The organism is Pseudomonas sp. PDM01 (assembly GCF_014852325.1).
Taxonomy (GTDB): domain Bacteria; phylum Pseudomonadota; class Gammaproteobacteria; order Pseudomonadales; family Pseudomonadaceae; genus Aquipseudomonas; species Aquipseudomonas migulae.
The window spans coordinates 1-57,671 of record NZ_JACVBK010000005.1; the positions used below are offsets into that span (position 1 = coordinate 1).

General features: G+C 57.1%; 46 protein-coding genes and 1 pseudogene (1 of these 47 running past the window's edge). 17 read left to right on the forward strand and 30 right to left on the reverse strand.

What is annotated here, in order from left to right:
* Nucleotides 1–383: 383 nt before the first annotated feature.
* The 3 genes from IB246_RS13700 (at nt 384) to IB246_RS13710 (ending at nt 3,026) form a co-directional block, all read left to right on the forward strand.
* Nucleotides 384–971: a YecA family protein gene (locus tag IB246_RS13700; protein ID WP_008040607.1), complete on the forward strand. Its 588-nt coding sequence runs from the start codon at nt 384–386 to the stop codon at nt 969–971.
* A gap of 10 nt (nt 972–981) precedes the next feature.
* Complete coding sequence (locus tag IB246_RS13705; protein ID WP_008040608.1) at nt 982–1,368, forward strand: YbaN family protein; 387 nt, start codon at nt 982–984, stop codon at nt 1,366–1,368.
* 149 nt (nt 1,369–1,517) lie between these two features.
* Nucleotides 1,518–3,026, forward strand: a complete 1,509-nt coding sequence (locus IB246_RS13710; RefSeq protein WP_008040609.1) for a hypothetical protein — start codon at nt 1,518–1,520, stop codon at nt 3,024–3,026.
* Nucleotides 3,027–3,087: 61 nt separating this feature from the next.
* Here the strand turns inward: IB246_RS13710 and IB246_RS13715 are convergent, their stop codons facing one another.
* The 3 genes from IB246_RS13715 to IB246_RS13730 form a co-directional block, all read right to left on the reverse strand.
* The gene (locus tag IB246_RS13715; RefSeq protein WP_008040610.1) at nt 3,088–5,370 is read right to left on the reverse strand and encodes an autotransporter outer membrane beta-barrel domain-containing protein; all 2,283 of its coding nucleotides are present in this window, start codon (nt 5,368–5,370) and stop codon (nt 3,088–3,090) included.
* A gap of 212 nt (nt 5,371–5,582) precedes the next feature.
* Nucleotides 5,583–7,577 (reverse strand): hypothetical protein, encoded by a 1,995-nt coding sequence (locus tag IB246_RS13720; protein WP_008040612.1) that lies wholly within the window; start codon nt 7,575–7,577, stop codon nt 5,583–5,585.
* A gap of 330 nt (nt 7,578–7,907) precedes the next feature.
* Nucleotides 7,908–12,371: a retention module-containing protein gene (locus IB246_RS13730; protein ID WP_192230055.1), complete on the reverse strand. Its 4,464-nt coding sequence runs from the start codon at nt 12,369–12,371 to the stop codon at nt 7,908–7,910.
* 590 nt (nt 12,372–12,961) lie between these two features.
* Between IB246_RS13730 and IB246_RS13735 the strand changes: the two genes are divergently transcribed.
* The 3 genes from IB246_RS13735 to IB246_RS13745 are packed head-to-tail and all read left to right on the forward strand — an operon-like array spanning nt 12,962 to nt 17,864.
* On the forward strand, nt 12,962–14,320 hold the full coding sequence (locus IB246_RS13735) for a TolC family outer membrane protein (protein WP_008040966.1): 1,359 nt from the start codon (nt 12,962–12,964) through the stop codon (nt 14,318–14,320).
* 18 nt (nt 14,321–14,338) lie between these two features.
* Entirely contained in the window at nt 14,339–16,498 is a 2,160-nt protein-coding gene (locus IB246_RS13740; protein ID WP_008034252.1) for a type I secretion system permease/ATPase, read from the forward strand.
* A 10-nt stretch (nt 16,499–16,508) separates the two neighbouring features.
* On the forward strand, nt 16,509–17,864 hold the full coding sequence (locus IB246_RS13745; protein WP_008034253.1) for an HlyD family type I secretion periplasmic adaptor subunit: 1,356 nt from the start codon (nt 16,509–16,511) through the stop codon (nt 17,862–17,864).
* A gap of 138 nt (nt 17,865–18,002) precedes the next feature.
* Here IB246_RS13745 and IB246_RS13750 read toward each other — a convergent pair whose 3' ends face one another.
* Nucleotides 18,003–18,599: a tRNA-uridine aminocarboxypropyltransferase gene (locus tag IB246_RS13750; RefSeq protein ID WP_008040967.1), complete on the reverse strand. Its 597-nt coding sequence runs from the start codon at nt 18,597–18,599 to the stop codon at nt 18,003–18,005.
* A gap of 4 nt (nt 18,600–18,603) precedes the next feature.
* Nucleotides 18,604–19,497 (reverse strand): LysR family transcriptional regulator, encoded by an 894-nt coding sequence (locus IB246_RS13755; protein ID WP_008034255.1) that lies wholly within the window; start codon nt 19,495–19,497, stop codon nt 18,604–18,606.
* Nucleotides 19,498–19,830: 333 nt separating this feature from the next.
* Between IB246_RS13755 and speB the strand changes: the two genes are divergently transcribed.
* The 6 genes and pseudogenes from speB to IB246_RS28695 all read left to right on the forward strand — a co-directional run.
* A complete protein-coding gene (gene speB / locus IB246_RS13760) occupies nt 19,831–20,781 on the forward strand; it encodes an agmatinase (RefSeq protein WP_008034256.1) in 951 nt (316 codons plus the stop codon).
* A gap of 9 nt (nt 20,782–20,790) precedes the next feature.
* On the forward strand, nt 20,791–21,213 hold the full coding sequence (locus IB246_RS13765) for a YybH family protein (protein ID WP_008040968.1): 423 nt from the start codon (nt 20,791–20,793) through the stop codon (nt 21,211–21,213).
* A gap of 54 nt (nt 21,214–21,267) precedes the next feature.
* Entirely contained in the window at nt 21,268–22,779 is a 1,512-nt protein-coding gene (locus IB246_RS13770) for a purine-cytosine permease family protein (protein WP_008034259.1), read from the forward strand.
* A gap of 205 nt (nt 22,780–22,984) precedes the next feature.
* Nucleotides 22,985–24,364 (forward strand): sodium:solute symporter, encoded by a 1,380-nt coding sequence (locus tag IB246_RS13775; RefSeq protein WP_008034261.1) that lies wholly within the window; start codon nt 22,985–22,987, stop codon nt 24,362–24,364.
* 85 nt (nt 24,365–24,449) lie between these two features.
* The gene (locus tag IB246_RS13780; RefSeq protein WP_008040969.1) at nt 24,450–25,175 is read left to right on the forward strand and encodes an MBL fold metallo-hydrolase; all 726 of its coding nucleotides are present in this window, start codon (nt 24,450–24,452) and stop codon (nt 25,173–25,175) included.
* A 34-nt stretch (nt 25,176–25,209) separates the two neighbouring features.
* A pseudogene (locus IB246_RS28695) lies at nt 25,210–25,299 on the forward strand (acyl carrier protein); the annotation flags it as partial.
* Between the two features lie 93 nt (nt 25,300–25,392).
* Here the strand turns inward: IB246_RS28695 and IB246_RS28840 are convergent.
* The 3 genes from IB246_RS28840 to IB246_RS13790 form a co-directional block, all read right to left on the reverse strand.
* Entirely contained in the window at nt 25,393–25,521 is a 129-nt protein-coding gene (locus IB246_RS28840) for a PA1414 family protein (RefSeq protein ID WP_007914492.1), read from the reverse strand.
* A 183-nt stretch (nt 25,522–25,704) separates the two neighbouring features.
* The gene (locus tag IB246_RS13785; RefSeq protein WP_008040970.1) at nt 25,705–26,637 is read right to left on the reverse strand and encodes a DMT family transporter; all 933 of its coding nucleotides are present in this window, start codon (nt 26,635–26,637) and stop codon (nt 25,705–25,707) included.
* Nucleotides 26,638–26,802: 165 nt separating this feature from the next.
* A complete protein-coding gene (locus IB246_RS13790) occupies nt 26,803–27,639 on the reverse strand; it encodes a S1 RNA-binding domain-containing protein (RefSeq protein WP_008034266.1) in 837 nt (278 codons plus the stop codon).
* A 351-nt stretch (nt 27,640–27,990) separates the two neighbouring features.
* Between IB246_RS13790 and IB246_RS13795 the strand changes: the two genes are divergently transcribed.
* The gene (locus tag IB246_RS13795) at nt 27,991–28,179 is read left to right on the forward strand and encodes a hypothetical protein (RefSeq protein WP_028621608.1); all 189 of its coding nucleotides are present in this window, start codon (nt 27,991–27,993) and stop codon (nt 28,177–28,179) included.
* Between the two features lie 274 nt (nt 28,180–28,453).
* Complete coding sequence (locus tag IB246_RS13800) at nt 28,454–29,323, forward strand: DUF6279 family lipoprotein (protein WP_008040972.1); 870 nt, start codon at nt 28,454–28,456, stop codon at nt 29,321–29,323.
* Between the two features lie 124 nt (nt 29,324–29,447).
* On the opposite strand, the gene IB246_RS13805 is transcribed toward IB246_RS13800, so the two are convergent.
* Nucleotides 29,448–29,837, reverse strand: coding sequence for a hypothetical protein (locus IB246_RS13805; protein WP_008040973.1), 390 nt, complete (start codon nt 29,835–29,837; stop codon nt 29,448–29,450).
* A gap of 177 nt (nt 29,838–30,014) precedes the next feature.
* Between IB246_RS13805 and IB246_RS13810 the strand changes: the two genes are divergently transcribed.
* Nucleotides 30,015–30,749 carry a DUF899 domain-containing protein gene (locus IB246_RS13810; protein ID WP_008040974.1) on the forward strand — a complete coding sequence of 245 codons (735 nt, stop codon included), beginning with the start codon at nt 30,015–30,017 and terminating at the stop codon, nt 30,747–30,749.
* A 144-nt stretch (nt 30,750–30,893) separates the two neighbouring features.
* On the opposite strand, the gene IB246_RS13815 is transcribed toward IB246_RS13810, so the two are convergent.
* The 18 genes from IB246_RS13815 to IB246_RS13900 all read right to left on the reverse strand — a co-directional run bounded on the left by IB246_RS13815 (nt 30,894) and on the right by IB246_RS13900 (nt 52,782).
* Nucleotides 30,894–31,313 carry a DUF2846 domain-containing protein gene (locus IB246_RS13815; protein ID WP_008040975.1) on the reverse strand — a complete coding sequence of 140 codons (420 nt, stop codon included), beginning with the start codon at nt 31,311–31,313 and terminating at the stop codon, nt 30,894–30,896.
* A gap of 8 nt (nt 31,314–31,321) precedes the next feature.
* A complete protein-coding gene (locus IB246_RS13820; RefSeq protein WP_008040976.1) occupies nt 31,322–31,750 on the reverse strand; it encodes an Sbal_3080 family lipoprotein in 429 nt (142 codons plus the stop codon).
* Nucleotides 31,751–31,974: 224 nt separating this feature from the next.
* Entirely contained in the window at nt 31,975–32,535 is a 561-nt protein-coding gene (locus IB246_RS13825; protein WP_008040977.1) for a hypothetical protein, read from the reverse strand.
* Nucleotides 32,536–32,854: 319 nt separating this feature from the next.
* Nucleotides 32,855–33,073 (reverse strand): hypothetical protein, encoded by a 219-nt coding sequence (locus IB246_RS13830; RefSeq protein WP_157222780.1) that lies wholly within the window; start codon nt 33,071–33,073, stop codon nt 32,855–32,857.
* 152 nt (nt 33,074–33,225) lie between these two features.
* Nucleotides 33,226–33,462, reverse strand: a complete 237-nt coding sequence (locus IB246_RS29095) for a deaminase domain-containing protein (RefSeq protein WP_157222781.1) — start codon at nt 33,460–33,462, stop codon at nt 33,226–33,228.
* Entirely contained in the window at nt 33,452–33,922 is a 471-nt protein-coding gene (locus IB246_RS13840; RefSeq protein ID WP_008040980.1) for a hypothetical protein, read from the reverse strand. The genes IB246_RS29095 and IB246_RS13840 overlap by 11 nt, the downstream gene beginning before the upstream one ends.
* A 97-nt stretch (nt 33,923–34,019) precedes the next feature.
* Nucleotides 34,020–34,367, reverse strand: a complete 348-nt coding sequence (locus tag IB246_RS13845) for a hypothetical protein (RefSeq protein ID WP_223435071.1) — start codon at nt 34,365–34,367, stop codon at nt 34,020–34,022.
* 90 nt (nt 34,368–34,457) lie between these two features.
* On the reverse strand, nt 34,458–34,727 hold the full coding sequence (locus IB246_RS13850) for a hypothetical protein (protein ID WP_008040983.1): 270 nt from the start codon (nt 34,725–34,727) through the stop codon (nt 34,458–34,460).
* 304 nt (nt 34,728–35,031) lie between these two features.
* Nucleotides 35,032–35,376, reverse strand: coding sequence for a hypothetical protein (locus tag IB246_RS13855; RefSeq protein WP_157222782.1), 345 nt, complete (start codon nt 35,374–35,376; stop codon nt 35,032–35,034).
* Nucleotides 35,377–35,381: 5 nt separating this feature from the next.
* Nucleotides 35,382–35,549, reverse strand: coding sequence for a hypothetical protein (locus IB246_RS29100; protein WP_223435090.1), 168 nt, complete (start codon nt 35,547–35,549; stop codon nt 35,382–35,384).
* Between the two features lie 38 nt (nt 35,550–35,587).
* Nucleotides 35,588–35,824, reverse strand: coding sequence for a hypothetical protein (locus tag IB246_RS13865; protein WP_032832583.1), 237 nt, complete (start codon nt 35,822–35,824; stop codon nt 35,588–35,590).
* A gap of 285 nt (nt 35,825–36,109) precedes the next feature.
* Entirely contained in the window at nt 36,110–36,580 is a 471-nt protein-coding gene (locus tag IB246_RS13870; protein ID WP_192230057.1) for a hypothetical protein, read from the reverse strand.
* A gap of 350 nt (nt 36,581–36,930) precedes the next feature.
* Nucleotides 36,931–37,281 (reverse strand): hypothetical protein, encoded by a 351-nt coding sequence (locus IB246_RS13875; protein ID WP_008037447.1) that lies wholly within the window; start codon nt 37,279–37,281, stop codon nt 36,931–36,933.
* Nucleotide 37,282: 1 nt separating this feature from the next.
* Entirely contained in the window at nt 37,283–42,322 is a 5,040-nt protein-coding gene (locus IB246_RS13880; protein WP_192230059.1) for a deaminase domain-containing protein, read from the reverse strand.
* A gap of 115 nt (nt 42,323–42,437) precedes the next feature.
* The gene (locus IB246_RS13885; protein WP_008040950.1) at nt 42,438–42,839 is read right to left on the reverse strand and encodes a DUF6911 family protein; all 402 of its coding nucleotides are present in this window, start codon (nt 42,837–42,839) and stop codon (nt 42,438–42,440) included.
* 202 nt (nt 42,840–43,041) lie between these two features.
* Entirely contained in the window at nt 43,042–43,680 is a 639-nt protein-coding gene (locus tag IB246_RS13890; protein WP_008040949.1) for a hypothetical protein, read from the reverse strand.
* Between the two features lie 9 nt (nt 43,681–43,689).
* On the reverse strand, nt 43,690–51,051 hold the full coding sequence (locus IB246_RS13895; RefSeq protein ID WP_192230061.1) for a DUF637 domain-containing protein: 7,362 nt from the start codon (nt 51,049–51,051) through the stop codon (nt 43,690–43,692).
* A gap of 24 nt (nt 51,052–51,075) precedes the next feature.
* On the reverse strand, nt 51,076–52,782 hold the full coding sequence (locus IB246_RS13900; protein WP_008044006.1) for a ShlB/FhaC/HecB family hemolysin secretion/activation protein: 1,707 nt from the start codon (nt 52,780–52,782) through the stop codon (nt 51,076–51,078).
* Nucleotides 52,783–53,074: 292 nt separating this feature from the next.
* On the opposite strand from IB246_RS13900, the gene IB246_RS13905 reads away from it, so the two are divergent.
* The gene (locus tag IB246_RS13905) at nt 53,075–53,350 is read left to right on the forward strand and encodes a hypothetical protein (protein WP_008044007.1); all 276 of its coding nucleotides are present in this window, start codon (nt 53,075–53,077) and stop codon (nt 53,348–53,350) included.
* 98 nt (nt 53,351–53,448) lie between these two features.
* On the opposite strand, the gene IB246_RS13910 is transcribed toward IB246_RS13905, so the two are convergent.
* The 3 genes from IB246_RS13910 to IB246_RS13920 form a co-directional block, all read right to left on the reverse strand.
* Complete coding sequence (locus IB246_RS13910; protein ID WP_008044008.1) at nt 53,449–54,210, reverse strand: IclR family transcriptional regulator; 762 nt, start codon at nt 54,208–54,210, stop codon at nt 53,449–53,451.
* An 87-nt stretch (nt 54,211–54,297) separates the two neighbouring features.
* Entirely contained in the window at nt 54,298–55,509 is a 1,212-nt protein-coding gene (locus IB246_RS13915) for a CaiB/BaiF CoA transferase family protein (RefSeq protein ID WP_008044009.1), read from the reverse strand.
* On the reverse strand, nt 55,506–56,447 hold the full coding sequence (locus IB246_RS13920) for a hydroxymethylglutaryl-CoA lyase (RefSeq protein ID WP_008044010.1): 942 nt from the start codon (nt 56,445–56,447) through the stop codon (nt 55,506–55,508). The genes IB246_RS13915 and IB246_RS13920 overlap by 4 nt, the downstream gene beginning before the upstream one ends.
* A gap of 270 nt (nt 56,448–56,717) precedes the next feature.
* Between IB246_RS13920 and IB246_RS13925 the strand changes: the two genes are divergently transcribed.
* On the forward strand, nt 56,718–57,671 hold the 5' portion of the coding sequence (locus tag IB246_RS13925; protein WP_008044013.1) for a CitMHS family transporter. It continues 333 nt past the right edge of the window; the window shows 954 of its 1,287 coding nt (coding positions 1–954); its start codon is at nt 56,718–56,720; its stop codon lies beyond the right edge, outside the window.

Below are 57,671 nucleotides of genomic sequence, written 5' to 3' on the forward strand. Positions count from 1 at the left end.
GGGCAACCCGGCATGGATGCCGGGTTAGCCGCCCCCGGCCATGGATGGCCGATGGCGGCGGGCCCACGGAGCAGGACCGGAGCGAGGGTATGCCGAGCCACAGCGAGGCACCGAACGAAAGGGGCAAGAGCCCTTGGTTACTTGGGGCTTTTCCAAGTGACTCGCCGTAAGGGCGAAACCGATAGCAGCCGTAACCACAGAAACGGATATGTACACCATCAAAATCCTCGCCGACTGACACACAGCATTCGCAAGCAGGCTCGCTCCAGCAAGGAATGCGCTGTTCTGGAAAATCACTGAGCGCAAATATGCCGCGCGGCTGGCCTGAGTGCTCAAGAAGGCCTAGAATTCCCGCATCTGTTAATTCCCAAGGTAGCCCTTTAATGTCCTTCGCTGAGCAACTAACCCGCCTGCAAGTCTTCCTCGACGCCGATGAACTGCATGACGAGGCGCTGGACTACGTGGCCGCCCACGGCTACCTCACCGCGCTGTCGATCTGTTCCGAAAGCGTTCCCGACCGTGAATGGATCGACGCCCTCTTCGCCGAAGAGCCGCATTACGCCGACGACACCGAGCGTGAAGCCATCGAATCCACCCTGCTGGCCCTCAAGGCTCACATCGCCCGCCAACTGGCGTCCGATGAAGAGTTCGAGCTGCCGTGCGAACTGGACCTCGGCGAAGATCCGGACGATTCCGACCTGCGCGGCTGGTGCATCGGTTTCATGGAAGGCGTGTTCCTGCGCGAAGCAGCCTGGTTCGAAACCGCCGAAGACGAAGTCAGCGAAATGCTGCTGCCGATCATGGTCGGTTCGGGTCTGTTCGACGAGCAGCCCGAGTTCTCCGACATCGCGGCCGACGCCAACCTGATGGACGACATGATCGTGCAGATCCCGGAAGCCCTGACCGCGCTGTACCTGCTGTGCAACGCGCCAGACGAAAAACCGGCGATCCTCAAGCCACGTCACCACTAAGGTTTTGCCTATGGACAACCCCATAGGCAACCGCTCCCTGATGTTGCGTTACGGGCTGCTGGCCATCGGCTGGCTGAGCGTAGCGCTGGGGGTGATCGGGATTTTCCTCCCGGTATTGCCCACCACGCCTTTCCTGCTGCTGGCGGCCGCCTGCTTCGCCCGCAGTTCGCCGCGTTTTTACAACTGGCTGGTGGAACATCCACGGCTGGGTCCGTGGATTCGCGACTACCTCGACGGCAACGGCATTCCGCTCAAGGGCAAGGTCTACGCCATCGGCCTGATGTGGGCGAGTATTCTGTTGTCCTGCTACCTGGTGCCCCTGCCGTGGGCGCGCGGGTTCATGCTGACCAGTGCGGTGCTGGTGACGGTATATATTCTTCGGCAAAAAACACTCTGAAAATCCGAGCCATTGCGATGTGATGCTGGCCGTCACTCCAACCGCTTATCGGAAACCCTTCCACAACTGTTATTTCTGACAGTAGTCAATGCTGATGCTTCACGCATTAAATCAATCCGGCACTCACACCAGGACCGGAGTCCATCACCATGACAGCCAGACAACCGAACGTCCCATCGGGCACTGCGCCCGAGGAAACAGATTTGACATTGAGTATCAGAGCCGTCAGGGACTCCAAAAATGTCCTTGTAGGTCAAAACGGCACGACCTCCGATACCTTCTTCACGGTCAGTGGAACCGCTGAGCCGGACAAGCCGATTCTGGTACGGGACGGCTTTTTTGAATTGGCATCCGCCCAAAGCGACGGGGAAGGCCAATGGAAGACCGAGTTATTCGAGGTCAAGGAAGTCAAAAAATACAGCCTGACTGCCATGGGTAATTACGGCAACAAACCTGTTTCCAGCCCACCTCGAACCTTCACCGTGGTCGCCGACGCCCCCATCATCGAGTCCCTGAAAGATGACGAGGGAATGATTGGTGAAGGAGAAACGACCTACTCCTCATCGGTGAGCGTCACAGGTAAAGCCCTCCCGAACCAGAAGGTTCAGGCGTTCAATGGCAGCACACCACTTGAAGAGGCGCCGGTTAACCAAAATGGCGTTTACACACTTGAACTCAAGAATCTGCTGTCAGGCACCTCCTACACCATCACCGTCAAGGCACTCTACGGCGAAGGTAAATCATCCGAACCACGAAACTTCAACGTTGCAGCGGACATCGGCCTGTCTCTCGATGCTGTCGAAGACTCGGACGGCAATCCTGTCAACGAAGGCGACACTACCTCCGACCAAAACCTCACCGTCGTGGGCAAGTGCAGGCCAGGCAAGGATGTTCAACTCCTCGACCACGACGCCCCAGAAGGATTTCCGCCGGCGACCGCCAAGGGTAACGGAGAGTGGGAAATCAAAATCAAACTGGACCCAGGCGTGCATAGCCTGAAAGCCAAAAAACTGTACGGTGACGGGGAAGTAACCCCTACGCCCAGAACCTTTACCGTTAAAGGGGCGGATCTTGTAACGCTGGACACCGTGACTGACACCCATGGAACAACCGTCGATGACGGTGGTTTCACCTATGAGAGCAACCTGATTGCCAAAGGCGAAGGCGAAGCAGGCGAGTACGTCGAGATCTTCAACGGCAACGTCTCTTTAGGTGAGGGGCAAATCGGAGCTGGCGGCTACGAAGTCCCCATCGGCCCGCTGCCACTCGATAATTATCGCCTTGTTGCCAAGGCAAAATACCCCGATGGCGGTGAGTCTGGCCCGTACTCGTTTGAGGTCAGAAAATCCATCGCACCACGCGAAACCCAAGTGCATGATGCCAAAGAGGAAATTATCGATAACGGTAACACCACCTCCAGTTATGTAAGAGTCGGCGGCAAAACCGAACCGCTAGCGTCGGTCAACCTCAAGGTCAACGGGACCGTCGACCCGAAATCAGAGTCGGCCAACGAGGATGGTAATTGGGCGACACTCCTCACCGGATTGGCAGTAGGCAGAGCCTATGAGGTCAGTGCCGTTGCTTCCGACGATCATAACGCCGAATCGAATAAAGTAAGGTTCACGCGGGTTTCGGCGAACGGTTCTACCGACAGTTAACAAAGACCATTGTGGCAGTGCAAAAAAAACCGCTTTTAGCGGTTTTTTTTGTCTCACACATTTAAAACTGATAGTTCGCACTGAAGGTGGCAGCCACGGGCTGTTCGACATTTTTACCCTTGGCATAATCGACACCGACACCAAGATGCAGTCTCTCGGACACTGAAACCATTACCCCTGCACCGACTTCGAAACCGCTGCCCGACAGGTTGTTATTGATCGAGTTTCCATTGACCCGCACGTTGTTATCGTTCGATGCAAATTCATGGACCAGCGCCACTCGCCCGTATGGACGCACCTGAGTGTCGCCCAGGTTGATGCTTCGACCCGCCATGACGCCGAGCTTTGTGCGCAATGAATGCGTGTCGTCACCCTCAGCGCTCATGCCATTGTCCAAGTAATAGCTTTCTCCCTGGATGATTGCAGCGGATACCTGAACAGAAGGTTTGGCAAACCAGCCATCCCCCAGATCAATTTGGCGCCCCCCTTCTACCATCGCACTCACAGCCGAGTTGTTGTAATCGCCTTCGGCACGTTTGCCATCGCTCATACCGACTTTGGACTCGTTACGGAAATGGTTGAACTTCAGGGCACCATCAACGAAGTAGCCATTGTCCTGATTCCGCCAGCCGAAATAAGGACCGAAGTAGTAACTGTCAACCGTGGCCGAGGTGCCGCCGTTGAGATTCAGATCGGATTTGCTGTATCCCGCCAGCATACCGACAGTCCACGGACTGTCACCCAGTCGGGTATCGGCGCCCAGGGTGAAACCCTGTTGCTCTTGACGATAACCCACACCCATCGAACCGTCGTCAACGTTCCACTTGTTGCCATAAGCTCGTACCCACAGGCCGTGGCGCTTGTCATCCGTCTGCAACTCGCCCATGCGGTTTTCCAGCGACTTCAATTCGCCATAGGACACGGTAAGGGCTGTTTGAAACAATGCCACTACCGATTGAGCACCGGAGCTGAGTCGGGTGGTAGGGTTCAGGTAATACTCCGCTTCGCCGGAGGCATTGGTTCTTTCGGCTAAATCGTATTGCCATGTCCCCACATCGACCCGGCCACCCAACAGCGCGAAATCTGCCTGGTTATTTCCGATCTGCACCAGCGTCAATTGTTGAGGAGACGTCGCGTCCTTGCCCGAAGCGTTGACGGCCAATTCATAGCTGCCAGTGGCCGTGCCGGATTTCAGCAAGTCACTTTCACCGGTCTGGAAGTTGCCCTGCATGGCAATGATGCCGCTTCCATTGAGCGTACCCACCTCAAGTTGACGATTCGCACGTGGCACGCCAGGCGCACCGAAATTAACCGTGCTGTCGCTCAACGTCAGAGTGTCGATGCGGTCATCGCCAACCATGGTCAGGCTCGAACCGCTGTTAAGGCTCAGGTTGCTGTTGTTCAGGCGTCCGGTGAACGTTGAGCCATTGTTCAAGGTGACATTGGCCGTCGAACCGTTCTCGCGCAGAATGTCGCCCTCCATCGAAGCACTGTCGAAGGTGAGATTGGCGGTGCTATTGCCAGTCACTTGCACATTGCCTTGCAAGGCGCTGTTCGCAACCCGCATGTTCGCCGTCGAGGCGCCTTCCACTTCAAGTACATTGCCGTTATTGCCAATCAGCGTGGAGTTGTTCAACACCTCGATGCTGGCATCGGTGGCCTGCGCCACAACAATGGCCGCGCCATTGCGACCTTCAACGGTAGAGTTGTCCAGCACCAGGGAAGCATTCCCCACGTTCGCCGGGTCTTTTTTTATCAATACACCCGCAACATCACCGCTGATGCGGGTACCCGCCGTTGCACGCACTGCGCCGCCAAAAATGTCCAGCCCGCGACTGCCTGCGGCCGTTCCCGTCACTTGGCTATTGATCAAGTTGAGAGTACTCAGGCCCGACACTGTGGCGCCAGTTACGGCACCACTGAACTGACTGTCAGTCGCCGTCACCGTAGAGCCCTGGTTCGATCCGTTAGGACGGTTGACCAACAAAGCGGTGGCGTCGGCGGTCACCGTGGCCTGATTGATAGTCGCCGTACTGCTATTGATCGTTACACCATTACCGCCGCTATTGCCGTTGACGATTCCACCATTGATAGTCAGGGTTGAACCGCTGGTGACTGTGACACTGTTGGTCGTCGCACCCGTTATGTTTAACGTGCTGTTATTTCTCACCAGATAATCGGTGATTGGCGCCGTGGACGAATCGATATCCAACGTGTTGCCGTTATCAACGATAGTTGCCGCAAACGCTGAACAACTCATCAAAAAAAAAGCCGGCAATGTCGCCAGCGATTTAAAAGCACCTGTACCAGCAGGTACGCGTAAAACTTTGTATTGAGTCGTCATTTGCCTGCACCTTCTCGTGATCCGGTCTCCGTTGGCCAACTGTTGGGAGACACCAAAGGGTGCGGACGATACAGACGCTTCCTACGAAAAAATGTAGGACTAATCTCTTTCGACTACGGAAAATCCGTCATACCAACCATTGCACGGAACAATAAAAACCATTCCCATCGCTGACAAAAAAGGAGGCACCAAGTGCCTCCTTAAACAAGTCATTAGATTGGGCAGGTCCCCCCACCGATACGCATCGTTACTTTGGTCGGATCGGACCCTCCCGAGGCCGGTTGCCCATCTATTAATGCCGTATACTTAAGGTCGCCCCAACCGTCATTGGTCACGGCAAACTGCGCATAAGGAATTTTCACAAGGAAGCCATCTCTGGCTTCAACAGTAGACGGTGTTTTTTTCACTGTTACGGTGTTACCCGGTATTGGCGACCCTGGTTTATTGTCCGGAGGGCTGGAAAGATCGTTAACATAACCCTGATAGACAAATAAAAGTTCCTGGTTTGCCAGCTTAAGTTCGCCACCTGGAACCTCTACTTCAATGACTTTGCCCAGCAATGAATCATCCTTAATCGAAATACAACCTAAGGTAGGCCCATCCAGATCATCAACGGTGTGCAGGAATTTTGGTTTGGGGATAGTAACCGGCACGAGGAAAACATCAACTTCCTGATCTTTGGATCGATTGAAGTTTTCGTTAAGCGAGTGAGTCACATTGTAGTGAACCTTGGTGAGTGGATTGTTTCCGCTTGCTTCAATAATTTCTGGAGCAATAGTAAAGGTCAACATCGTTGTAGCTGTTTCAGTACCGTCCATCGTCCAGACGCCACCCTTGCCTCTCGTATTTGCAGGGTCCTCCGGAACGGCAACTCCTTCTACATAAAGCGATACAACCTGACCCGTCTTGAACCCCTCATAAATAAGTACCTTTGCATCCACGTCGGCAGCGAGGTCACCAGCCCTGATCTTGTTAGGGTCCGTCGTTACCGTACCTTGCACTGTCACCGGGAGAAGCTTGTCATGCGGAAAACCTGGCAACCCCGGATTATCCGGATCAATCGGCAGCGGCGAATCAAGGTCAATGTTCAGATCTTTCGGAGTTGGAGTCTTGGGATGAAAAAGTTTATTTCGCTGGATCTGCCAGAGAAGAGGAACCGTTTTCGGACCCACATTGCCGTTGTGCAGGTATTTATAGGGCAGAGGAAGTGAAAACGGAACCTGAGTAACAGCCACATTGATGGCGGGTTGCCCATCGACGCTCAACAGCAGCCTGTCTTGAGGCAACCAGTTGTCGTAGCTGATTTTGGCAATGACCGGTGTCTGTGCATCCTCGACCAGGATCTGATCATCATCATCGTGCAGCGCAACCTGCAGAGTCTGGTTTGCCGGCGGATCAGAAAGCACCACATCCAGCGTCAAAAACTCGGATAAAAGGCTTGGATTACCTTTACGATCAAACAGGACAAAAAACAGCGAATAATCCCCCTCTGCTGATCCAATAAATTCCTTGGTCAGTTTATCGGTTGAAGGCAAGATCCCAAGATCGTTGCGCTCGATTCTTTCAATGAGTCGGGAGTTGGGTATCGATCGGCCATATCGAAACTCAATTACGTCTCCAATTTTTGCCCCACTCCACTCTTTACATGTCAAACGCACAAAACCATGAGTATCCAGATACGCCTTGGTAATCGTTAAATCTGCTTCAATTTCAGCCGGAACTCCTACTTTTCCAACAGGTACAGGCGGCTCTGTATCAATATTAATAGAAAGCTTTTTCGACTCATCCCCATTTATTGAGTAAGTCTGCCAATAAGATAACTGATGAGGCCCAGCAGCATTGAGACGCCCTGCATCAACTGCAAGCCTTATTGGAAATTTCGCATCAATTTCGGCGCGGGTCAAAGGAGTTTGAAACCTCTCAACACGTCCGAATTTGGTGCCATCCCACATCGCCTGCACAGTGATTTGAGCTCTATCTGGAGAGCTCGCATCGGGAAATTCAGAAACATCCACATCCAGATTAAATAGCCGATCCTTGTACTGTAGCTGTTGACCTGGATCATCGGCCGTCGCAGGTAACAACGTAGAATTCGGCAAACCAGGCGGATCATTTTTGGGTGGTTCTTGATTGGCCAGCATCACTCTATTGTTGTACAACCGCTGTTCTTGCGGAGTCAGCACTTTATACTTTTCATAGATAGTCATTTCACAGTTCCTTGTTAACGGGCTTCAACTGCCCAGGATGTGGCGGATCTACGCACGATCAAAAATGACCCGGCGCTTGTTCGGGAAAACAATGTCGTGAAAGGCCAGGGTGACGGCCGACGGGAGTAAAAAATCGATTTGTCGAACTGCTTGTAAAAAACGCTTTCACTCAACCGATGACATGATTTAAAGGCAGTCACCAAAGTCTGGCTACTGTCAGAAATCACAGGTTTTGCTACCGCCGGTCGGACACTTCCCTAAACAACGCACAACAAAAAACCCGCCATCCCTTACACAGGGATGGCGGGTTTTGTTGTTTAAGGTTTCAGGTCACACGGTATCGACCTTCAACGAGTGGTCATTCAGCATGCCGTTGATGATGGTCGCCGTATCCGCCCCGGCAATCACCCCACCCGCGCCCGGTGTCACACCGTAATGGCTGGCCAGGTCCACACCGGCCAGGTCGATCGTCTGGTTCGGCGCTGCCCCCGCCATGCCGCTGACGTCGATGCTGGTGACCAGTGAATCGCCGCTGCCGGTGACTTTGAAGTGCAGGTAGTCATCCAGCGACGCCGCCGTGCCGTTCTCCCCTTGCAACAGTTGCGACAAGTCGAGTTTGTCGGTGCCTGGCGTGAAGTCGGTAACCACGTCGTGGCCGCTGTTGCCTTTGAGCCACAGGAAGGAGTCGGCACCGGCACCACCGGTGAGGGTGTTGTTGCCGAGGCCGCCGATGAGCACGTCATCGCCGCCGCCACCGTTGAGCACGTCGTTGCCGAGGCCGCCGGTAATGATGTTGTTGTGGCTGTCGCCGGTCAGTTTGTCATCGAAGCTGGAACCGGTGAGGTTTTCGATGGCGGTCAGGGTATCGGTGCCGGCGCCCACAGTGTTTTGCGCGCCGAGCAGGCTCAGATCCACTTTGACCCCGGCGGTGGCGTGGGCGTAGCTCGCGGTGTCGATACCGGTGCCGCCGTCGAGCAGGTCGTTGCCCGCGCCGCTGTAGAGCAAGTCATTGCCGGCGCCACCGTGCAGCTCGTTGTTGCCTGCACCGGCAGTGAGCACATCGTTGCCGTCGCCGGCGTTGATCACGTTGTTGCCGGTGCCCGCCACCAGCATGTCGTCACCCGTTGTGCCGGTGAGGGTGTGTCCGTCCTGATAGCTGATGGTCACCGCTGTGCTGTCGTCGACGGCGTAGGCGCCGTGATAGTCCGGGGTGGTGTTGTGGGCGCCGGAGTAGTCGACGGTCAGGGTCAGTTGGTAATCTTCCGCGCCCTTGCCGTTGCCATGCCCGCCGTCATCGATGTTGATGATGTGGATCTGGTAGGTGCCGTCTACTGCGGCGGTGATGGTCTGGCCATCGCCGATGCCGACGAACGAGCCGCCGTTGACCGAGTACTCCATGGTGACGTGACCGCCCGCCAGGTTGTGATCGAGGTTCAGGGTTTCACCCTGTTTGAGGGGGACGGTGATGTGGTCCTCGTCATTGCTGTTGCTGTTGCTGTTGCTGTTGCTGTTGCCGTTGCCGTTGCCGTTGCCGTTGCCGTTGCCGTTGCCGTTGCCGTTGCCGTTGTTGTTTTTGGCTTCGCCCAACGCTCCGCTGACCACCAGCACCGCGGTCATGGCTGCGGTGTTGGCGACGAATGCGCTGCGCGCGATGGTCACCGATTGAGCGTTGTTGCCGGTGAAGCTGTAGCTCGGGTTGCTGCCGGTAAAGTCCGCACCTTTGACAATCCAGCCAGTGTTGAAGGTGGTTGGCGATACGGTCAGCGGGTTGGCGTTGGCATCGATGTCGTTGGCCAGCAGCACGTCGCCCGGCACCGTGACGTTGCCCGACAGGACGTTGGTGATGATGGTGACGCCATTGTCGCTGACTGCGTTGATGCAGCCGTTGCTGACGTCGATGGTGATGGTCGTGGTGCTTTCGTCACCGTCGTCATCACGCAGGGTGTAGGTGAACACGTCGGTCGCGCCGGGGCCGTTCACGGCATTCGGGGTGCTGTGGTATTCGACGTTGCCCTGGGCGTCCAGGGTCAGGTAACCGTAGGTGCCGTTGATGTGGGTGTTGAGCCCGCCGTTGACCGGGGTCGAGGTGTCCGAGCCGGCGCGCACGCCGACCACGCCACCGCCGAGCAAGGGGCCATCGGCGCCGGCGACGTCATTCCACAGCACGTTGCCGCTGACGGTACCGCCCTCCACCACCGACGTTGTCTCAGGGTTGGCGTTCGGTGTGTCATCGACGATGTTGACGTTGATCTGTCCGGTCGCGGTGCTGCCGTTGACATCCTTGGCCGTCACATCGAAGTGCTCGGAGATGCTGTCGGCACCACCGGGATTCGGGTGGTCGCTGTCGTAACGCAACGTGTAGCTGTAACTCACCACACCGGTGGCCGGGTTGTAACCGGTGATGGTGAAGATCGCGCCGGTATCGGTCTCGCTCGATTGCGGGAAACCTGCCGCCACACCTGCGGTGACCACGGCGATGCCGCCGACGGTGAGGGTTTGCAGACCGTCCAGCGCGGTGACGGTGAAGGTGCCGGATTGGGTCAGGGCCGGTGCGTCCGGGTCGGTGCCGTAGGTGAGGTTTTTCTCGTAGACGGTCAGTTCACCGCCATACGCGTCGAGGCCGCTGAGGGTGACCGGGCTGATGCAGCCGTTGCTGACATCGATGGTGATGGTCGTGGTGCTTTCGTCACCGTCGTTATCACGCAGGGTGTAGGTGAACACGTCGGTCGCGCCGGGGCCGTTCACGGCATTCGGGGTGCTGTGATATTCGGCGTTGCCCTGGGCGTCCAGGGTCAGGTAACCGTAGGTGCCGTTGATGTGGGTGTTGAGCCCGCCGTTGACCGGGGTCGAGGTGTCCGAGCCGGCGCGCACGCCGACCACGCCACCGCCGAGCAAGGGGCCATCGGCGCCGGCGACGTCATTCCACAGCACGTTGCCGCTGACGGTACCGCCCTCCACCACCGACGTTGCCTCAGGGTTGGCGTTCGGTGTGTCATCGACGATGTTGACGTTGATCTGCCCGGTCGCGGTGCTGCCGTTGACATCCTTGGCCGTCACATCGAAGTTCTCGGAAATGCTGTCGGCACCACCGGGATTCGGGTGGTCGCTGTCGTAACGCAACGTGTAGCGGTAGCTCACCACACCGGTGGCCGGGTTGTAACCGGTGATGGTGAAGATCGCGCCGGTGTCGGTCTCGCTCGATTGCGGGAAACCTGCCGCCACGCCCGCCGTGACCACGGCGATGCCGCCCACGGTGAGGGTCAGCAGGCCATCCGGTGCGTTGACGTTGAAGGTGCCGGTCTGGGTCAGGGCCGGAGCATCCGGGTCGGTGCCGTAGGTGAGGTTTTTTTCGTAGACGGTCAGTTCACCGCCATACGCGTCAAGGCCGCTGAGGGTGACCGGGCTGATGCAGCCGTTGCTGACGTCGATGGTGATGGTCGTGGTGCTTTCATCACCGTCGTTATCACGCAGGGTGTAGGTGAAGACGTCGGTCGCGCCGGGGCCGCTCACCCCGTTCGGGTAGCTGTGGTATTCGGCGTTGCCCTGGGCGTCCAAGGTCAGGTAACCGTAGGTGCCGTTGATGTGGGTGTTGAGCCCGCCGTTGACCGGGGTCGAGGTGTCCGAGCCGGCGCGCACGCCGACCACGCCACCGCCGAGCAAGGGGCCATCGGCGCCGGCGACGTCGTTCCACAGCACGTTGCCGCTGACGGTGCCGCCCTCCACCACCGAGGTCGCGTCCGGGTTGGCGTTCGGTGTGTCATCGACGATGTTGACGTTGATCTGCCCGGTTGCGGTGCTGCCGTCGACATCCTTGGCCACTACGTCGAAGTGTTCAGAGATGCTGTCGGCACCACCGGGATTCGGGTGGTCGCTGTCGTAGCGCAGCGTGTAGCTGTAACTCACCACACCGGTCGCCGGGTTGTAACCGGTGATGGTGAAGATCGCGCCGGTGTCGGTCTCGCTCGATTGCGGGAAACCTGCCGCCACACCCGCAGTGACCACGGCGATGCCGCCCACGGTGAGGGTTTGCAGACCGTCCAGCGCGGTGACGGTGAAGGTGCCGGATTGGGTCAGCGCCGGAGCGTCCGGGTCAGTGCCGTAGGTGAGGTTTTTCTCGTAGACGGTCAGCTCGCCGCCCTCTACGTCGAGGCCATCCAGGGTGACGGGATTGTCTGGATTATCTGGATTGTCTGGAGTATCCGGAATGTCCGGACGATCCGGGGTATCCGCCACAATCGGTGCAGCGGTCGCATTGCCGCCATTGTCCGGATCACCGGCGTCCGGATCACCGGCCAGACGCTCCCGGGGAAACTCGGGAACACCATTGAAGCCCGCAGTGGGAAAACCGACCGTCGGATCGACCCGCCCGGCCACTTCCTCCAGCAGCACAAAACTATGGCCGCCGCCCAATGCACCGCCGGGCGCACCCGGTGTGCCCGGCCCCGCCGCAGTCGCTTCAGCGGTTTGGGTCGGGTCGTCGCCCGCTGCGATGGCTTTTTGTACTCGCTCGACATCTGACAGTTGAGCCTGAGTCGGCGTAGTCGCTTCAGGTGTATTCACATGGGAGGCGTGATCCACCAGCAACTGAGGGTTCATTTGCAGACTGCTGCCACGCCCGAGTGTCAGTTCCTGGCCATTTTGCAGGTGCACCGCCACCGCGCCTTCGGCCCCGGTGATCAGTTGATCGCCGGCAAACAGCCGGTCCCCCTCGATCAGCACACGCCGGGTACCGTCGCTCCCCTGGGCGAACACCTGACCAATGACCTTACTGACGATACCGATGAGCGTAGCCATGTGCACTTCCTCCGCTGCCGACTGACGTCGGCATCCTGTTGTTTGCGAAGAACGTGCTCATGGGTCAAGCGGTGGCCAGCGAGCCTCTTCCGGGGAGCAGCTCGTCAACACCAAGCCACTGCCCTGGCGACTATCTCGCCAAGCGTGTCGCTCACGGGCGACGTGTCCGCTACGGAATAAAACCCTCTGCAATCAAAGGCATCGGGATCCTGTTCGGTAACACCTCGTCCAGTGAGCGATGCGTAACGGTTCTGAACCAACCAAGTGACAAAAAACCGTCACCAAGAAAACCGTTTCGCGTCCCTCCCCTCCAGCACTTCTACGCCCTAGTCGATATGTGGGTGGAACTTTCCTTTTGCCCTTTCGAGCGCCCTAACGCTCATAAATCAAGGGCTTTCGACGTGAACAATGTGCTGGATTTTGCAGAGCGCATAAGTTTTTTTTGGCATAACCCTTATGAGAAATCCTTCTTAGATTCCTCCCAGAATGTTCTTAGCTCTGTTGTAAAGAGCATGAAACGGTTTCACCTATAAATGTCGTCAAATAATTGGCGACTAATAAGCACCATTAGGACTCAGGGAGATGTACCCATGCGCCGATTGAACCCCATCTGCAGTGCGATTCTATTGGCGATGGCCTGTACTTCTCAGGCTCACGCCATGTCACTGACCGAGGCGATCCAGAGCACTATTGCGACCCACCCGGAACTGGCGTCGCGGGTGGACAGCCGCCTGTCGGCCGATGAAGACGTGAAAGTCGCCAAGGGGGGCTTTTATCCTTCCGTGGATCTGAACGCCTCGTACGGGCGCGGGTACAGCGATAACACCAACACCCGGGCCTTCGGCAATCACCACACGGAAATCCTGAACTACACCCAATCGGAACTGCGTCTGCGGCAGATGCTGTTCGATGGCTTCAACACGGCCAACGAAGTCGAGCGCACCAAAGGCGTGGTCAACTCCCGGGCCTATTACGCCCAGGGCACCGCTCAGGATCTGGCTCTGCGCACCATCGAGGTCTACCTCGAAGTGCTCAAGCGCCGCGAACTGGTGACGCTGGCCAAGAACAACCTGCAAGCCCACCTGCGGGTCAACGACCAGATCGGCCTGCGCACCCAGCGCGGGATCGGCAGCACCGCTGACGCCGACCAGTCCGTGGCGCGTCGGGCACTCGCGGAAAACAACCTCGACACCGCCGAAGTCGATCTGGCCGATGCCGAAGCGAATTTCTACGCCGTCACAGGGCGCATGCCCGATGAACTGGAAACGCTGCCATCGATTCGCGGCGAATTGCCGGCCACGATCCGGGATGCCCAACAAAGCATGGTCGACAACAACCCGTACCTGAAATCGGCCCAGGCAGATGTGCAATCGGCCGAGAGCCAGTACGAAGTCGCCAAGTCGCCGTTCTACCCACGCTTCGACGCTGAAGCCGCGGTGGGGGCGAATAACAACATCGCCGGTGAAGAAGGCCACGACAACGAATGGCGCGTCGGCGTCGTGATGAACTACAACCTGTTCCGCGGCGGCAGCGACAAGGCACGACTGGCCTCCGACGCGCACAAGATCAACCAGGCCATGGACATCCGCAACAACGCCCTGCGCCAGCTCAACGAGAACATTCACCTGGCCTGGAACGCCATGGTCAACGCGAAAAAACAAACCCCGACCGCCCGCGAATACGCCGAAACCACCACCCGTGTACGGGCGGCGTATCAGGACCAGTTCGGCCTCGGCCAACGGACCCTGCTTGACGTGCTCGACAGTGAAAACGAACTCTACAACGCCAACCGTCGCTATACCGAAGTGCGCTACACCGAGGAATTCTCGATGTACCGCGTGCTGGCAAACATGGGCCAGTTGCTGAGCAAACAACGCGTGGTACTGCCCGCCGACGCGATTGCCCAGACCGAAGTGAAAAACGAAGCCCGTTTGCCTGAACTGAAGTAGCGTACTGGAGCGAGCAATGTGACCAGCATGGAATCCGGCAACACTGGTGTCGATCCGCGGCTGAGCTTCGATGACCCGCTTCTGGACGGTCTGTTGATTCTCTGCAAACTTCATGGCGCGACGGTCAGTCGTGCCAGCCTGAGTGCCGGGCTGCCAATGGCACACCAACGCCTGAGCCTGGACCTGCTGCCGCGCGCAGCGGCCCGGGCCAGTTTGCAGGCGCGCTTGTTGCGCCGTGAACTGGACGACATTTCTGCGCTCAACCTGCCGGTGCTGCTGATCCTCGACAACGGTCGCACCGCCGTGCTGCGTCGCTTTGGCGATGATGGCCGCCTGCTGATCCTGCCGAGCGAAGCCGACGGCGGCGAGCAATGGGTCAGCCGTGAAGAGCTGGCCGAAAGTTATAGTGGCCAGGCCTTGTTCGCCCGGCCACGACATGAACTCGAAGACCTGCGTTCGCCTCTGGTGCCGCGTGTGGAAGCGTGGTTTCGCGACACCTTGAAGCTGTCGAAATGGCTGTACAGCGATGCGATCCTGGCGAGTTTCCTGATCAACCTGCTGGGGCTGATGGTGCCGTTGTTCGTGATGCAGACCTACGACAGAGTGGTGCCGAACCAGGCCACTTCGACCCTGTGGGTGCTGTCCATCGGCTTGCTGATCGGCACCGGTTTCGAGCTGGCATTGCGGGTGGTCCGCGCGCATTTGCTGGACACCGCCGGTAAGAAGACCGACGTGATCCTGTCCGCGACCTTGTTCGAACGCATCACCGGCATGTCGATGAAAGCGCGGCCAGCGACCATCGGCGGTTTCGCCCAGAGCATTCATGACTTCCAGGGCCTGCGCGAATTCCTCACCGCCGTTACGCTGACCAGCCTGATCGACCTGCCCTTCGCCGTGCTGATGCTGGTGGTGATCGGCCTGCTCGGTGGCTGGCTGGTAGTCATTCCGTTGCTGGCGTTTCCGATTACGATCCTGTTCGCAATGGTGATTCAGGTAAGGCTGCGCGACACCGTGCAAAAAAGCCTGACCCTCGGCGCCGAACGCCAGGCGTTGCTGATCGAAACCCTCGGCGGCCTGGAAACCCTCAAGGCCTGCAGCGCCGAAAGCGAGCGCCAGCACAAATGGGAAAGCACCCACGGCGCCCTCACCCGCCTCGACAGCCACGCGCGCAACCTCTCGGCGCTGGCCACCAACGGCACGCTGTTCATCCAGCAGTTCTCCGGCATGGCGACCATCGTCGCCGGGGTCTACAGCATCATCGCCGGCAACCTCAGCGTCGGCGCGCTGGTGGCAACCTACATGCTTGGCAGTCGCGTACTCGCACCGTTGGGGCAGATCGCCGGGCTGATCACGCGCTATCAGCAAGCGCAACTGACGATGAAAAGTACCGATGCGCTGATGGGCCTGCCGCAGGAGCGCGATGCGAAACAGCGGCCATTGGAGCGCACGCAACTGCAAGGCGCCCTCGACGTCAGCGGCGTGACCTTTCGCTACAACGGCCAGAATGCACCAGCGCTGGCCAACATCAGTTTCAGCCTCAAACCCGGTGAGCGGGTCGGCATCATCGGTCGCAGCGGTTCGGGCAAAAGCACCTTGGGGCGACTGGTCATGGGGTTCTATGAACCGGAGGAAGGCCAGTTGCTGCTCGATGGCCTGGACCTGCGGCAACTGGACGTCGCCGACCTGCGCCAGCAGATCGGTTATGTCGCCCATGACCTGCCGTTGCTGGCCGGCAGCCTGCGCGACAACCTGACACTCGGCGCACGCTACATCAGCGATGCGCGGATGCTGGAGGTGGCCGAACTGACCGGCGTCACCGAGCTCGCGCGTCAACACCCACAAGGGTTTGACCGGCCCGTCGGCGAACGCGGGCAGTTGCTGTCGGGCGGGCAACGCCAAGCCGTATTGCTGGCCCGCGCCTTGTTGCTCGACCCGCCGATCATGCTGCTCGACGAACCCACCAGCGCCATGGACAACAGCAGCGAAGATGTTTTGCGGCAAAAACTTCACGGTTGGGTCCAGGGCAAAACCTTGCTGCTGGTGACCCACCGCACCTCGATGCTCAGCCTGGTGGATCGGCTGGTGGTACTCGACAACGGGCGGATCGTCGCCGACGGTCCGAAAGAAGCGGTCATCGATGCACTGCGCAAGGGCCGTGTCGGCTCTGCGGCCGTCTAGGAGTCCGCTCATGTCATCGTCACAAAGCTCACGCGGCTACTTCGACAGCTTCAGCAAAAGCGCCGAAAGCGAGTTCATGCCGGAGACGGCCGGCGCTTCGTTGCAGGATTCACCGCGCTGGTCGCGGATCACCGTGTGGCTCGCCGCTGCGTTGATCATCAGCGCCGTGGTCTGGGCCAAATTCGCCGTGTTGCAGGAAGTCACCATGGGCGAAGGCAAGGCGATCCCGTCGAGCAAGGTTCAAGTGATCCAGAACCTGGAGGGCGGCATCGTCACAGAAATCTTCGTGCGCGAAGGGCAAATGGTGAACAAGGGCGACACGCTGCTGCGCCTGGATGACACGCGGTTTCTGTCGAACAAGGGCGAGAGTGAAGCGGATCGTTATGCCTTGACCGCGCAGGTCGAACGCCTGTCCGCCGAGGCCGAGGGGCGGCCGTTCAGTTTGTCGCCGGAGGTGATCGCCAAAGCCCCGCAAGTGGCCGAGGACGAGCGCTCGCTGTACGAACAACGGCAACGCCGGTTGGCCAGCGAGCAACGCACGCTGACCGAACAACTGCGGCAGAAAACCCAGGAACTGGCGGAGTTCCGCTCCAAACAGGGGCAATACAGTTCAAGCCTGGCGCTGCTGCAACAGGAAATGAACATGTCCGCGCCACTGGTGGGCACCGGGGCGGTGTCGCCGGTGGAAATCCTGCGGCTCAAACGCAGCGCGGTGGAAATCCGTGGTTCGCTGAATGCCACGACGCTGGCAATTCCTCGCGCCGAGTCGGCGATCAACGAGATCAAAAGCAAGATCGACGAGTCGGAACAAACCTTCCGTTCGGACGCGGCGAAGGAGCTGAATGAGAAACGCACCGAGCTGTCAAAAATCACCGCGTCGAGCATCGCCATCGACGACCGCGTGAGCCGCACCACGGTGGTATCGCCGGTACACGGGATTATCAAAGTGCTGAAGGTCAACACCATCGGCGGCGTGGTCCAGCCAGGCAGCGATATGGTGGAAATAGTGCCCATCGAAGACAACCTGCTGATCGAAGCCAAGGTGCGCCCGCAAGACGTGGCGTTCCTGCATCCGGGGCAGAAGGCGATGGTCAAGTTCAGTGCGTACGACTACACGATTTATGGTGGGTTGAGTGCCAGGCTTGAGCTGATTGGTGCGGACACGATTACTGACGACAAGGGCAATAGCTTCTATCTGATTCAGGTGCGGACCGATAAAAACCACTTGGGCGGGGATGTGAAACCGCTGCTGATCATTCCGGGGATGGTGGCGACGGTGGATATCATTACCGGGGAGAAAAGTGTGCTGGATTATCTGCTGAAGCCGGTGTTGAAAGCGCGGACGGAGGCGATGCGGGAGCGGTAATCACTTTCCGAAAAATTTGGTGTTTGACCCGGCCTCTTCGCGGGCAAGCCTCGCTCCTACAGGTTATGCGTTGATTTCGACATTACGCATACCTGTAGGAGCGAGGCTTGCCCGCGAAGGGGCTCTCACTGACACCGACTATTTCGGACCGTGGTTGCGCTGGAAAACCTCCTCCCCCATCGCCGCAATCTGCCCCTCGATCAACGCCTCGAACGGTTTCAACAACGGCTCGAAACTGACAGGCGCTTCCAGCGTCTGCAACGCCTGCACAATCGCCTCCACCGTCGACAACGCCCCCGGCGCCGGCGCCTTGCGCAAGCGATACCGCGACACGCCACCCTCCACCAAAGTCACTCGGGGCAATGCCGCCAGCAGCGGATTGAGATGCAGCATTTTGCGCGCCTTGCGCCAGGTGCCATCCGGAACAACCAACAAGAGTGGCTCATCGTTTGCGGTGTAAGCCTGCATCGGTTGCGCATCATCGGCCGGAAACAATAATCGCGCCTGATAGCCCGGCTGATTCAACAGCGCCGGCAAATCCTCGAACACCTCACCCACAACCAATTCGGCATTGTTCAACCCCAACGCCGCCAGCCTTGCGGTGTTCAGCGCATGGTTCACTTCGCTCGGATGCTGCAGCAGCAACACCCGAGTGCGGCTGTCGAGGCTCGGGATCAATGGGCACAAGCAGTGGGTTTGCGGGCGCAGGCAGCGCGGGCATTGGATTCTGGACATGGTTTCAAGCCTGATTGAGCTGCGCCTTGAGCAGGTCGCGGAAGGTCTGGATCAACGGTTCGCGGCTGCGGCCCCGGCGCATGATCATCGAGAACGGTGCCTGGTAACCGAAGGTCGCCGGCAGCAACACGCGTAAATCACCCTTGTCGGCCCAGGCCTGGGCGTAATGCTCCGGCAGGTAACCGATGTAGGCGCCGGACAGCACCAGAATCAACTGCGCCTCCATACTTTCCACGGTCGCGGCACTGTGCTTGAAGCCGTGGCGCGCCAGTTCGGCCTGGCTCCAATAGCCGCGACCGACCATGCGCTGCTGGGTGATGACCTGTTCGGGAATGCGCCGCTCGGTGAATAGCGGATGACGGCTGCTGCAATACAGCCAGTGTTGCTCGCGGTACAACGGCATGTAGACCAGCCCGCTCATGCGCGTGGAAAACGCACCGATGGCCAGGTCGAGGCGGTTGTCCTGCACGCCGAGTTGCAGCTCGTACGGGCTCATCACCGACAGGTGCAAATGCACGGCCGGGTGTTCCTGGCTGTAGGCGCCGATGGCTTCGGCGAACGGCAAGGCCTTGTCGCTGACGGTGGAGTCGATGACGCCGAGGTTCAGCGTACCGCGCAATTCGCCCTTCAGCGCCGCCGCGTATTGCTCGAAGCCTTCAAGTTCGCCGAGCAGGCGCAGGGTTTCCTGATGGAACAGCTCGCCTTTGCTGGTCAGGCTGAAACCGCCGCGCCCGCGATGGCACAGCACCAGACCGAGGGCCGCTTCGAGCTGGCTCATGTAGGTGCTGATCGCCGAGGTCGAGAGGTTGAGCTCTTGCTGGGCGTTGGCAAACCCCTGATGGCGGACCACGCTGACGAAGATGCGTAATAGTTTCAGGTCGGGTAAAGCGTTGGCCATGGGGGCTCCGTAGCGTGTATCGGTGAGTCCGCGTTGTTTGACGGCGGTTGCTGCGCAACCGATCGCCAGCAAGCCGGCTCCTACAGGTCGGCGCCGATTTCGAAACACACACAAATCCTGTAGGAGCGAGGCTTGCCCGCGAAGAGGACCTCCGGACAGACGAGAAGTCTATCCCCCCTCCCGCCATTAGTTTAGAAAAATCTGAACTAAGTATTTGTCCGTAGCGATTCTTCCCGGCCACTACATTTCGCAGAATCGGCCCCTAACGGTGCCCGAGCCTCCCCGGTGCGGTGCAACCGACATAAATAAAACAACGACGATGAGGCCCTACCCGTGGACAAGATTCTTCACCAACCACTGGGCGGCAACGAAATGCCGCGCTTCGGCGGCATCGCCACCATGCTCCGACTCCCCCATGTACCTACCGCTGCCGGCCTGGACGCTGCCTTTATCGGCATCCCACTGGACATCGGTACTTCCCTGCGCCCTGGCACCCGTTTCGGGCCGCGTGAAATCCGCGCCGAATCGGTCATGATCCGCCCGTACAACATGGCCACCGGCGCAGCACCGTTCGACTCGCTGTCGGTTGCCGACATCGGCGACATCGCGATCAACACCTTCAACCTGCTCGACGCCGTGCGGATCATCGAAGAGTCCTACGACAACATCCTTGAACACGATGTGATCCCCCTGACCCTCGGCGGCGACCACACCATCACCCTGCCGATCCTGCGTGCCATCCACAAAAAGCACGGCAAGGTCGGCCTGGTGCACATCGACGCTCACGCCGATGTGAACGATCACATGTTCGGCGAGAAAATCGCCCACGGCACCACCTTCCGTCGCGCCGTCGAAGAAGGTCTTCTGGATTGCGACCGTGTAGTGCAAATTGGCCTGCGCGCTCAGGGCTACACCGCCGATGACTTCAACTGGAGCCGCAATCAGGGCTTCCGTGTGGTTCAGGCCGAAGAATGCTGGCACAAATCCCTGGCCCCCCTGATGGCCGAAGTTCGCGAGAAAGTCGGCGGCGGTCCGGTGTACCTGAGCTTCGATATCGACGGTATCGACCCGGCCTGGGCACCTGGCACCGGCACTCCGGAAATCGGCGGCCTGACCACCATTCAGGCAATCGAGATCGTTCGTGGCTGCCAAGGTCTCGACCTGGTCGGTTGCGACCTGGTAGAAGTCTCGCCCGCTTATGACACCACCGGCAACACCTCGCTGCTGGGCGCCAACCTGCTGTACGAAATGCTCTGCGTACTGCCTGGCGTGGCCCACCGCTGAGGATTGGTCATGAACGAACGTGATCAGGTTCTGCACGCTGCCGCCGATCTGGTGGCAGCCTTTGCCCGTAATGATCGCGAAGCCTACTTCGGCGCCTTCAGCGCCGATGCCAGCTTCGTCTTCTACACCCTCGAGCAGCCTCTGCTGTCGCGCGATGCCTATCAGGCGTTGTGGGACACCTGGCGTGCCGAGGATGGCTTCGAGGTGCTGTCGTGCACCTCGAGCAACGCTTTCGTCAGCCTGCAGGGTGACGTCGCGATTTTCATCCATGACGTGGCCACCGAGCTGCGCATGCAAGGGGAGCAACACTTCAGCCAGGAGCGCGAGACGATTGTTTTCAAGAAACAAGCGTCTGGCCAAGAACAACAAGGCCTATGGCTGGCCTGCCACGAACATTTGTCCGCAATGCCGGAAGGGCTGCCAACCCCTTAGCCAAACAGGTGACGCTCACACACGATGAGCGCGCCTTTATGATCGGAGCAGATCATGAATAACAACAACAACGACCAAAGCCTTACGCACATTGAAACCTACGGGGTCGAACAGATCCCGGACAACGAACGCACCGCAGGCCCGACGGACTTGTTCCGGATGATCTTCGGCGGTTCGAATACCTTTGCCACCGCCGTGCTCGGCAGTTTCCCGGTGCTGTTCGGCCTGTCATTCCAGGCGGGCGTCTGGGCGATTGTGCTGGGCGTGTTGCTGGGTTCGCTGATCCTCGCGCCGATGGGCCTGTTCGGCCCGATCAATGGCACCAACAACGCCGTGTCTTCCGGTGCGCACTTCGGCGTGCACGGGCGGATCGTCGGTTCGTTCCTGTCGCTGTTGACCGCCATCGCCTTCTTCTCGCTCTCGGTGTGGAGTTCGGGTGATGCGCTGATCGGTGGCGCAAAACGCCTGATCGGCCTGCCGGAAACCGACCTGACCCTGGGCCTGGCCTACGGTCTGTTCGCGATTCTGGTGCTGACGGTTTGCATCTACGGCTTCCGTTTCCTGCTGTGGGTCAACAAGATCGCGGTGTGGAGCGCCAGCCTGCTGTTCCTGCTGGGCATCTTCGCTTTCGCCGGTCCTTTCGATGTGAACTACGCCGGCACCGTGAGCATGGGCCAACCGGGTTTCTGGGCTGCCTTCATCGGCGCTGCGCTGGTGGCGATGAGCAACCCGATTTCCTTCGGCGCGTTCCTCGGCGACTGGTCGCGTTACATCCCGCGTGAAACCTCCAAGCGCCGGATCATGGCCGCGGTGGTGATCTCGCAGATCGCAACGTTCATCCCGTTCCTGTTCGGCCTCGCCACCGCCACTATCGTAGCGATCAAGGCGCCGGACTACATCGCCGCCAACAACTACGTCGGCGGCCTGCTGGCCGTCTCGCCGAGCTGGTTCTTCCTGCCGGTGTGCCTGATTGCGGTGATCGGCGGCATGTCCACCGGCACCACCTCGCTGTATGGCACCGGGCTGGACATGTCCAGCGTGTTCCCGCGTGTGCTGTCGCGGGTCAAGGCCACCCTGTTGATCGGTGTGATGTCGATTGCCTTCATCTTCATCGGACGCTTTGCGGCGAACCTGGTGCAGAGCGTGTCGACCTTCGCCGTACTGATCATCACCTGCACCACCCCGTGGATGGTGATCATGATCATCGGCCTGCTGGTGCGCCGCGGCTTCTATTGCCCGGATGACCTGCAAGTGTTCACCCGCGGCGAGAAAGGCGGTCGTTACTGGTTCACCCACGGCTGGAACTGGCGTGGGCTGGGTGCCTGGATCCCGAGTGCATTGGTCGGTTTGTGCTTTGTGAACCTGCCGGGGCAATTCGTGGGTGTACTGGGGAACCTGGCGGATGGCATCGACATCAGCCTGCCGGTAACCCTCGGCCTGGCCTCGCTGGTGTACCTGGCGCTGCTGAGCCTGTTCCCGGAATCGGCTGCGGTGTTCGGCCCGAATGATCCACGCAGCAAGAGCACGGATTCGCTCGGTAAACCGGCGTTGCGACAAGCCGCCTGATTAAACGCATTACCTGTGGTTAGGGATGACCTGTAGGAGCGAGGCTTGCCCGCGAAGGCGGCGGCACATTCAACATCAATGTTGACTGACACACCGCCTTCGCGGGCAAGTCGGAACGCCGCATCGCACGCTCCTACAGAGATGGTTTTTCCACAGGGATTGATTTCAGCCTCACCATAAAAAAGACAATCGGAGACACGCCATCATGGCATTGGATTTATTCGTCGTACTCATCTACGCCGCCGCGATGCTGATACTCGGCTACTACGGCATGCGCAAGGCCAAGACCAACGAAGACTTTTTGGTCGCCGGTCGTAACCTCGGTCCGAGCCTGTACATGGGCACCATGGCCGCTACCGTTCTGGGCGGCGCCTCTACCGTCGGCACCGTACGCCTGGGCTACGTCCATGGCATTTCCGGTTTCTGGCTCTGCGCGGCTCTCGGTTGCGGGATCGTGGCGCTGAACCTGTTCCTCGCCAAACCGCTGCTGAAACTGAAAATCTACACCGTTACTCAGGTGCTGGAAAAACGCTACAACCCGATGGCCCGCTCCGCGAGCGCGGTGATCATGCTGGCGTATGCACTGATGATCGGCGTGGTTTCGATCCTGGCCATCGGCACCGTGCTGCAAGTGCTGTTCGACCTGCCGTTCTGGCTGTCGGTATTGGTCGGCGGTGGCGTGGTGGTGATTTATTCGGCGATCGGCGGCATGTGGTCCCTGACCCTGACCGACATCGTCCAGTTCGTCATCAAGACCGTGGGCCTGATGTTCATCCTGTTGCCGATCTGCCTGTACCGCGTCGGTGGTTGGGATCAGTTGGTGGCCAAACTGCCGGAGGCGAGCTTCAGCTTCACCACCATCGGCTGGGACACCATCATCACCTACTTCGTGATCTACTTCTTCGGCATCCTGATCGGTCAGGACATCTGGCAACGGGTGTTCACCGTCAAGACCGCCAAGGTCGCGCAATACGCCGGTACTGCCGCAGGCCTCTACTGCATCATCTACGGTCTGGCGTGCGCCCTGATCGGCATGGCCGCTCACGTACTGATCCCGGATCTGGACAACGTCAACAACGCTTTCGCCGCCATCGTCAAACTGTCGCTGCCTGACGGTATCCGTGGCCTGGTCATCGCCGCTGCACTGGCCGCCATGATGTCCACCGCCAGCGCAGGCCTGTTGGCTGCCGCCACTACTCTGAGCGAAGACCTGCTACCTAAACTGCGTGGCGGTAAACAGTCGAGCCTGAGCCTGAACCGCCTGGTGACGCTGCTGACCGGTATTGTCGTGCTGGGTATCGCCCTGGTGGTGAACGATGTGATCAGCGCCCTGACCCTGGCCTACAACCTGTTGGTCGGCGGCATGCTGATCCCGCTGATGGGTGCGATTTTCTGGAAACGCGCCACTACCGCCGGCGCCATCGCCAGCATGGGCCTGGGCTTCGCAACCGCTCTGCTGTTCATGGTCAAGGACGGTCTGGATGCCAACACCCCGATCTACTACAGCCTGCTCGCAGGTCTGGTGAGCTTCATTGTGGTGAGCCTGATGTCTCGCCGCCCGGCTGCGGTGGCGAACGCCATCTAAGCTTTCTATAACGACTTGATGCTTTCTTCGACGGGTGTGGCGTCGGTTGCCACACCCGTTTTTTTTCGCCTGGAGAAAACCTTTGATGAAGATTGTTTCTCGCGATCAGTGGTTCGAGGTCAAGCAACTCAGCGACGGCATCCGTCTGATTCACGAGCCTTACATCCGTCCCTTCTACCGCTGCAACCTCTGGCACATTCAGGGCCGTGACAAAGACCTGCTGCTGGACAGCGGCTCCGGTTTGGTGAGCCTGCGCGAGCAACTGCCGTGGATTACCGAACGGCCATTGGTGGCGGTGGCCAGTCATTGCCATTTCGACCACATCGCCGGCCATCACGAATTTGCCGAACGCCTGGTCCACCCCGCCGAGGCCGACATCCTGGCGGCACCTGACGGCGAAAACGATTTGAGCCGGGCATTTGTCGGCGACGATATGTTCGAGGCACATCCTGATTGCCCGCTGTGCTATGCCGAGTACCGGGTCAAAGCCGCGCCGGCCACGGGAATGATCGAGGAAGGTGACGTGCTGGATCTGGGCAATCGCGTATTGCAGGTGCTGCACACGCCGGGACATTCACCGGGCGGCATCAGCCTGTATGAAGCAGCGACCGAAACCCTGTTCAGCGGCGACATCATCTACGACGGGCCGCTGATCGAAGACGCTTACCATTCCAACCTCGACGACTACGCGCGCAGCCTGCAACGCTTGCGTGAGTTGCCGATCCGCACCGTGCATGGCGGGCATTTCGGCAGTTTTTCCGGGGAACATCTGCGCACGATGATTGATGAGTGGCAGCGCTCGCATGGCTGAAGCCTGCTGTACTCGACACCAGGGAAAACAACAGGCATTTAGCGCCGAAGAAGAGCGGATGCTCAAAATCGCCAGGACGGCGAATGATCTGAGTCGGTTTTTGATGGAGATCGGGCGACACTGATTTCGCCCGTTTTTTGAATTTACACCTGCTACGCAGCCGAATGCAGCCGTCGACAGCTGCTACAACACGGCTGCGGTGTTCCAGACCTTGACGTTACCGACGACGCTGCTGGCGTCGACGCTGTTCATCGTCAGTGCGAATAGGCACAGGTTGCAGAGGCGGTTCGATCAAACCGAGTGCGACACCCAGGTCATGCAGCCAGTTTTGAATTTTCTCTTTCATGGTGCCCCCTTCAGGGTAGTGCCGAGCGGCTGAAATTCTGTAGCCCCTTCGCACTGATAATAGTCCGAAGTCCTACGAAATGCTCGGCAAAATCCGCAATGATCTGTTACTGAATTGATCAAAATACCTGACCATTAGCTCAGGCAATCGCCTGGGCCTGAATCGACACCCTGGGTAGACCGGTCACTGCTGGCCAAGGGCTTTGCGCAAACGACGGCGCACCCACTGCTCAGCGCTGACAAACGTAATGCCGAGCAGCACCAGCACGGCACCGATGACAAAGTTGAGACTCAGCGCCTCACCCAGCAACACCACGCCGAACGTGACGCCGAACAACGGCGTCATGAACGAAAACACCGCGAGGTTCGCCGCCAGATACCGGCGCAACAGCCAAAACCACGTCAGGTAGCTGAAAAACGAGACCACCAGCCCCTGGAACAGCACGCTGGCCACGGCCACGGTGGTCAGACTGACATGGGTAACCTGGCCGCTGAGCATCGCGATCAGCAGCAGGCCGACGAAACCGACAATCAATTGATAGAACAACGTGAGCGTCACCGGCGCTTCCGACAGGCGCGAGGCCCGCACCACGACCGTGGTCGCCCCCCAGGAGGCACCGGCCAATACGCCCAGTGCATCGCCCATTAACATGCGGTGATCGAGGTTGTCCCAGGACACCCCACCGGCAAACGCGATGGCAATCCCGACAAACGCCAGAAAAATCCCCAACCATTGCACCGGTCTTAAACGCTCACTCGGCAACAGCCAGTGCACGCCCAACGCGGTGAAGATTGGCGCGGTGTAAAGGAACACCGACATGTGTGCGGCCGTGGTCAGCTGCAAGCCTTCGGAAATGAAGAAAAATTCCAGTCCAAACAGCGCGCCGGCCAGTAGTCCGCCGCGCCACGTATGGCTGACCTGATCCCAACCGCCCTTCCAGCAGATCAGCAATCCTACAAGCAACGCAGAAATGCCTGACCGACCGGCAGCCTGCATGACTGGCGCGATGTCCGGCGCAGCCCACTTGATCATGACTTGCTGTACGCCCCAGATCAGGCACAACCCGACCATCACTTGCAGGGCAAACCCATCGGCGCTACGCCGGGTGGCGCTCACCGGAACACCTCGACAATACAATCCATGGCAGTGACTCACAGTAGAAAGCAAAGCCCCGACTCAAGGTCGGGGCAAATATTTATGCTGTCGATTATTAACCAGATGGCCAGAAAAAGTAGCCTGTGGGAGACCTTCAAGTCACCACGGACGCCATCTTGCGCGACGTCACTTCAGTTCAATGCGATCGGCATGAATGACGATCTGGCCATTCTTGTACAACGCGCCGATGGCCTTCTTGAAGTTGCCCTTGCTGACACCGAACATGCTGGTGATCACCGCCGGATCGCTCTTGTCGCTCACCGGCAGCGCGCCGTTGTTGTCGCGCAACTTGGCGAGGATCTTCGAGTTCAGGCTGGTGGCGGCTTCTTCGCCCACTGGTTGCAGGCTCAGGCTGATCTTGCCGTCGGCACGGACTTCTTTGATGAAGCCCTTCTCTTCTTTACCGGCGCGCATGAACTTGAAGATTTCGTTCTTGTGGATCAAGCCCCAGTGCTTGTTGTTGATGATTGCCTTGAAGCCCATATCGGTGGCTTCGGCAACCAGCAGATCAACTTCCTGGCCAGGGGTGTAGTTGGCCGGGGTCTTGTCCAGGTAACGGTCCAGACGCGCGGTCGCGGTGATACGACGGGTGTGCTTGTCGAGGTAGACATGCACCACGACGTACTCGCCCGCGGTCATCTGACGCTTTTCTTCGGAAAACGGCAGCAACAGATCCTTCGGCAAGCCCCAATCCAGGAAGACGCCGATGCTGTTGACTTCAACGACTTTCAAACTGGCGAATTCACCGACCTGAACTTTCGGCTTTTCGGTAGTTGCGATGAGTTTGTCATCGCTGTCCAGATAAATAAAAACGTTGAGCCAGTCTTCATCTTCGCTGGGAATATCTTTGGGAATATAACGATTAGGCAGAAGGATTTCGCCGTCCGCACCACCGTCCAGATATAAACCGAAGTTAGTGTGTTTAACCACTTGCAAACTGTTGTAACGCCCGACTAAAGCCATTTCCAATACCCTCATTGCGTGGGCGGCATTCTACCCGTTTTTGCAGGCCGCGTTCGGCGCCCGGCCCGGTGGCGCGAGAAAATCCTCTGGGGGCCTTAATTTTCCTGGGGTTTGACAGGCAGGTCTGGCCGCTCGTCAGGCCGACCTGTCGATTCATCTCTCTTCCAGCCAGGTAAAAATCCATTCTCCCCCACCGATGTTCTTATTTAAAACAGCAGCTTAGGAACATAACTCGAATAATAACTTGCGATTAATGGCGCTTTTGTGATGTGTATTTCAGGGGGATATTTGCCAAGCAATTGTCAAGTATTTCCTGTACGATGCGTGGCCAAGTTAATTTTCTACAGGTTAATGGCCGCCATGCGCGTAAAAGCATCCACCAGCAAAGCAAAGCCAGCTCCAGCCGTTGAAACCAGCGAATCGATCAACAATCAGATTGCTGCGTTCCTCAAATCCGGCGGCGAGATCCAGCAAATTGCCAAAGGCGTCAGCGGCCAGACGTTCGGCCCGTCCAAGCAGATTACCTTGGGCAAAAAATAACACCCGCGTTACCTGGTCCCTAAGCGCTTTGAGCTTCGAAGCGCTTGGACTGGAACCCTCCCCGTAACACCCCGCCAAACCCATCAAAATTTCAAAAATCGACGAACGGCCCTCGATGCCGAGCATTCGCCGGTAGCTCCGCCTATTCCGGGCACAACAGTCAGTGCGTTGGCCTGGTCACCTTCAAGGCTGAACGCGCGTTTTATTGATTGGCTGAACTGGCAGGCTCATCCTGCGATCACATGAGAACCTACGCTTTCGCAAGGACTCGCCCATGTCGCGCTGGTTGAAGTGTCTCGCCGTCGTCATCACTCTCAGTCTTGCCCTCGGTGCCTGCAGCCGCATGGGCCTGGCCTATCGCAACCTCGACGTGATCATCCCGTGGACGCTCAGCGATTACCTGGACATGAACGGCGAGCAGAAAGGCTGGTTCAACGAGCGCCTCAAGGAACACCTGAGCTGGCACTGCACCACGCAACTGCCAGGCTATCTCGACTGGCTGGACCGTTTGCAGGTGATGGTCGAAACCAATCAGGTCACCGACGCCGCGCTGCAATCCCGCACCCAGGAAGCCAAACAAGCCATCGCCCAGACCGCCCGGGAAATCACCCCGTCGGCCATCGAGCTGTTGCAGGGGCTGGACGACAAACAAGTCGCGGAAATGAACGAAGCCTTTGCCAAGGACCAGCGCAAACGCCAGCAGGACTACGTAAAACCGTCGCTCGTTCAGCAGATCAAGGAACGTAGCGAGCGCATGGAAAAACGTCTGGATGGCTGGATCGGACCGCTGAGCCCGCCCCAACAACAACGGGTCGTTGACTGGTCAAATGCGTTGGGCGACCAGAACACGCAATGGATCGCCAACCGCGTGCATTGGCAGAAACAGTTCAGCGCAGCGGTTGCGCAGCGTCAGAGTCCTGGATTCCCACAGCGCATCGAGACGCTTCTGGTGAATCGCGAGAGCTTATGGACAGCCGATTACCGCAAGGCCTACGCCAACACCGAAGCTCAGGCACGAAGCCTGTTTGTGGATTTGATGGCCGAAAGCACACCGGCTCAACGCCAGCGGCTGCTTAAGAAAATCGAAGGAGTGCGCAAAGACTTCAACGACTTGAAGTGCCTTAAGGCAGCACAACAGAGCTAAGAACAACACAAAAACAATGTGGGAGCGAGCCTGCTCGCGATGGCGGTGTTTCAGACAACATCGATGTCGACTGACACACCGCCATCGCGAGCAGGCTCGCTCCCACATTGGTAATCGAAGTTCTTCAGGCAATCTGCGCGTGGGACGCCACCTCATCAAACGTCACCTCATCCAGCGCATCGTCCTGCTCATCCAGCACCTGCCGCGGATGATCATTGCCCGGAATGCTGCTGTCGATCAGGCTCAACAACCTTGAACCCCGCATCGTCAGCCTGTAATTCGAACCGGTTCCACCCTGCTCTTCAGGCCTAGGCTCGATGTAGCCACGCGCCAACAGTAACTTTTCATACTCGCCGGCCACCGCTTTCAGGTGATCCAGGTTCTCAGGCTCTTCGCCCTCCGTGGCTTTCTCCGCCGCGTACTGCTCGGCATAGGGCCGTGGCGTGAAGCTGGGGGCTGCGTTCTGCACTTCGTGCAGCAGGCGTTCAATCAAATCCCAGTTATAAGTCGTCATCCTGTCCAACCTCCAAAACCCGTGAGTGTGATGGCCTTCATAGCTTGTGACCGACAGCCCTCGCCGCCGTTCAGCGCAGTTCTTTAACGGCGCTGACCGGCGGTATGTCGAATTTGGCATAGGTCAAACGACAAGGTTGTGTCAGTCACCGCCCAGCATTGCGCAGGAGAAAGCCCGATGAACGTTCAGAACCATCCGGTCGTGTCGCGAGAAGAATGGCTCGCCGCCCGCAAACAACACCTGGCCCACGAAAAAGCCTTCACCCGGGAACGGGACAAACTCAGTGCCGAACGCCGCGCCCTGCCCTGGGTGAAAATCGACAAGGACTATCACTTCCAGGGCCCCAATGGTGAATTGAAGCTGGCGGACCTGTTCGGCGGTCGCAGCCAACTGGTCATCTACCACTTCATGTTTGCCGACGGTTGGGACGAAGGCTGCCCCGGTTGCTCATTCCTGTCCGACCACATCGACGGCGCCAACCAGCACCTGGCGCACCACGACGTGGCGGTGGTGGCGGTTTCCCACGCACCCTTCGCCGAATTCCAGGCGTTCAAGCGACGCATGGGCTGGAAATTCGATTGGGTGTCGTCAGAAGGTTGCGACTTCAACTACGACTTTGGCGTCTCGGCCCGAGCTGAAGATGTTGCTGCTGGAAAGGCCACCTACAACTACGAAAAAACTGACGGCGCCGAAGAAGAACTCCCAGGTCTCAGCGTGTTTTATCGCAACGAAGCAGGCGAGATTTTTCACACCTATTCAACTTATGCCCGTGGCCTGGACATGCTGGTCGGCGCCTATAACTACCTCGACCTGACGCCCAAGGGGCGCAACGAAGAGCAGATCATGGAATGGGTACGGCATCACGACAGGTATGAAGACAAGGTGAATTCGAGCTGCTGCCATGGGGGGTAGACCACACCTTCGCGAACCAGCTTGCTCCCTCAGCGGTCAGGGCCGGACACAATGTCCGCGAACACCGCAATTCCTGTAGGAGCAAGCTTGCTCGCGATGACTCACTTACAATCAACGCCGATACAACTGACACACCGCTATCGGCTACTTCACAGGTATATACGAATACCCCTTCACCATGGCTTTCCCGTCCTTGGCATCCCGCACCCGAACCATCTCCGCCGCGTACTCCTGCGTGTATTCAACGAAGTACTCTTTACCTGGCTCGACCGAGAGGGTCAGAAATACGTTTCGGGGATGCGGACGCGGCCCGGCCGATACCTTGTGCAGGCCCGGACTCACCAACACCCAGGAATAGGTCTTGTCATTAAGCCCCACCACCGCACTGTCATTGATGCTGAACACGCTGTCATAAAAGCTGCCTTGAATGACCTGGGTCCGCATCATGTAAACCAACGCCTTGCCCTGAGGTGGCGCCGGTGGCTCGAAATAAGGCTGGCTGGAGCTAGTGTGACCGCAGCCGGCCAACAACAGCATGAGCAACAACGCCGGAATACTTTTCATTGCTGCGCTCATTTGTTTTGCCCCAGTAACTGGTTGATCACCGACCCCATCTTTTCCTCGACCGACGCCACTTTGGACGGATCAAAACCGCCCTCGCCCGTCAGGTGGTATTGCCCGAAACCGATCTGCTGATCGCCCTTGAAGAGCCGGACATTGGCATCGGACAAGTACGGGGAAAAGTCCCAGGAACGAATAGCGGTGTAAGTCAGGCGATACTCACAACTGTCCGGAATGGGCGTCGCGTAAAGCCGACTGTCGATGTTGTGCTTGCGCAACAGCGTCTGCAGGCCATCGACGAAATCGCCCACCACCACTTTCGGGTTCTCTTCGATGCAGAGTTGGGAGATTTTGTATTGAGGAGCGACCGGCTCGACTTTGATGTTGGTACAACCGGCCAATACCAGTAGAAGGCTTGCCGTGATGGCTCTGGACAGCATATTCGGTCCCTGAATCCAGAATGATGGCGCAATAATGGCTCATACTAGATCAGCAGAATTTCGGGGTCAATTTACGTCGTTTGACGCGGAGCAGATCGCAAGAAGCTCGCGTTTAGGCCCCACGAGAACGGCACTGTTCTCAGCAAAAATTGCGCAGCCAATGAAAACGGGCGACCTTTTGGGTCGCCCGTTTTTTTATCGCGTGAGCAATAGATGAATCCACTTCACACCGCAGGTACGCTCGCCACGGGAATACGTTGATCAGGCTGGGTGACATCGTAAACATGCTGTTCGCAATCGGTGCCAATAAACTGGAACTCAACCAGGTAAACCTTGGCTCTTTCCGGGATGAAGGAACTTTGCAGCGGACCGCAACTATACAAGCCGCTTGCCACCCTGCTATTCGAATATCCCGACACCTGAAACGCCTTATCGGCATCGGCCTGTGCTTCCAACTGCGGGAAGCGTTTAACCGTGGCACTGTTGGCCACTTCGTTGAGTTTGGCGATCCAGCCGAACACCTTGCCCTGGCCCGAATCCACTACAGTTCCAAGCAACTCCATTCGCTGGTCAGGATCGGCGGCACGCTTGACTGAAAACTGTACAGGATGGGTGCTGCCTGTAGCTTTCATGATGACCTTGGCGTGCTGGGCATCTACGGTCACCGTGTTCTGGCGCAGTTGAATGCCGTCTTTCAGCAGGCTGGGGGAAGAGTCCCTGACGTTGGAATGGCAGCCGGTCAATGCGACAGCCAGGGTCAGTGGTAGCAGTGTGATTTTCTTCACGACGTATAGATTTCCTTATAAACGCGTATCTTTTGACTGATAAGAGGACTTACACCAAGGAAAAAAATGGGGACAGACCACGTTTTCCACCTGAAAAATTTAATGTTTGCTCGGTTTCCCGGCATCAAGATACCTGCTCTGCGAGGCATACGGCGAGCTCTTTCATACAAGTCAATCCGAAAGCTTAGTCAACCTAAGTAAAATATAACTCCTTTCTATTTTCTATCATTTCGGCCAATCAAAATATGCTTTAGAAAATGTGGCCTATCCTAATTATACTTGGCATCACAAAAAATGTGACCCGCCCCGTTATCTCTTTCTAATTTAAAAATTTACCGATCACAAAATCCATCTCTGACTTAATCTGCTTCAGTTTTTCCTCACTTCCCCCAGCCTCTATTAAATCTTTAACTGTGCATTTTCGATAAACATCGGACAAAACCTCCAGCATATCCTGTGCGTACAGACTATCCTTTGACAACTCAAGACCACGACGGGCGCCTTCGACATATATAGCAGTTTGAAGAATCGCGTTCATGCCAGGAGAGTCAACCCGATGTATACTTTCCGTTTCATCCTGAACATACGCAAACGCCTGCTCAGGCCGAAACCTCTTGTTTACAATAGCATCACTGTAAAGTCTCCGGACCAAGGAAGCCACATCATCAAACTCAAGACAACCCTTCACTTTTAATCCTCCACTGTAAATATACTAAATTGAAGTTTCGGATATCTATCGCAAAATCGCCTGATCATATCAGCACAGCTAGGACACACAGATTTTTCCGATATTAAATTTATTGTCCCCACAGCATTCTGATTACTTCTTTCTAACCTCTGAGCGATAGCTTCAAGGAAAAATGGGGACAGACCACGTTTTCTATACAGGAAATGTAGTCTGTCCCCGTTAGCCCCTCTAACCTTCAACCCGACTTCCCTCAGGTAAAAAGAAATGGGCCGTTAACCAACAGGTAGCCATTGATGCGGCGAACAGCACCAGTAATTCAACAACATAGTCCGAATACTGAGCCCCCTTGATGTTTTGCACCACATTTGAAATAAACAAAAACACCCACGACGCGGCTACACAACTTCCAAAAAAGGAAACAACCATGCAATTACGAAGTGTCTTCTTTACTTTAATTAATACAATCACCAATGCGTAACCCAGAAACGGCAGGAAGAAAGCCAACTGTATGAGAAGCGGGGTCAAAAACGGCATCAACAGCAATTCAGCCCCCCTAACCGAACCCAGCAATTTTGGATTACTCACCAACTCGGTGAGCACTGTTACTGTTCTGATAATTCCAGCAATGAATCCAAGCATTAGCGGACAAAGAAAAAAAGCCAGGAAAACTTTACGACGAGGATAAATAATTTCACTCATGGCGCACTACCTTGGATTTTAGAGCACCCCAGTAATTTGCAACCAAACTCCACCCGAGACGTGTAGAAAATGTGGTCTGCCCCCGTTATCTTATTTTCTATTTATTAAAGGTTTTTGTAGAAATACTGCCACACTCCAAATTTACCAAATAGTCAACTCCATTCCAATTAGCCGCAACCAAGCCCTCATCCTTAACACGAAAAATCACGACGTAGGGTTTGTCCGTCTCGGTCCCATGAGGACTTTCTGCAATTTGCCAAAGAACTTTTCCACTTCTTGCTATCGCAAATACATTTCTATTAAAAATAACACCAATCGCTGGTTCAACCCTAACCGCAAGAAAATCACCACACTCCACAACTTCACCAACCGCACAGGGAAGATCAACCAACTGTCCAGCAATGAAAAGTCTCCCATCCTCAACGCGAAACTCAACCGTACTCATTGACTAAGCCTCACTGGAGGGAATTGGGGGGCAGACCACGTTTGCTATACAGGGAACGTAGTCTGTCCCCGTTATCTCGCATTATCCCAGCTAACAAGAGACGTTCAAACCGCAAGTAGAGATAAAATCACTCGTAGCTAAATCAAGAGAACTACTCCCTCCTGCGGAAAGAACATCATGCAAGGTGACAATACCTTTCTCAAAATCTAGAGCAACGTCAAAGCAATTAAACTCGAACTCCCTTAGCAGAACGCCCTCTGAGCGCATCCGTTCATCAAAGGCATCTTTCAAAATAGAACGAACGCTATCGTCCAACTCTTGATCGACAAATCTCTCTATTAGTGTGCCGCCACTGCTCATAACCATTCCTAACTATCGGAAAAATGAGGACAAAAAAAATGGGGACAGACCACGTTCCCACCTGAAAAATTTAATGTTTGCTCGGTCTCCCGGCATCAGGACACGTGCTCTGCGAGACATATGGTGAGTACTTTCATACAAATAAAATCGAAAGCTTAGCCAAACCAATAAAAACAAAACCCCTTTCTATGCCTCATCATTTCGGCTAATAAAAATACGCCTCAGAAAATGTGATCTGTCTCCTTCTTATAATCTTTCCCTCAGCAGTTACAACCGGAGAAATACCTTTTGCACCAAAGCCTGCTTACTCTTCATAGCGAGAGTCTTCTCGCATAAGCCGTAAAACCTCAGACCAGTTCCACAACACCCCTGGAATGTGACTCTCTGGAACTAACTTCCCTCGCTCACTCTCAGGAAAACCATCCATTGCTGTTTTGCAATGGCGATAGAACAGATTGAAACACTCACCTGAGACCTTATCTAAAATGATAAAGCTCTGTGCCTGCTCATCTAGCGCTTCGTATATTGTTCTCATACAGCTTTCTTGGTTTTTAGTGAAAAACTTCCTTGTGCCTTCAACAATACAATCAAAAACACCACCTGACGCCCCCCAACCCGACTTGTCATTTATCGATATATACATACCCATAATTTTCACCGCAGAATTAATATTTTATCTTGCTGTTCCGAGGTTAGCAATTTTATCCAGCCGTTAACCATACCCTGATTTCCGGGTGTAAGATTCCTATAATCAATTGGAACGATATCCGCCTTATCCAAATGGGGAAAATGGGGAAAATGGGGACAGACCACGTTTTCCATACAGGAAATGTGGTCTGTCCCCGTTATCCCTTCTTTCGTCAAGAAGCCCACTGAGTTCTCTCGGGAAAATCACCACTTCTCATAAGACGAATTAGCTTCATAGCAGCTCTTTGAGACCATTCTCCTTCCATATCGAGAGGGCACTCTTTCAACACATGAATAGTTCCATCCTTCTTCCCAAGCCGGATTACTCCAATCTCAAGACCCCTACCGAACGCGTATTCAACATACTCTTCAGTTTCTGCAACTTTATCCATTTCAATATAAAATGCCATATAACCTCTCTCAGCTCCCTAGTGGACTCGGGTACCGAACCTGTGTTTTGTCATGCGAAACACCATAGTCAACTTTAAAAATGCCTTCAAATCTAGCTTCAAAATACTCATGCTTAAACAACTGGACGTCTTCTGCCTTGTAGGTTCCTTTTTGGAATCTAGACCATGCGTCAGCGATACCTGCATCCGGATCAAAACGCCCTACACTTCCATCACGCATTATAGAAAAATGGGGACAGACCACGTTTTCTATACAGGAAATGTGGTCTGCCCCCGTTAGCCCCTCTAACCTTCAACCTGACTTCCCTCAGGTAAAAAGAAATGGGCCGTTAACCAACAGGTAGCCATTGATGCGGCGAACAGCACCAGTAATTCAATAACATAGTCCGAATACTGAGTCCCCTTGATGTTTTGCACCACATTTGAAATAAACAAAAACACCCACGACGCGGCTACACAACTTCCAAAAAAGGAAACAACCATGCAATTACGAAGTGTCTTCTTGACTTTAATTAATACAATCACCAATGCGTAACCCAGAAACGGCAGGAAGAAAGCCAACTGTATGAGAAGCGGGGTCAAAAACGGCATCAACAGCAATTCAGCCCCCCTCACCGAACCCAGCAATTTTGGATTACTCACCAACTCGGTGAGCACTGTTACTGCTCTGATAATTCCAGCAATGAATCCAAGTATTAGCGGACAAAGAAAAAAAGCCAGGAAAACTTTACGACGAGGATAAATAACTTCACTCATGGCGCACAACTTTGGCTCTTAGAGTACCCCAGTAACTTACAACCAAACTCCACCCGAGACGTGTAGAAAATGTGGTCTGCCCCATTTTACCCATTTTTTTTCAATGACCCAACCAACTCTACTGCCCCATCGGCACCAACTCCAATGAATCCTTTCGACGTGCCTACCGCAAAATCATCGAATGTTATTTCACTTTTGCTCAGGGTGGCAGCGTATCAAAGGTAAACGTTAACGCCTCTTCGACAACAGGACCTCCGACAGCTCGATAGCCAGTCGCTGGCACAGCAGCTCCTTGCGGTGTAACGTAAAAGTCAGCACCTCCCGTAGCCGCGAAACTACCTTTTACACCGTCAAATTAGTTTTAAGACTCTAAGATCATGCCGAAACAACTCTGCTTCGGCTGCAGGCACGCCCGCTAAAATATTGTCAATACCATTTCTCATGATTTGCTCGACGATCAGTTGACGCGCGCTCGAATACCAATTTTGATTCCATCCACCCGATAAAATCAGAAGGACTACTCGCCACATAAAGTCCTCCACCGGACGCTCGAAAGAATTTTCAAATTGATAATCGACATACCCCATGATCTGTTCATGAGGCCACCCCTTCATCACAGCATGATCTCGACACCCCTCGTAATAGCAGTCCAAAGCCCACGCTTTCAGGGTTTCATAAGTCAAACGCTCTTCGTGTAGCATCTTAAAGTCCTTTTTTAGTCGGACGAATCACACCGCCATTATCGAACACATTGACAGTAATATTGGGGTACTTGGCTCTGAATAGCTCAATAACATTTGAACAACTTGCACAGGGCGCCCGCTCCGTTAGTAGATTAATACTCCCCTTCACCGAAGTGTTGTCTCCCAGTTGCGCGGCGATATTGTTCAAAATTTTCGCCTCCGAATCTACTGCCCTGTTCAGCATCTGTGGGGGATTACTCGCCGTCGGTACAACCGAGCTTGGAAACGTCTCAGAGACCTCGCCAACAAACCCCACTGCTTGCTGCTCCGCATTTGGTATGCCAATACGGCTGGACGCTGCCATTGTCGGCTGAATCCCCGAAATGTCGATCTGTGCAACGCCCACATTACCACTAGTTTTAGCACTGCCTGTCAGCATGGCACGCAAGTCTGCAACCTGCTGAGTCAATGCTGTCTGCGTGTCAACCGACACCAAGCCTTTTGCGCCACCTGCAAAATAATCCGGAGGCAAATCACAAGGCCCAGTGTTGTGTACCCAGGTCTTGAGCTCGCCAACGTAGAACGTATGTCCCACATCGACCGTCAGATTGTATGTTTTGCCCTCGGGCAGGTACAGCTCAAGCGATTCGACTTCGGACGAGGTGTTTTCGGTGTCGCCATCAGCCAGTGACTGCAGCAAGTCACCCGGTTTCAGATCGATGACGGGAATGAAGTCACGTTTGGCCGGTACATAGAAGGGGTGACTCGGCGTAACCAGCAGGGTTTCGCTTTCCGCTGCGTCGGCGCCACGAACACTTTTGAGCTTGAGGCGGTAGATCGGCTGATCAGAACGCTGATGCGTTGCCAGAATGGCAGCAGCGAACGGCTTGCCCCCTTTCTCAGGCTTGCTCCAGACAACATCTCCCACCTTGAGCGACTCAATAACGCGGTCGCCTTGCGGTGTAGAAACTTTCGTACCCGCAGCAAAGCAGCAAGGCCCCTTCGTTACTGGCGTTCCCGCTGCGCCTTTTACACCACCATTTTTGACGGAAGCCTGCTCTGCCAGGCTGTCTATTACCTCATCCAGTTTTTTCCCAATAGCCTCGGCGGTCTTTTCCGAAAGCTTGCCACCGGCCTTCGCCGCACTCCCCGCGCCAGAGACGGCGAGAAGCGTCCGAATGGCCAGCAATGTGGTTTGAGCGGTATGAACATCCTGTCCGTAGATGGCGTTCAGCTTGTTGGTAAGTTGCTCATCGAGGCCGACGGCTGCCCCCTCCCCAATCGCATGACCACTTTCCACGAATCCGTCCACCACGCTTTGAGGTAGCTCCTTGGCGCCTTCCCACAACCCACCCAGCACAACATTGGGATGCTCGGTGGCCAGTTTTACGAGATCCACAGCGCCATTTTTTATCTCAATGCCAGAATCCTTCAGTTCTTTGAGCAAACCTGTACTCAGTTCACGACTCACGCCGCTTTGAACGAACTGCTGATAGAACTTCGGATCAGCTGTATCCGCAAACATTTCTGGCCGGAACAGCTGTTGCCCTTTTGCGGTGAACAGCGCTTGTTGTCCGCCGAGGTCATTGGTGAATGTCTGCCCGGAACTGCTCAAGAAGGCTTGCGCTGCACTGTCGTCGCCATCAGTCAAGATGGATCGCCACAGGAAGTCGACATCCTTGAGTGCTTGCTGGCTCAAACGTTTCGTGGCTGCGTCTTCACTGATGCCATTTTTCTCGGCAAACTCTTTGGCATGCGCCTTGATCCAGTCTTGCTCATCGGCGTGAAGCTGACGGTTGTACAGGGTTCCGTTCTGTGCGACCCACGAACCGATTTGCAGCTTGTTGTTATCGGCATCTGGGTCTTGAACAGCGGTTGCCAGCACTCCAATCAGTTGCGAGTTCATGGCCAACAGTCGATCCCTGTCCTCCTTAGACATGCCGGCATAGGCAGAGGCCAACTTACCGACCAAGGCTTCGTTGACTCCTGCCGCTAGCGCCCCAGTCTTGAAATCACCGCCCGCAGCGAGAGAGGCCAGGCCGCCCATCACCGCATGCAAGCCGATTTTGGCGAGGCCTCCTTCGGGCAAGTCGTTCTGCAGGCCGATATCACCCACCAAATTGAAACCATAGGCAGCAAACGCATTCACCAGACTGCTTTGCAAGGCGTCACTCAGGCTGCCCTCGCGCCCCAATGCTTTATTGAGCAGCGCAGAGGTAGTGTTTTGCAGGGCCTGATTCGCGGTGAACTGGGCTATACCTCCCAGGCTGCTCAGTCCGCCTGAATTGTTAACCACGACTTTGCCCGTGTTAGCCAAAACCCCTTTGGTCGAATCGGTCAACGCGGTGCCGGGTTCTGTAGTGGTGTTGGTCCAATCTTTGAACACACCGGCTGAGAGACCCGCCACGGCCCCGGCAACGATGTAATTTTTCATGCTGTCGGCGCTGAAGGTTTCTTTGAACGCGGCGCCAAGATTGCCTTTATTGTTGATGGTGCTGACTGCGGCTGTACTGGCAGCAGAGGTCATCATTGCTGTCAGAGCAGCGTTAGCCCAGCCAACGGCGACAGCGTCCGCCGTTGCGGTCGCTGCAGCACCCGCTGCGAATGCACTGCTCGCCCCTGCGTTCGCAGCAGAAGCCACCAAACTAGATGCCGCACCGGCCGTGAAGTAGCTGACAATGATGACGATAATGATCATCGCCGGACCACCTAGCCCGGAATGACTTTCATCCCAGCTGTCATGCAGCTCTTTGACCTGGCGCCAATCCACATCGCCGCGCGCTTCAACGTCTTTGAGCCAGGCCATGCTCGGGTCAGCCTGGACCATGGCGTCGATCACTTGGCTGACCGTTTGTTGGTCGATGTCTTTGATATCGATGTGTAACCCATCGACTGCTTTGATGAGCGTCCGGCCTTTGGCAGTCAATTGGCTCTGGCGCAGTGTTTCGTCAACCTGGCCTTTGTTTTCCATGCTGGTCCACGCCCAGCTATTGCTGCTCTTTTCGTGGCTTTCCTGATGTGAGTCCTTCACCGCCTCAAACGTGATGCTCCCACCACTGTCCAGCGTAATGTCCTTACCACTCTCAAGCTTGGCCACCTGATACAACTGGTCCCCACCACTCTCCAGCGTCAGGTTCCCTCCGCTGGTGATGTGACTGCCGACATATTTCACATCCGTCACTTCATCACGCTTGGTTTTCTTCGCCCCAAACGCGCCTTTGGCCGTCATGTCATACAGCGTGTAATCCCTGTTTTCCGCGGCGAGCACGTTGAGGTTGTTGCCGGCGTAAACGTAGGCCTCGTCGCCTGCTGTCAGGTTACTGGCCCGCAGCGTTACATCCCCGGCGGCTTTGACAGACAGATTCCCCCCCGCACTAAACTCGCTGGCTACCTGACGAGTCTGGTCATCGATCTCATGAACCTTTTTGTTGCCCTTCTTGTAGCGGCTCTCAAGGTTGTGTTCGTCCTCGGCCGAGATCAGGTTGATGTCGCCGTCGGCGCTGGCGTTCAAGTCCTTTCCAGCACTGGCCTTGCTGGCCACGGCGTTGAGGTCGCGACCGGCGTGCAGGGTCAGGTTGCCCGCGGCGGTTACGCTGGAGCCCAACTGGGTGAGGGTTTCTTCGGTGCGCAGGCCGCGACGCAGGGCGTCGCGGGTGACGGTGCGGTCTTCCACTGCGAGCAGGTTGATGTCGTTGCCGGCGGTCAACGTGGCATCGCCGCCGCTGCTGATCTGGCCTTTGCTGGTCAGGTTGTTCGCCGCGTTGATCGTCAGTTTTGAACCGGCGCTGATGCTGCTGCCGGCATCGAGTTGCGTGGCGCTGCCGGCGCCGATGTTGAATGTCGTGGCGGTGCGGTCGTTGACGATGTCGCCTTTGAGGCTGGTGAGGTTGACCTTGTCGGCGCGGATTTCCCCGGCCATGGCGTTGCGGATGCTGTCTTGCGCCAGCAGGGTCAGGTTGGCGTTGGCCTGTGCCAGGCCGCCCTGCAAGATGCTGCCGCCGCTCAAGGCGCTGAGGTCTTCACTGGCGCGCAATGTCCCGACGTTTTTCAGATCGCCGCCGGTGATCATCTCTACGTTGCGCCCCTGAATCAGGCTGCCGCCGCGCAGATTTCGCGAGTCGACTTTGGCCAGGTACAGCACCGGCACCAGCACGGTTTCGCCGTCGACGACCCGTTCTTCCATCCAGACGATGTCGTGGGTCAGGGCGGCCACCTGCTGAGAGGTCAGCATGACGCCGACGTTCAGGTTCAGGGCGTTTTTGCTGCTGATGGCGTTGTCCATCAGGTACTGGAATTGTTCGTAGTCGCTGCTCAGGCCATCGGCGAGGAAGCGCTGACCGGTCTGGGCGCGCACGGCGTCGGCAATCAGTCGGGTTTCGTAGCGGCCGTCGCCCAGTCGGCGCGCGGCCTGGTCGGGGTCGTAACCCAGCTTGCCAATCAAGTAGTCCGAGCTCATGAACTTCGAGAGGTCGACGAGCGAGGGGTTGGTTTCGATCAGGTATTTGTTGGCCGGGTTTCGGCTCTGGGTGAACAGGCCGTAACTGCCTTGAGGCAGGCGGAAACTCGGGAGCGAGGTCGGGTCGATGCCGACGAAGGCTGCGCCGGTAAAATCGACCGGGACAAAGCTGACTTTTACGCTGCCGTCGACAGCGACGGTATCAATGCGTTTGACGTCCTTCAACGGGCCCGGGCTGCCCACCGGGCTGGCCAGGATTATTTGCTGGCCACCGGCGCCAAAGGCCTGGCTGTCGAGGGTGGCGCCGATGAGCTGGGCGTTCCCCTGGTTGGTGAGGCTGCCGTTGACCAACTCACCGCTGACGTTCAGTTTCAGCGTGCCACCGGCCTGCACGGTGCCGACATGGGTCGTGTTGTTGCCGGGCATGATGGTGTTGGTGATGTTCTCGATCGGGTATTTCGTCACCTCGATCGGAATCGGCGCCTGATTGGCGAGTGGCTGCCCGGCGTAGCTGGCGTTCCAGGCGTTGGTCGCGGCCTCGGTGACCCGGTAGGTACTCTTGCTGACGCCGTCGAGGAAGGGATAAAAAGAGATAGACCTCAACTTTATTAATAAAGATGTGGACTACCCCCGACATATCCGCCTCAGAAAATGTGGTCTGTCCCCGTTATCTCAACGATCTGACCTGGCCCTTTTGCACCCTACATTCTTTTTTACTTTAAGCATTCAACACTGCAAAGCTTACATCACCGGACCTCAAAAATTCTTGAAAACAAGAAATAACGATATCTATATTTCTTGTGACAAAACTCGCCGGATAGTAATCGCCCAGAACATCAACCAATTTTGCTCCAGTCGACGTATTATTAAGAGTACGCACAACATGCTCACCATCATCAAGGTATTGGTTCAGCATCAGAATATAATTTCCAGAATCAGCATAAAGACTGATTTCGCAAGGTCCGACTTCAGGTGCCGGGGAAATAGACAACGAAGCGACGCCGCCGACTTTACTATATTCACATATAATGGACCTTACATCTTCCATGGTCGGCTGATCAATGAGAGGGATTTGCGATCTGCCATGCTCAGGACTAAGGGTATACCCTCCCATGATCATCTATTTTTTCTCCTTAATAGACTTCATACCTGACTCCCAGTAATAGTTTTTCGGGGAAAATGGGAAAGATTTATTTTCTGGCCACCGCATAAAACTAAAAAAAATCAAAAATAAATCCATCCCCTTTTCTCATATTGCTAGTCGCGCCTTTCGCACCTTTTCTTCCGAAGCCGACCTGATCCCTGCCTCCCGCTTACTGGCGTCAACCCTGTACTGTTGGTCTGAAATCATCAATCGTCTTGTTTTTTTCTTTCAACAGAGACATGACAAACTCAGGATCAAAATCCATCAACAATTCGATAGCATCATAAATCTTCCAACGATGTATTTCTGGATGATCAATTATCGAAACAAGATGCTGTTCAATAGGAGGTACATACTCCAGATATCTTTCTCGCTTCACGAAAGCAAAAGCATCGGTTATTTCAAAAGGTTTACTACCCGCCAACGCTATGATTTTCGACAAGGGTGAGTAGACTTGGGTTCTCGCCACCTCTCTTCCCCCCCTGTCAGCCATATTGGCAAAATACATGGTCACTGCCATAAGTATCTGACGATAAGTATCATCGTATCCATGCAGCCTATGAGAATAGATGCCTTCGATAATTTCAGGTCTTTCCATGCTCTTCTCCAAGGCAATCAGGCCTTCATGGACCCCCCAACTGGTCAATAATTTCGCAGCTAGGAAGCGCACCACATCATTATCTGCGTGAAGAAGCAAACCCATCACAGCATCCATTCTTTCCTGCGGAATATCCTCCGGATCCAAGTCTCCTGCATCAGCAGCATAATCTGCATGTTCCGGAATACTATTAAGCAGGTCGTTTGTTTTCCGATCCATGATAAATACCTATTTATCGATAAGTTTAATATAGTCGGCCGGGACACAGCCCTTGATCAAGCACTCTCCATCACGCGTGGTGTTCCGCAAGTCTGCCTCTGCCCTCGTCAATGAAGTCTCATTTTTCGTGGACGGGTTGTTCGTGTATTTCTCCCGTGCCGCATCTACCCTTGATTGCAACTCGGCCGCGATTTCACGGCTGCTCAAGAACCTAGTATTTGGCAATACACCGGAATCAATATCCTGCTGCAATCGCGTCACGTCGATTTCGATTTGATGCGTACCGTAGTTCTTAGGATTCGAGGCAGCTCTCGGGTCGGTTACGGAGATGTAGGGAGAGTTTTCAGAACCACCTCCACGCACATGTGTTTGAACGCTGCCGGTCCCCTCTGGGTTAGGAGGAACCAAATCGCCATTCTCATTGATATATGCCTTTGGTTTTCCATTTCCCCCGACCGGTGAATAAAAGTCATTATCGCTGCGCACTACAGTATCACCTGGGGCTTTTGCATTAACCCATTTCCCACCAATCCACTCAACAGCTTTCCCACCAATATAAGCTGTGGCAAGCCCAGTAGTCGTGTCAAAAACCATACCCCCTAACTGCTGGGCAGAGGCGGTCGCTACTTTATCAAACTCCCTTTCTAGCGCATGCGACGGGATCGGGCTGGTAATCCAGTCCTTAATCCCGAGCGCTATCCCGCCGATACCGCCTGCGATTGCACCAATCGTATCGAAAGGGGATGAAAAGGCATCCCAAGCCGATTTTGCTGTGTCAACCACCCCTCCTGGCCACGCAACAGCTCGGTCCTTGAACCCCGTAAATCCTTCTCTGGCCAGAAACCCAGGCTCCATCGACGGGGGGTAGACGGTTGTAAGTTGTTTTGTGTCAACGCCTGAAAAATAACTATTCTTGGCTGCATTTATTTCATCGAGCGTCCACCCCTCTAGTAGTCCACGCAGCTGAATCTTGCGCCCAAACTCCTCCATATCACGTTGTCTTTCGGCATCCAATGCTGATATTGCCCGGGTGATGTTGTCCCGACACGCTTGAGCACCACTCCCCGAACCACAAGCTGCTCGAGCTTTATCCGCCGCTGTAACTTCTTTGTGTAGCAGCCAGTTGTACTGCGTGGCGTTCTTCGCAATATCTGATCCCTGTTGGAGATCCCCATCCACCGCCGCGGCGGCAAGGAGCCCGGTTAACTGCGACATCATTACGTGCAACTGGTCGTTGCCATCCGCAAGACTGACCAGTTGATTCGTCAGCGCTTCATTAAGCCCCGCCGCTGCCGCGCCGGTGGCAAAATCACCGCCAGTAGCCTTCGATAGCAAGCCCCCCATCAACGCATGCGCTACGGTTTTCTCAAGACTGCCCTCGGGAAACTTGATGGTATCGCCGATCCAGTTAAACCCAGTCGCCATGGCCACATTCCCGGCCTCTCCCACCAGCGCCGCACCAAGGTTGTCGCCAAAGTTGCCGCCACCAATAGCGGTTGAGATGCTGCTGGAGATCACCGCCCGGCCAGCTACCCGTGTCGCAATGTCGGTGAAATTGGTGCTGGTAAGAATGTTTGCGGACTTTGTACCTTCCGCCGCCCCGGCGAACCAATTGGTGTCCGCATAATCGAGCATGCCCGCAGTGAACCCAGCAATTGCGGCACTTTTCAGGCTGTCAGCACTAAACGTTTCCTTGAACGCAGCGCCCAAGTTGCCTTTATTGCTGATGGTGCTGGTGACCGCAGTGGTCGCCAGACTGGTGGCAAATACGCCCCCGGCACCACCGCCCACCAGACCTAGGCCCGCCGGGCCCATGATGAAAGACATCAGGATCGCGATGGCGATTTTCGCGCCGGCACCCAGCCCGGAACTGTCATATTTGAAGCTCTCGTGAATCTCCTTCACCTGGCGCCAGTTGATGTCACCACGCGCTTCCGCCTGCTTCATCCAGGCAAGATTCGGGTCGGCTTCGACCATCGCGTCGATGGTCTGGCTGACGCTTTGCTGATCGACTTGTTTGATGTCGATGCTGATCTGGCCAGCAGCCTTGATGACCAGTCGGCCCTGGGCCACCAGTTCGCTCTGACGCAGGGTTTCATCGGTGCGACCGCTGCCTTTGGTTTCGAACCAGGCCAGGTCGCTGTCACTCTTGGAGTGGTTCTCGTCGTGAAGATCTTTCACCCCTTCAAAAAGAATCGAGCCACCGCTGTCGATAACGATGTCCTTGCCGCTGTCGAGCTTGGCGACCTGATACAACTGGTCCCCACCGCTCTCCAGCGTCAGGTTCCCTCCGCTAGTGATGTGACTGCCGACATATTTCACATCCGTCACTTCATCACGCTTGGTTTTCTTCGCCCCAAACGCGCCTTTGGCCGTCATGTCATACAGCGTGTAATCCCTGTTTTCCGCGGCGAGCACGTTGAGGTTGTTGCCGGCGTAAACGTAGGCCTCGTCGCCTGCTGTCAGGTTACTGGCCCGCAGCGTTACATCCCCTGCGGCTTTGACCGACAAATTCCCCCCCGCACTAAACTCACTGGCTACCTGACGAGTCTGGTCATCGACCTCATGAACCTTTTTGTTGCCCTTCTTGTAGCGGCTCTCAAGGTTGTGTTCGTCCTCGGCCGAGATCAGGTTGATGTCGCCGTCGGCGCTGGCGTTCAGGTCCTTTCCAGCACTGGCCTTGCTGGCGACGGCGTTGAGGTCACGACCGGCGTGCAGGGTCAGGTTGCCCGCTGCGGTTACGCTGGAGCCCAACTGGGTGAGGGTTTCTTCGGTGCGCAGGCCGCGACGCAGGGCGTCGCGGGTGACGGTGCGGTCTTCCACTGCGAGCAGGTTGATGTCGTTGCCGGCGGTCAACGTGGCATCGCCGCCGCTGCTGATCTGGCCTTTGCTGGTCAGGTTGTTCGCCGCGTTGATGGTCAGTTTTGAACCGGCGCTGATGCTGCTGCCGGCATCGAGTTGCGTGGCGCTGCCGGCGCCGATGTTGAATGCCGTGGCGGTGCGGTCGTTGACGATGTCGCCTTTGAGGCTGGTGAGGTTGACCTTGTCGGCGCGGATTTCCCCGGCCATGGCATTGCGGATGCTGTCTTGTGCCAGCAGGGTCAGGTTGGCGTTGGCCTGCGCCAGGCCGCCCTGCAAGATGCTGCCGCCGCTCAAGGCGCTGAGGTCTTCACTGGCGCGCAATGTCCCGACGTTTTTCAGATCGCCGCCGGTGATTATCTCTACGTTGCGCCCTTGAATCAGGCTGCCGCCGCGCAGATTTCGCGAGTCGACTTTGGCCAGGTACAGCACCGGCACCAGCACGGTTTCGCCGTTGATGACCCGTTCTTCCATCCAGACGATGTCGTGGGTCAGGGCGGCCACCTGCTGCGAGGTCAGCATGACGCCGACGCTCAGGTTCAGAGCGTTTTTGCTGCTGATGGCGTTGTCCATCAGGTACTGGAATTGCTCGTAGTCGCTGCTCAGGCCGTCGGCGAGGAAACGCTGGCCGGTCTGGGCGCGCACGGCGTCGGCAATCAGTCGGGTTTCGTAACGGCCGTCGCCCAGTCGGCGCGCGGCCTGGTCGGGGTCGTAGCCCAGCTTGCCGATCAAATAGTCCGAGCTCATGAACTTCGAGAGGTCGACGAGCGAGGGGTTGGTTTCGATCAGGTATTTGTTGGCCGGGTTGCGGCTCTGGGTGAACAGGCCGTAACTGCCTTGAGGCAGGCGGAAACTCGGGAGCGAGGTCGGGTCGATGCCGACGAAGGCTGCGCCGGTAAAATCGACCGGGACAAAGCTGACTTTTACGCTGCCGTCGACAGCGACGGTTTCAATGCGTTTGACGTCCTTCAACGGGCCCGGGCTGCCCACCGGGCTGGCGAGGATTATTTGCTGGCCACCGGCGCCAAAGGCCTGGCTGTCGAGGGTGGCGCCGATGAGTTGGGCGTTCCCCTGGTTGGTGAGGCTGCCGTTGACCAGCTCACCGCTGACGTTCAGTTTCAGCGCGCCACCGGCCTGCACGGTGCCGACATGGGTCGTGTTGTTGCCGGGCATGATGGTGTTGGTGATGTTCTCGATCGGGTATTTCGTCACCTCGATCGGAATCGGCGCCTGACTGGCGAGTGGCTGCCCGGCGTAGTTGGCGTTCCAGGCGTTGGTCGCGGCCTCGGTGACCCGGTAGGCACTCTTGCTGACGCCGTCGAGGAAGTAGTTGATGTTCTCTTCGCGATTGTCGAGGGTGAACCCACGGTTATAAAAGTTGCTGGCCGTGATGGTCGTGTGGCGGTTGGCGGCCAGCAGGCTCTGGCCGTTGGTGACGGTGACCGCGTCTAGCAGCAGGTCCTGGTTAGCCAGCAGTCGCGACGCCGGGGAGTCCTTGAGAATGCTGCCTTCGTAAAGGGTGCGGACGATGTAATAGCCGGAGTGAGTACCGCCGCTGCAATCGGTGCAGTTGATCACGATGCGGCGGCTGGCGATGCTTTGGGTGGCTTCGAATTCGGCCTTTTCGTTGGTCAGCTCGCGCACCTTGATGTCGATGTCACTGCCGCTTTCGATGCTGCCCGAGCGGTTGATCAACTGGCTGGCCTTGCCGCCATCACGGGCCGCGAAGCTGAGTTTTCCTTTGCTGTAGAAGTCGGCGTAGCGGTTGAGCAGGCTGTCGGCGCGCAAGGTCATGTCGGCGCCGCTGAAGATCAGGCTGTCCGCCCGGTTGTTGATGTCTCGGGTAGCGCTGAGGGTGAGTAGCTGTTGCGCGCCAAGGGTGCCGCCGTTGTCGATGCGGTCGGCGACGACGCTCAGATTGGCGCTGGAGGTCAACCGGCCGAGGTTGTCGAGCGTGCCGCTCAGGACCAGTTCGCCGTTGCCGGCACTGGCGATTCGGCCGTCGTTCTGGGTCACGTTGACCGCTTTGATTTTCAACGCCTGCTGGGTCGAAATCAGCCCTTGGTTCGTCAGGTTGCCGGACAGCTTGAGGGTGAGGTCGCCGTCGCTGAGCAACTCGCCGGCATTGCTCAGGCTGACCGCATCCAGGCTCAGGCTGCTGGCGCTGGCGATGCGGTCACCGGCTTGCAGGGCGATGCTTTGCAGGCCGCTGATATCCAGCGCACCGTTGACATGCCAAAGGCCGATACCGTCGACGTTTGTGATGTTCCAGTCGCCACTGCCGAGACCGACCAAGCGCCCCTGGGCGCTGAACAGGCTGGCGGAGTTCACGCTGAACTGACCGGTGGCCGCGTGTTCGATCTGCCCGGCGCCGTTGCGCAAGGTACCGGCCTGCAGGACGAAGTTATCGCTGCCGATGGCGATGTGTCCGCCACGGTTATCCAGTTCGTTTTGCAGGGCGATTCGACTCAAATCACCGAAGTGCGCCAGAAGTCGGCCCCCGGCACTGTTGTCCAGGCTCTGCCCATCGAGCTGCACTTTCTGGCTGGCTTCGATCAAGCCACCCTGGTTGATCAGACGATCCACCGTCAATTGCAGGTTGCCTGCCAGGCTGACAAGGCTGCCGCCACTGTTATCGACGTCACCCGCGGTCAGGCTGACGCTGCTCGCGCTGAGGGTGCCCGACTGGTTGTCCAGACGGCCCTGACCCAAATCGAGTTCAGCGTGGCTGCCACCGGCGGTGATGTTGCCTTGTTGGTTCTGTAGCCCTTTGGCTTTCAGTTTCAAGCCGTCGCTGCCCGCGAGCAGTTGGCCGCTGTCACGGTTATCAACGGCGGTTTTGGCGTCGACCTCCAGACGGTTGCCAAGCACTTGCCCGGCGCGGTTGTCCAGATTGCCTGACGTGGTGGTCACTGCCACTTTTTGCCCGACTACGACACCTGCGCGGTTGTCGACGCTGCCGGCCTTGAGTGCAACATCACCGGCGGTGGCTTGCAGCCGTCCCTGCTGGTTGTTGACCGCTTGATCCACCGTCACGGTCAGCGCGCCACTGTCCGCCACGACGCGGCCCTGCTGGCTGTTGTCGAGGTGGGTGGCGGTAACGGTGACCGCCTTGCCGAGCATCGCACCGTTCTGGTTGATGACCGTTGCGCCGCTGACCACCAGATCAGTCTTTGCCTGAAGGGTGCCTTCGGTGTTGTCGAGCCGTCCGCCGACCGTCACTTTTGCGAGCGCCGCGTTCGCGCTCATCAGCCCCTTGCGATTATCGAAGTCTTTTTCGACGTTGGCGGTGAGCTTGCGCGCAGCAATGACCTGGCCCGCGTTGCGCAGGTTTTTGGCGTCGATCTGCACGTCGCCCGTCAGGTTGTGGGTGTTGTCGGCATTGATCCCGGCTTCGATGATGCCGAGGTTGGTCAGTTGGCCGTTACTGGCCAGCATCACGTTGCCGCCTGCAGCGATGCTCTTCTGATTGAACAGGTCTTCACTGGCCGTGACGTTCAGGTTGCCGCCGGCGTACAGCGGGCCATCCGCTTGCACACTTTGCGCCTTGACCGTGAGCGCGCCGCTGGCGCCGGTGGTCGCCAGTGTCAGCTTGCCATTGACGTCGAGGTTGAGATCACCGGCACTGGTCGCCATCTCCCCGCCGAGTTTGACGCCCACGCCCTGCTCAGTGCCCACCAGTTTGATCGCACCGGCGTACATGCCGCCGAGCGCGCTGCTGTCGATTGCCAGCATTGGCGCTGTGGAACCATCCGGCGCCAGGGCCTTGGCCGACAGGCTGGTGGCGTCAACGTTGTTGCGCCCGGTAATGACGTTGAGTTTTTTCGCGTAGAGGTTGGCGTTGATCGTCGCCGAGCGGGTGATGAGGTCGAACTGATCGATGTTGCTCGCGTTGAGCCCGGCACCTTCGATGGCAATGCTGCCTTGATCGACCTGGAAGTGATCGACGCGACCCGCGCCATCAAGCACCGGTTTGCCGGTGGTCAAGGTCACGCGCGGGGTGTTGATGAAGCCGCAGCCGTTGCAGGTGATGCCATAGGGGTTGGCGACAATGACGTGTGCCGACTGCCCCGCCACTTCGGTGTAACCGCGCAACTGGCTGGGGCTGCCGCCGATGACTTCGTTAAGGATCGTCTGCGCCGAACCGCTGTTTTTCAGGTTCGGGTTACCGATGATGATGCCGCCCAGTTGCGAGAGCGAAGTCTGCGCCGAGCCGTTGTTGAGGATCAGCCCTTGGGCGCTGACGTTGTAATCATGGAACTGGTTATGCGACAGACCGCTGCCATTGGGCGTGGCGATGTTGACGATTTGCATGCCGTTGCCGGCATTGTCCAGCGTAGTGCCCGGCGTAGCGACCACAATGCCGTCGGCCTGTGCCCACATCGGTTGCCAGAACATGACGTTGGCCAGCAGGAACGCCAATCCGCGCTTGGGCATGCCCCAGAAGTGCTCGCGGGGTTTCACCACGGCAGAAGACTGGCGAGCGAGGAAAGCGTACTGGCGAACGTCCATGTGGAAGGTCTCGATGCAGCGAAATTAAAGGAAGAAATCCACGCGGAAATAGATCGGCGCTTCACGCTCGGTCAGGGTGTCCGGGCGTTCCAGGGAGTGGGCGAAGGTCACGCTGGCGGCGACATGCTGACCGCGTGCAAACAGCTCCACCGAGTTGCTGGACATGCGCCCGTGCTGATCGTCATTGAAACGATTGCCGCGGATCACGCCCTGGTCGTAACCGAGGCTAGTGCCGTATTCAGCGAACACCGGGCGCAGCCATTCGGCGCTCACTGGACGGGTCCAGCGCAGATCGTTGCGCCAGTAACCGCCACTGTCGCCCGACAAGGATTGGTCCTTGTAGCCACGAATCGACGATTGCCCGCCGAGGCTGGTGCGTTGCGGACTGAACAACACGTCTTCACTGCGCTGGCCGGTCATCAGGCTGGTGAAACTGAACGACTCGCCCCACACCTTGAACGGTTGCAGGTAGGACGCGACGGCCATGTATTTGCGGTAACGCGCATCCGGCTCGCCGGGGGCGGGATGGTCATTGCCCTGAGCATCGAGTGCGCCGATGCCTTCCTGCATACCCAGGTCGAGGTTGACGAACGCGCTGCCGACGCGCCGACCGTGATTGATGCCGAACTGCGACTCGGTAATCCGGTTGCTGCTGAACTTGAGCTTGCTGTCTTCAATGAAGTTGTTGGTGCGCAAATAAGAGAGGCCGGCGCTGAGTGAGGTCTTGCTCATGGCATCGCGGTGGATCACCCGCTCGGCCCGCAGCTGATGGTTTTCGGTGTCGCCGGTCAGCTTGAAGGGGTAATCGTTGGCGACAAGCTGCGTGCGGTACTCGTTCTGGGTGTAGGTGTAACTGAAGTCCCACCAGCCCCACGGCAGGCTGTAATACAGCGTTGCGTTGTTGGATGTGTGCTGGTGATCGGTCATCACATCGCCACCGCCGCGCAGCATCAACTGATCGGCCAGCCCCAGCGGACTGTCCCAGTCCAGCGTCGTGCGCCACTGCTGCTCGCCGGTGCTGCGCTGACCGTCGTTGCTGCGCGACAACCCGACGCGCCAAGGCTTTTGCGGTGTGTTCTTGACCAGGATTTCGCTGCCGCCGACGTTCTGGCCCGGGGTCAATTCCATCTGCGCCTGATTCGACGGCAAGCGGTTGAGCTGATCAACCATCTGTTCAATTTCACGCAGATTGACCAATCCGCCACTCTGGCCCGGAAAAGCCATGGCCAGTTCGCGGTCCGAGAGTTGGCTGCCCTGCGCACCTTTCAGACCTTCAAGCCGCCCTTCAACGACCAAGACTTTTAAATGCCCACCGGACAAGTCCTGCTGCGGCAAGTAAGCGCGGCTGGTCACCAGGCCTTTTTCGATGTAGCGAGTGGTGATGACCTTGAGCAATTCGTTGAGCTGAGAGACGCCCAGGCATTGGCCGATGTAGGGCTTGAGCAAGCGTTCGCGTTCACCGGCAGAAAGGCTGTCGGTGCCTTTGAGTTCGATGTCCTGGATAGGGAAGCAACGGCTGTCGGCAGGTGCCGAGGGCTGGACCGGTTTCACTTCCTTGCCGGGCAACTCTTTAAGCTCTTCGAGGCGCCGACGCTGCTCTTCGAGCAGACGATCCTGGCGTTCACGGATGAGGTCGGTTTCACCGGGAGTGGGCGCGGCATGAGCGAGATTCAGTGGAGAAAGGCACAGCAAAGCCAGGCACAACCTCGCCACGAGGGCGGGCAGAGACATGTTCGATCCCTCGAATTAGGGCGTAATAGCAAAATAGTGGCGCGATGTTAGATAGCCACTATCCTGACGTCAATTATTCATCCTGCCAGGAAACGCAAACCGATGAGCGCTATCGCCTGAAGCAGACCAATCCGGGAAACGGCAGGAAACCTCAGAGCGCATGCCGGAAGAAAAACCAAGGGCAACAGGACAATTCCCAGGCGCTGTTTTCACCGTGTGCAGCAAGCGGAACTTTAAGGTCCCGAGTGGCCTCAACCGATTAACCGCCCAAAACGGAATCGAGGCCCATTCCATGAAAACCTTGCTGAAACTCACCCTCGCCGCCACCCTCGCTTGCGCCCTCCCCGCCTGGGCTTGCACACCCGAGGAGGCCACCGCCAAACGCGAACAACTGGCCAAGGAAGTGGCCAAGCTCACCGAGCAGAATCCGAAGAAGGCCAAGGAGATCAACGATGAATTGCAGAAAATGGATTTGGGCACGGCCAGCGCGGATCTGCCGGACAAGTGCCAGTTGATCGATCAGCGTCTGAGGGAGTTGGAAACAGCAGATAAAAAAGCTGAAAGCTGACCTTGTAGGAGCCAGCTTGCTGGCGATTCGGTTGACCAGATACACCGAGTCGCCAAGGATCGCCGGCAAGCTGGCTCCTACAAGGGTTTGTGCAATGCTTAAGTGATGCGCTCAGCCGCCTTGAGCAATTCGCGATTGTCCCCGCCTAACGCGACGGTCGCCCTGGCCGCTGCGTCGAGCAACAACCCGCACGCCGTGGCAACTTTCTCCTGGCTGAATCGCTCCGCCGGGCCGGACAAGGTCAACGCACCGGTCAATTCATACGCGGCATTGAATACAGGCACCGACACCGAAGCCGTCTCCGGATCCCGTTCCCCAAAGGAACTTGCCCAGAATTGCTCGCGAATCGCACCGAGGGTCGGCTCGGATAGCGCGCCGAAGGCTCGCAGGACTTTGCCCGACGCCCCGGCATTCAGTGGAAATCGGGCACCTTCATGCAGGGAAACCCTGACTGCGCGCTTCGGCTCGACGCGAAACAACACCACGCGGCTGTCGTTTTCCCGTACGTAAAAAGAGGAGGTTTCGCCGCTCGTGTCGGACAAGGATTCCAGCAGCGGGTAGATCACGTCGCGCAGGCGGAACGAAGTCTGGTAGACCTGCGCCAACCGCAGCGGTTCGGGGCCGACGGCGTATTGGCCATCGCCGAGGCGGCGGATGAAACCGGCGCGTTCCAGTGAACTCATCAAACGCAGGATGGTGCTTTTATACAGGCCGGTGCGCCGGGCGATTTCCGCCAGTGGCAGGCTGTTGCTGCCGACGTCGAACGCCGCAAGGATCGCAAAGGCGCGATCCACGGCCGCCACGCCGCCTTCGGCAGCGGGCGTGGAAGGTTCGTCTTCCGATGGGGTTTGTTTGCTCATGTTCGCTCGTGACAAAACTTCAGGACGGCGCCAGCACCGGGCTGCGCAGCGGCTACCTTAACCGTTGAGCGAACGGGCGACCACCCTTCACCCCTCGGACTTGATCACGCCAGCGCGATGCAGTGCACTGATATCGCTATCCGAATAACCCAACTCCACCAGCAACTCATCGCTATGGCTGCCCAACTCAGGCACATTCAAGCGCGTACCAAAGCGCTGGCCGTCCATTTCAAACGGCAGCATCGGTACCTTAACCGATTGACCGTCAGGCAACGTCACCTCAGCCATGCCACCCGACTCGTTCAGGTGTTTGTCGTCGAACAGGTCCTGAGGTCGCTGGATCGGCGAAAACGGCAGACCGGCCTTTTCACACAGCGCCATCACCTGTTCCTTGCTCATGCCCGCCAGGCATTCGCGGACTTGCGGCAGGATCACCTTGCGCGCGGCGACTCGCTGGTTGTTGCCGGCCAACTGCGGATCACTGCCGAAGGCATCGAAGCCGAACACCTCACAAAAACTTTTCCACTGACTGTCGCTGACCACGCCGAGGAAGACCTGCTCTTCACCGGCGCAACTGAACACGTCATAAATCGCCCACGCCGAAACCCGACTCGGCATCGGTGCCGCCGGTGTACCGGTGACCACGTTTTGCATCATGTGCTGGGCCACCAGGAACGCCGAATTCTCGAACAGGCCGGTCTGCACGAACTGCCCCTGAGCGCCTTGGTTACGCTGCAACAGCGCCGCCAGAATCGAAATCGCGCTGAACATCCCGCCCATGACATCGTTGACCGACGCCCCGGCGCGCAAAGGCTGGCCGACCGGGCCGGTCATGTAGGCCAACCCCGTCATCATCTGCACCACTTCGTCCAGCGCCGTACGATGTTCGTAGGGGCCGGGCAGGAAACCTTTCATGGAGCTGTAAATAATGTCCGGCTTGATGGCTTTCACGTCGGCGTAACCCAGGCCGAGTTTTTCCATGGTGCCGGGGCGAAAGTTCTCGGTGACCACATCGGCGGTGGCAATCAGCTTTTTGACTGCAGCAATGCCTTCGGCGGATTTCAGGTCGACGGCGAAGCTTTTCTTGTTGCGGTTGTAGGTGGTCCAGTACCCCGCGCCGGAGCCCATCAAGCGCCGGGTGTTGTCGCCCGCAGGAACAGGTTCGACCTTGATCACCTCGGCCCCGAGGTCAGCCAGCACCAGGCCGCAGGTCGGTCCCATGACCATGTGGACAAACTCGATGACCCGAATGCCGGCCAGCGGCAGAGGCTTTTGTTGTTGGCTGGGGCTCATGTTCATAGCGCCTTCTGTGCATAGTGAAAATTCTTGCCGACTCCGGCGTCCGGGATGAAGCCGTACAGCGCTTCTCCCGGCAGGCCCTGGCGCAACCATTCGCGGGCCTGCACCAGCCGATCGATGTCGATGCCAGTGCGCAGGCCCATGGATTCGAGCAGGTACACCAGGTCCTCGGTGACGATGTTGCCGGACGCGCCGGGCGCATAAGGGCACCCGCCGATGCCGCCCTGAGACGCGTCGATGGTGGTCACGCCGACGTCCAGCGCCGCGAGCACATTGGCCAGGCCCTGGCCGCGGGTGTTGTGGAAATGGGCACTGCCGGCAATGCCCGGCAATTCCTGGCGCAGCCGGGTGAACAAGCGCCGTACTTGTGTCGGGTTGGCGTAACCGACGGTGTCGGCCAGCCCCACTTCGTTGACGCCCAGCTCGGCCATGATCAGAGCCATGCGCACGGTGTCGTCGTCCGGCACTTCGCCCTGGATCGTGCAGCCAAACACCGTCGACAAACCGGCCTCGATTTCGACGTGCGGGTACTGCTCGTTGCGCAAGGCAACGACGTTGCGCACCTCCTGATAAACCTCGGCGTGGGTTTTGCGGATGTTGGCCAGGGAATGGGGTTCGCTCACCGAAATCGGCATCGTGATTTTCTGCACGCCCGCCTTGAATGCCGCTTCGGCGCCCTTGAGGTTGGGCACCAGCGCGGTCACGAACAGGTTGGGCAAGGTCCGCGCAAAAGCCACCACTGCAGCGGTATCAGCCATCTGCGGCAGCAGTTTCGGCGACACGAAGGAGCCCACTTCGATCTCTCGTAGCCCGGCGCTCGCCAACGCGGCGATCCATTTCAGTTTCAGTTCGGTCGGCATGGTCGCCGCGACGCTTTGCAACCCGTCACGGGGTCCGACTTCGCTGACCAGAATATCGATTTCGTTCGAATGACCCATCACCAGCCCTCCTGAGACGCCACGAAAGCCCTTGTTTCAGGGCACTTCGATAAACGTTCTACCTGACAGAATATTGTTCTATTTTTAGTATCTGCCGGGTTTCGGTGGCTTGTCAACGAATGGACAAAAACTTGACAGCGTAAAAATTTGGCCGGAAAGTTGTTCCACCAAAAGGAATGATGTTCTGTCTACCAGAACACTATCAATGACAAAGCGTTGCTTTCGCCCGCCGTCATACCCGGACAAAACCTATAAAAAACGAGGGAAATCATGCTGACCCTACTCAGCTATTCGATGATCACGTGCTTCATGTACCTGGTCATGAGCAAACGCCTGTCGCCGCTGGTTGCGCTGTTGCTGGTCCCGGTCGCCTTTGCCTGCCTGGCCGGCTACACCACGACACTGGGGCCGATGATGTTCGATGGCCTGAAAATGCTGGCCCCGACCGGGGTGATGCTGACCTTTGCGATCCTGTATTTCTGCATGATGACCGACGCCGGATTGTTCAACCCGCTGGTCAAACTGATCCTCAAAGCAGTGAAAGGCGATCCGCAGAAAATCGTGCTGGGCACGGCGATTCTCGGAATTTGCGTCGGCCTCGACGGCGATGGCGCCACCACTTACATCATCACCTGCGCGGCGCTGCTACCGTTGTATCGCCGCACCGGCGTGCGCCTGCAAGTCATGGCCACGGTGCTGTTGCTGGCCATTGGCGTGATGAACATTCTGCCGTGGGCCGGGCCGTTTTCCCGGGCGGCCAGCGCCATGAAAGTCGACATTACCGAGCTGTTCGTGGCGATGCTGCCATTGATGGCCATTGGACTTGTGTGGGTGATTTTTGTGGCGCTGTACCTCGGACGGCTGGAACGACGCCGCTTGGGCGTGGTGCAACTCGACGCCAATGAAGGGCTGGAGCACTTCACCGAATTTCGCTTGAACGACTGGCGCTTTCTGTTCAATGCCGCGCTGACCATCGCCCTGATCGCGATGATGATGCTCGCGGTGATGCCACCTGCGGTGTTGTTCATGCTCGCGTTCGGTATCGGCCTGGTGGTGAATTTCCCCAACCTCAAAGAGCAGAAAGCGGTGATCGCGCGCCACGCCGATAACGTCATGGCGGTGACCTTGCTGATCTTCGCGGCAGGGATTTTCGTCGGCATCATGGGCGGCACCGGCATGACCAAGGCCATTTCCGAAAGCCTGATCCATGTCATTCCGCAATGG

Excerpts from the sequence above, each read along its gene's own strand:
- IB246_RS13915 (WP_008044009.1), bottom strand. The coding sequence starts at position 55,509 with ATGAACATGAGCCCCAGCCAACAACAAAAGCCTCTGCCGCTGGCCGGC.
- IB246_RS29100 (WP_223435090.1), bottom strand. The coding sequence starts at position 35,549 with ATGGAAAACGTGGTCTGTCCCCATTTTCCCCATTTTCCCCATTTGGAT.
- IB246_RS13780 (WP_008040969.1), top strand. The coding sequence starts at position 24,450 with ATGAAGATTGTTTCTCGCGATCAGTGGTTCGAGGTCAAGCAACTCAGC.
- IB246_RS13750 (WP_008040967.1), bottom strand. The coding sequence starts at position 18,599 with ATGTCCAGAATCCAATGCCCGCGCTGCCTGCGCCCGCAAACCCACTGC.
- IB246_RS13790 (WP_008034266.1), bottom strand. The coding sequence starts at position 27,639 with ATGGCTTTAGTCGGGCGTTACAACAGTTTGCAAGTGGTTAAACACACT.
- IB246_RS13850 (WP_008040983.1), bottom strand. The coding sequence starts at position 34,727 with ATGAGCAGTGGCGGCACACTAATAGAGAGATTTGTCGATCAAGAGTTG.
- IB246_RS13715 (WP_008040610.1), bottom strand. The coding sequence starts at position 5,370 with ATGACGACTCAATACAAAGTTTTACGCGTACCTGCTGGTACAGGTGCT.
- IB246_RS13865 (WP_032832583.1), bottom strand. The coding sequence starts at position 35,824 with ATGGCATTTTATATTGAAATGGATAAAGTTGCAGAAACTGAAGAGTAT.
- IB246_RS13810 (WP_008040974.1), top strand. The coding sequence starts at position 30,015 with ATGAACGTTCAGAACCATCCGGTCGTGTCGCGAGAAGAATGGCTCGCC.
- IB246_RS13885 (WP_008040950.1), bottom strand. The coding sequence starts at position 42,839 with ATGATCATGGGAGGGTATACCCTTAGTCCTGAGCATGGCAGATCGCAA.
- IB246_RS13735 (WP_008040966.1), top strand. The coding sequence starts at position 12,962 with ATGCGCCGATTGAACCCCATCTGCAGTGCGATTCTATTGGCGATGGCC.
- IB246_RS13905 (WP_008044007.1), top strand. The coding sequence starts at position 53,075 with ATGAAAACCTTGCTGAAACTCACCCTCGCCGCCACCCTCGCTTGCGCC.
- IB246_RS13770 (WP_008034259.1), top strand. The coding sequence starts at position 21,268 with ATGAATAACAACAACAACGACCAAAGCCTTACGCACATTGAAACCTAC.
- IB246_RS28840 (WP_007914492.1), bottom strand. The coding sequence starts at position 25,521 with ATGAAAGAGAAAATTCAAAACTGGCTGCATGACCTGGGTGTCGCACTC.
- IB246_RS13705 (WP_008040608.1), top strand. The coding sequence starts at position 982 with ATGGACAACCCCATAGGCAACCGCTCCCTGATGTTGCGTTACGGGCTG.
- IB246_RS13720 (WP_008040612.1), bottom strand. The coding sequence starts at position 7,577 with ATGACTATCTATGAAAAGTATAAAGTGCTGACTCCGCAAGAACAGCGG.
- IB246_RS13745 (WP_008034253.1), top strand. The coding sequence starts at position 16,509 with ATGTCATCGTCACAAAGCTCACGCGGCTACTTCGACAGCTTCAGCAAA.
- IB246_RS13895 (WP_192230061.1), bottom strand. The coding sequence starts at position 51,051 with ATGGACGTTCGCCAGTACGCTTTCCTCGCTCGCCAGTCTTCTGCCGTG.
- IB246_RS13890 (WP_008040949.1), bottom strand. The coding sequence starts at position 43,680 with ATGGATCGGAAAACAAACGACCTGCTTAATAGTATTCCGGAACATGCA.
- IB246_RS13775 (WP_008034261.1), top strand. The coding sequence starts at position 22,985 with ATGGCATTGGATTTATTCGTCGTACTCATCTACGCCGCCGCGATGCTG.
- IB246_RS13830 (WP_157222780.1), bottom strand. The coding sequence starts at position 33,073 with ATGAACGCGATTCTTCAAACTGCTATATATGTCGAAGGCGCCCGTCGT.
- IB246_RS13815 (WP_008040975.1), bottom strand. The coding sequence starts at position 31,313 with ATGAAAAGTATTCCGGCGTTGTTGCTCATGCTGTTGTTGGCCGGCTGC.
- IB246_RS13875 (WP_008037447.1), bottom strand. The coding sequence starts at position 37,281 with ATGCTACACGAAGAGCGTTTGACTTATGAAACCCTGAAAGCGTGGGCT.
- IB246_RS13805 (WP_008040973.1), bottom strand. The coding sequence starts at position 29,837 with ATGACGACTTATAACTGGGATTTGATTGAACGCCTGCTGCACGAAGTG.
- IB246_RS13920 (WP_008044010.1), bottom strand. The coding sequence starts at position 56,447 with ATGGGTCATTCGAACGAAATCGATATTCTGGTCAGCGAAGTCGGACCC.
- IB246_RS13820 (WP_008040976.1), bottom strand. The coding sequence starts at position 31,750 with ATGCTGTCCAGAGCCATCACGGCAAGCCTTCTACTGGTATTGGCCGGT.
- IB246_RS13755 (WP_008034255.1), bottom strand. The coding sequence starts at position 19,497 with ATGGCCAACGCTTTACCCGACCTGAAACTATTACGCATCTTCGTCAGC.
- IB246_RS13900 (WP_008044006.1), bottom strand. The coding sequence starts at position 52,782 with ATGTCTCTGCCCGCCCTCGTGGCGAGGTTGTGCCTGGCTTTGCTGTGC.
- IB246_RS13910 (WP_008044008.1), bottom strand. The coding sequence starts at position 54,210 with ATGAGCAAACAAACCCCATCGGAAGACGAACCTTCCACGCCCGCTGCC.
- IB246_RS13730 (WP_192230055.1), bottom strand. The coding sequence starts at position 12,371 with ATGGCTACGCTCATCGGTATCGTCAGTAAGGTCATTGGTCAGGTGTTC.
- IB246_RS13845 (WP_223435071.1), bottom strand. The coding sequence starts at position 34,367 with ATGAGTACGGTTGAGTTTCGCGTTGAGGATGGGAGACTTTTCATTGCT.
- IB246_RS13700 (WP_008040607.1), top strand. The coding sequence starts at position 384 with ATGTCCTTCGCTGAGCAACTAACCCGCCTGCAAGTCTTCCTCGACGCC.
- IB246_RS13795 (WP_028621608.1), top strand. The coding sequence starts at position 27,991 with ATGGCCGCCATGCGCGTAAAAGCATCCACCAGCAAAGCAAAGCCAGCT.
- IB246_RS13800 (WP_008040972.1), top strand. The coding sequence starts at position 28,454 with ATGTCGCGCTGGTTGAAGTGTCTCGCCGTCGTCATCACTCTCAGTCTT.
- IB246_RS13710 (WP_008040609.1), top strand. The coding sequence starts at position 1,518 with ATGACAGCCAGACAACCGAACGTCCCATCGGGCACTGCGCCCGAGGAA.
- IB246_RS13765 (WP_008040968.1), top strand. The coding sequence starts at position 20,791 with ATGAACGAACGTGATCAGGTTCTGCACGCTGCCGCCGATCTGGTGGCA.
- IB246_RS13855 (WP_157222782.1), bottom strand. The coding sequence starts at position 35,376 with ATGGGTATGTATATATCGATAAATGACAAGTCGGGTTGGGGGGCGTCA.
- IB246_RS13870 (WP_192230057.1), bottom strand. The coding sequence starts at position 36,580 with ATGAGTGAAGTTATTTATCCTCGTCGTAAAGTTTTCCTGGCTTTTTTT.
- IB246_RS13840 (WP_008040980.1), bottom strand. The coding sequence starts at position 33,922 with ATGAGTGAAATTATTTATCCTCGTCGTAAAGTTTTCCTGGCTTTTTTT.